This is a genomic window from Kitasatospora sp. NPDC101108 (assembly GCF_055584725.1).
In genome coordinates, this window is the sequence record NZ_JBVJLM010000003.1 from 454,389 (window position 1) to 509,807 (window position 55,419).

Annotated in this window: 54 protein-coding genes and 1 tRNA gene (2 of these 55 running past the window's edge); 30 read left to right on the forward strand and 25 right to left on the reverse strand. The window is 72.6% G+C overall.

Annotation, left to right across the window (positions count from 1 at the left end; genetic code table 11):
• The 3 genes in view from glp to ACZ6Z8_RS10325 are tightly spaced (at most 51 nt apart) and all read right to left on the reverse strand, a layout consistent with a single transcriptional unit that may run on beyond the window.
• A protein-coding gene (glp, locus tag ACZ6Z8_RS10315; RefSeq protein ID WP_465608097.1) for a molybdotransferase-like divisome protein Glp crosses the window boundary here: on the reverse strand, positions 1-736 show its 5' portion. It extends 602 nt beyond the left edge of the window; only the first 736 of its 1,338 coding nucleotides appear in the window; its start codon is at positions 734-736; the stop codon falls past the left edge of the window.
• A 26-nt stretch (positions 737-762) separates the two neighbouring features.
• Positions 763-1,683, reverse strand: a complete 921-nt coding sequence (galU, locus tag ACZ6Z8_RS10320) for a UTP--glucose-1-phosphate uridylyltransferase GalU (RefSeq protein WP_402811874.1) — start codon at positions 1,681-1,683, stop codon at positions 763-765.
• Positions 1,684-1,734: 51 nt separating this feature from the next.
• On the reverse strand, positions 1,735-2,643 hold the full coding sequence (locus ACZ6Z8_RS10325; RefSeq protein ID WP_465608099.1) for a GGDEF domain-containing protein: 909 nt from the start codon (positions 2,641-2,643) through the stop codon (positions 1,735-1,737).
• Between the two features lie 61 nt (positions 2,644-2,704).
• Between ACZ6Z8_RS10325 and ACZ6Z8_RS10330 the strand changes: the two genes are divergently transcribed.
• Positions 2,705-3,280, forward strand: coding sequence for a 5-formyltetrahydrofolate cyclo-ligase (locus ACZ6Z8_RS10330; protein WP_465608101.1), 576 nt, complete (start codon positions 2,705-2,707; stop codon positions 3,278-3,280).
• Between the two features lie 65 nt (positions 3,281-3,345).
• Here ACZ6Z8_RS10330 and ACZ6Z8_RS10335 read toward each other — a convergent pair whose 3' ends face one another.
• Positions 3,346-6,063: a penicillin acylase family protein gene (locus ACZ6Z8_RS10335; protein WP_465608103.1), complete on the reverse strand. Its 2,718-nt coding sequence runs from the start codon at positions 6,061-6,063 to the stop codon at positions 3,346-3,348.
• A gap of 355 nt (positions 6,064-6,418) precedes the next feature.
• On the opposite strand from ACZ6Z8_RS10335, the gene ACZ6Z8_RS10340 reads away from it, so the two are divergent.
• The 5 genes from ACZ6Z8_RS10340 to mscL all read left to right on the forward strand — a co-directional run bounded on the left by ACZ6Z8_RS10340 (position 6,419) and on the right by mscL (position 11,094).
• The gene (locus tag ACZ6Z8_RS10340; RefSeq protein ID WP_465608105.1) at positions 6,419-7,903 is read left to right on the forward strand and encodes a potassium/proton antiporter; all 1,485 of its coding nucleotides are present in this window, start codon (positions 6,419-6,421) and stop codon (positions 7,901-7,903) included.
• Positions 7,904-8,233: 330 nt separating this feature from the next.
• A complete protein-coding gene (locus ACZ6Z8_RS10345; protein WP_465608107.1) occupies positions 8,234-9,610 on the forward strand; it encodes an MFS transporter in 1,377 nt (458 codons plus the stop codon).
• Positions 9,611-9,735: 125 nt separating this feature from the next.
• Positions 9,736-10,065 (forward strand): FmdB family zinc ribbon protein, encoded by a 330-nt coding sequence (locus ACZ6Z8_RS10350; protein WP_465608108.1) that lies wholly within the window; start codon positions 9,736-9,738, stop codon positions 10,063-10,065.
• Positions 10,066-10,374: 309 nt separating this feature from the next.
• The gene (locus ACZ6Z8_RS10355) at positions 10,375-10,647 is read left to right on the forward strand and encodes a hypothetical protein (protein WP_465608109.1); all 273 of its coding nucleotides are present in this window, start codon (positions 10,375-10,377) and stop codon (positions 10,645-10,647) included.
• Positions 10,648-10,677: 30 nt separating this feature from the next.
• Positions 10,678-11,094, forward strand: coding sequence for a large conductance mechanosensitive channel protein MscL (gene mscL, locus ACZ6Z8_RS10360; RefSeq protein WP_465608111.1), 417 nt, complete (start codon positions 10,678-10,680; stop codon positions 11,092-11,094).
• 37 nt (positions 11,095-11,131) lie between these two features.
• Here mscL and ACZ6Z8_RS10365 read toward each other — a convergent pair whose 3' ends face one another.
• On the reverse strand, positions 11,132-11,404 hold the full coding sequence (locus tag ACZ6Z8_RS10365) for a hypothetical protein (protein WP_465608113.1): 273 nt from the start codon (positions 11,402-11,404) through the stop codon (positions 11,132-11,134).
• Between the two features lie 145 nt (positions 11,405-11,549).
• Complete coding sequence (locus tag ACZ6Z8_RS10370; RefSeq protein WP_465608115.1) at positions 11,550-12,521, reverse strand: sigma-70 family RNA polymerase sigma factor; 972 nt, start codon at positions 12,519-12,521, stop codon at positions 11,550-11,552.
• A 423-nt stretch (positions 12,522-12,944) separates the two neighbouring features.
• Between ACZ6Z8_RS10370 and ACZ6Z8_RS10375 the strand changes: the two genes are divergently transcribed.
• The gene (locus ACZ6Z8_RS10375; RefSeq protein ID WP_465608116.1) at positions 12,945-13,952 is read left to right on the forward strand and encodes a phosphatase PAP2 family protein; all 1,008 of its coding nucleotides are present in this window, start codon (positions 12,945-12,947) and stop codon (positions 13,950-13,952) included.
• A 69-nt stretch (positions 13,953-14,021) separates the two neighbouring features.
• Here ACZ6Z8_RS10375 and ACZ6Z8_RS10380 read toward each other — a convergent pair whose 3' ends face one another.
• From ACZ6Z8_RS10380 to ACZ6Z8_RS10400, 5 genes are all read right to left on the reverse strand, one after another.
• Positions 14,022-14,165 carry a hypothetical protein gene (locus ACZ6Z8_RS10380; protein WP_465608117.1) on the reverse strand — a complete coding sequence of 48 codons (144 nt, stop codon included), beginning with the start codon at positions 14,163-14,165 and terminating at the stop codon, positions 14,022-14,024.
• Complete coding sequence (locus ACZ6Z8_RS10385) at positions 14,162-14,302, reverse strand: hypothetical protein (protein WP_465608119.1); 141 nt, start codon at positions 14,300-14,302, stop codon at positions 14,162-14,164. The genes ACZ6Z8_RS10380 and ACZ6Z8_RS10385 overlap by 4 nt, the downstream gene beginning before the upstream one ends.
• A 69-nt stretch (positions 14,303-14,371) precedes the next feature.
• Complete coding sequence (locus ACZ6Z8_RS10390) at positions 14,372-14,494, reverse strand: hypothetical protein (RefSeq protein WP_465608121.1); 123 nt, start codon at positions 14,492-14,494, stop codon at positions 14,372-14,374.
• A gap of 498 nt (positions 14,495-14,992) precedes the next feature.
• Positions 14,993-16,231: an XRE family transcriptional regulator gene (locus ACZ6Z8_RS10395; RefSeq protein ID WP_465608122.1), complete on the reverse strand. Its 1,239-nt coding sequence runs from the start codon at positions 16,229-16,231 to the stop codon at positions 14,993-14,995.
• Between the two features lie 146 nt (positions 16,232-16,377).
• Positions 16,378-16,740, reverse strand: coding sequence for a GntR family transcriptional regulator (locus tag ACZ6Z8_RS10400; RefSeq protein WP_465608124.1), 363 nt, complete (start codon positions 16,738-16,740; stop codon positions 16,378-16,380).
• Positions 16,741-16,908: 168 nt separating this feature from the next.
• On the opposite strand from ACZ6Z8_RS10400, the gene ACZ6Z8_RS10405 reads away from it, so the two are divergent.
• The 5 genes from ACZ6Z8_RS10405 to ACZ6Z8_RS10425 all read left to right on the forward strand — a co-directional run bounded on the left by ACZ6Z8_RS10405 (position 16,909) and on the right by ACZ6Z8_RS10425 (position 23,084).
• Positions 16,909-17,796, forward strand: a complete 888-nt coding sequence (locus ACZ6Z8_RS10405) for a hypothetical protein (RefSeq protein ID WP_465608126.1) — start codon at positions 16,909-16,911, stop codon at positions 17,794-17,796.
• Between the two features lie 92 nt (positions 17,797-17,888).
• Entirely contained in the window at positions 17,889-18,161 is a 273-nt protein-coding gene (locus ACZ6Z8_RS10410) for an excisionase family DNA-binding protein (RefSeq protein ID WP_465608128.1), read from the forward strand.
• Positions 18,162-18,913: 752 nt separating this feature from the next.
• The gene (locus tag ACZ6Z8_RS10415) at positions 18,914-20,257 is read left to right on the forward strand and encodes a DUF3987 domain-containing protein (protein ID WP_465608129.1); all 1,344 of its coding nucleotides are present in this window, start codon (positions 18,914-18,916) and stop codon (positions 20,255-20,257) included.
• 1,445 nt (positions 20,258-21,702) lie between these two features.
• Positions 21,703-21,918, forward strand: coding sequence for an excisionase family DNA-binding protein (locus ACZ6Z8_RS10420; RefSeq protein WP_465608441.1), 216 nt, complete (start codon positions 21,703-21,705; stop codon positions 21,916-21,918).
• Positions 21,918-23,084 (forward strand): tyrosine-type recombinase/integrase, encoded by a 1,167-nt coding sequence (locus tag ACZ6Z8_RS10425; RefSeq protein ID WP_465608131.1) that lies wholly within the window; start codon positions 21,918-21,920, stop codon positions 23,082-23,084. The genes ACZ6Z8_RS10420 and ACZ6Z8_RS10425 overlap by 1 nt, the downstream gene beginning before the upstream one ends.
• 75 nt (positions 23,085-23,159) lie before the next feature.
• On the opposite strand, the gene ACZ6Z8_RS10430 is transcribed toward ACZ6Z8_RS10425, so the two are convergent.
• A tRNA-Arg gene (locus ACZ6Z8_RS10430) sits at positions 23,160-23,232 on the reverse strand.
• A gap of 116 nt (positions 23,233-23,348) precedes the next feature.
• Positions 23,349-25,988, reverse strand: coding sequence for a D-alanyl-D-alanine carboxypeptidase (locus ACZ6Z8_RS10435; protein WP_465608133.1), 2,640 nt, complete (start codon positions 25,986-25,988; stop codon positions 23,349-23,351).
• Positions 25,989-26,286: 298 nt separating this feature from the next.
• Here ACZ6Z8_RS10435 and ACZ6Z8_RS10440 point away from each other — a divergent pair, with 298 nt between their 5' ends.
• From ACZ6Z8_RS10440 to ACZ6Z8_RS10450, 3 genes are all read left to right on the forward strand, one after another.
• Positions 26,287-27,027, forward strand: coding sequence for a GOLPH3/VPS74 family protein (locus ACZ6Z8_RS10440; RefSeq protein WP_402811842.1), 741 nt, complete (start codon positions 26,287-26,289; stop codon positions 27,025-27,027).
• 481 nt (positions 27,028-27,508) lie between these two features.
• On the forward strand, positions 27,509-28,372 hold the full coding sequence (locus ACZ6Z8_RS10445) for a helix-turn-helix domain-containing protein (RefSeq protein ID WP_465608135.1): 864 nt from the start codon (positions 27,509-27,511) through the stop codon (positions 28,370-28,372).
• Positions 28,369-28,578: a DUF397 domain-containing protein gene (locus tag ACZ6Z8_RS10450; protein WP_465608137.1), complete on the forward strand. Its 210-nt coding sequence runs from the start codon at positions 28,369-28,371 to the stop codon at positions 28,576-28,578. Before ACZ6Z8_RS10445 ends, ACZ6Z8_RS10450 begins: the two co-directional genes overlap by 4 nt.
• Before the next feature lie 160 nt (positions 28,579-28,738).
• Here the strand turns inward: ACZ6Z8_RS10450 and ACZ6Z8_RS10455 are convergent, their stop codons facing one another.
• Both ACZ6Z8_RS10455 and ACZ6Z8_RS10460 read right to left on the reverse strand, forming a co-directional pair.
• Positions 28,739-29,854, reverse strand: coding sequence for an ADP-ribosylglycohydrolase family protein (locus ACZ6Z8_RS10455; protein WP_465608442.1), 1,116 nt, complete (start codon positions 29,852-29,854; stop codon positions 28,739-28,741).
• A gap of 180 nt (positions 29,855-30,034) precedes the next feature.
• Complete coding sequence (locus tag ACZ6Z8_RS10460) at positions 30,035-32,623, reverse strand: bifunctional FO biosynthesis protein CofGH (protein WP_465608139.1); 2,589 nt, start codon at positions 32,621-32,623, stop codon at positions 30,035-30,037.
• 180 nt (positions 32,624-32,803) lie between these two features.
• Here ACZ6Z8_RS10460 and ACZ6Z8_RS10465 point away from each other — a divergent pair, with 180 nt between their 5' ends.
• The 3 genes from ACZ6Z8_RS10465 to ACZ6Z8_RS10475 are packed head-to-tail and all read left to right on the forward strand — an operon-like array spanning position 32,804 to position 36,005.
• Complete coding sequence (locus ACZ6Z8_RS10465) at positions 32,804-34,066, forward strand: LolA family protein (RefSeq protein WP_465608140.1); 1,263 nt, start codon at positions 32,804-32,806, stop codon at positions 34,064-34,066.
• Between the two features lie 3 nt (positions 34,067-34,069).
• Positions 34,070-35,143, forward strand: a complete 1,074-nt coding sequence (locus tag ACZ6Z8_RS10470; protein WP_465608142.1) for an ABC transporter ATP-binding protein — start codon at positions 34,070-34,072, stop codon at positions 35,141-35,143.
• Positions 35,130-36,005, forward strand: a complete 876-nt coding sequence (locus ACZ6Z8_RS10475; RefSeq protein ID WP_465608144.1) for an ABC transporter permease — start codon at positions 35,130-35,132, stop codon at positions 36,003-36,005. The genes ACZ6Z8_RS10470 and ACZ6Z8_RS10475 overlap by 14 nt, the downstream gene beginning before the upstream one ends.
• A 74-nt stretch (positions 36,006-36,079) precedes the next feature.
• On the opposite strand, the gene rarD is transcribed toward ACZ6Z8_RS10475, so the two are convergent.
• Positions 36,080-37,072 (reverse strand): EamA family transporter RarD, encoded by a 993-nt coding sequence (rarD, locus tag ACZ6Z8_RS10480; RefSeq protein WP_465608146.1) that lies wholly within the window; start codon positions 37,070-37,072, stop codon positions 36,080-36,082.
• 145 nt (positions 37,073-37,217) lie between these two features.
• A complete protein-coding gene (locus ACZ6Z8_RS10485) occupies positions 37,218-38,066 on the reverse strand; it encodes an SDR family oxidoreductase (RefSeq protein WP_465608148.1) in 849 nt (282 codons plus the stop codon).
• A gap of 149 nt (positions 38,067-38,215) precedes the next feature.
• On the opposite strand from ACZ6Z8_RS10485, the gene ACZ6Z8_RS10490 reads away from it, so the two are divergent.
• Positions 38,216-38,623 (forward strand): winged helix-turn-helix transcriptional regulator, encoded by a 408-nt coding sequence (locus tag ACZ6Z8_RS10490; RefSeq protein WP_465608444.1) that lies wholly within the window; start codon positions 38,216-38,218, stop codon positions 38,621-38,623.
• 58 nt (positions 38,624-38,681) lie between these two features.
• Here ACZ6Z8_RS10490 and ACZ6Z8_RS10495 read toward each other — a convergent pair whose 3' ends face one another.
• Positions 38,682-39,449 carry a TetR/AcrR family transcriptional regulator gene (locus ACZ6Z8_RS10495; protein WP_465608149.1) on the reverse strand — a complete coding sequence of 256 codons (768 nt, stop codon included), beginning with the start codon at positions 39,447-39,449 and terminating at the stop codon, positions 38,682-38,684.
• Between the two features lie 43 nt (positions 39,450-39,492).
• Between ACZ6Z8_RS10495 and ACZ6Z8_RS10500 the strand changes: the two genes are divergently transcribed.
• Positions 39,493-39,684: a DUF6011 domain-containing protein gene (locus ACZ6Z8_RS10500; RefSeq protein ID WP_465608151.1), complete on the forward strand. Its 192-nt coding sequence runs from the start codon at positions 39,493-39,495 to the stop codon at positions 39,682-39,684.
• Between the two features lie 32 nt (positions 39,685-39,716).
• Here ACZ6Z8_RS10500 and ACZ6Z8_RS10505 read toward each other — a convergent pair whose 3' ends face one another.
• Entirely contained in the window at positions 39,717-41,717 is a 2,001-nt protein-coding gene (locus ACZ6Z8_RS10505) for a hypothetical protein (protein ID WP_465608153.1), read from the reverse strand.
• A gap of 237 nt (positions 41,718-41,954) precedes the next feature.
• On the opposite strand from ACZ6Z8_RS10505, the gene ACZ6Z8_RS10510 reads away from it, so the two are divergent.
• Positions 41,955-42,677 carry a chitinase gene (locus ACZ6Z8_RS10510; protein ID WP_465608155.1) on the forward strand — a complete coding sequence of 241 codons (723 nt, stop codon included), beginning with the start codon at positions 41,955-41,957 and terminating at the stop codon, positions 42,675-42,677.
• A gap of 172 nt (positions 42,678-42,849) precedes the next feature.
• Positions 42,850-43,350 (forward strand): hypothetical protein, encoded by a 501-nt coding sequence (locus ACZ6Z8_RS10515; RefSeq protein WP_465608157.1) that lies wholly within the window; start codon positions 42,850-42,852, stop codon positions 43,348-43,350.
• A gap of 6 nt (positions 43,351-43,356) precedes the next feature.
• Here ACZ6Z8_RS10515 and ACZ6Z8_RS10520 read toward each other — a convergent pair whose 3' ends face one another.
• Entirely contained in the window at positions 43,357-44,325 is a 969-nt protein-coding gene (locus ACZ6Z8_RS10520) for an oxidoreductase (protein ID WP_465608159.1), read from the reverse strand.
• Positions 44,326-44,555: 230 nt separating this feature from the next.
• On the opposite strand from ACZ6Z8_RS10520, the gene ACZ6Z8_RS10525 reads away from it, so the two are divergent.
• Positions 44,556-45,104, forward strand: a complete 549-nt coding sequence (locus ACZ6Z8_RS10525) for a GNAT family N-acetyltransferase (RefSeq protein WP_465608161.1) — start codon at positions 44,556-44,558, stop codon at positions 45,102-45,104.
• Positions 45,105-45,197: 93 nt separating this feature from the next.
• A complete protein-coding gene (locus tag ACZ6Z8_RS10530) occupies positions 45,198-45,914 on the forward strand; it encodes a DsbA family oxidoreductase (protein WP_465608163.1) in 717 nt (238 codons plus the stop codon).
• A gap of 3 nt (positions 45,915-45,917) precedes the next feature.
• Here ACZ6Z8_RS10530 and ACZ6Z8_RS10535 read toward each other — a convergent pair whose 3' ends face one another.
• Positions 45,918-47,033 (reverse strand): alpha/beta hydrolase, encoded by a 1,116-nt coding sequence (locus ACZ6Z8_RS10535; protein WP_465608165.1) that lies wholly within the window; start codon positions 47,031-47,033, stop codon positions 45,918-45,920.
• 174 nt (positions 47,034-47,207) lie between these two features.
• Here ACZ6Z8_RS10535 and ACZ6Z8_RS10540 point away from each other — a divergent pair, with 174 nt between their 5' ends.
• Positions 47,208-47,753, forward strand: coding sequence for a hypothetical protein (locus ACZ6Z8_RS10540; RefSeq protein ID WP_465608166.1), 546 nt, complete (start codon positions 47,208-47,210; stop codon positions 47,751-47,753).
• A gap of 9 nt (positions 47,754-47,762) precedes the next feature.
• Here the strand turns inward: ACZ6Z8_RS10540 and ACZ6Z8_RS10545 are convergent, their stop codons facing one another.
• Positions 47,763-48,212 carry a hypothetical protein gene (locus ACZ6Z8_RS10545; protein WP_465608168.1) on the reverse strand — a complete coding sequence of 150 codons (450 nt, stop codon included), beginning with the start codon at positions 48,210-48,212 and terminating at the stop codon, positions 47,763-47,765.
• A 39-nt stretch (positions 48,213-48,251) separates the two neighbouring features.
• Between ACZ6Z8_RS10545 and ACZ6Z8_RS10550 the strand changes: the two genes are divergently transcribed.
• Positions 48,252-48,653 (forward strand): GNAT family N-acetyltransferase, encoded by a 402-nt coding sequence (locus ACZ6Z8_RS10550; RefSeq protein WP_465608170.1) that lies wholly within the window; start codon positions 48,252-48,254, stop codon positions 48,651-48,653.
• Between the two features lie 13 nt (positions 48,654-48,666).
• Positions 48,667-49,386: a hypothetical protein gene (locus ACZ6Z8_RS10555; RefSeq protein ID WP_465608171.1), complete on the forward strand. Its 720-nt coding sequence runs from the start codon at positions 48,667-48,669 to the stop codon at positions 49,384-49,386.
• A gap of 50 nt (positions 49,387-49,436) precedes the next feature.
• Here the strand turns inward: ACZ6Z8_RS10555 and ACZ6Z8_RS10560 are convergent, their stop codons facing one another.
• Positions 49,437-50,078 (reverse strand): TetR/AcrR family transcriptional regulator, encoded by a 642-nt coding sequence (locus ACZ6Z8_RS10560; RefSeq protein WP_465608173.1) that lies wholly within the window; start codon positions 50,076-50,078, stop codon positions 49,437-49,439.
• Between the two features lie 424 nt (positions 50,079-50,502).
• On the opposite strand from ACZ6Z8_RS10560, the gene ACZ6Z8_RS10565 reads away from it, so the two are divergent.
• From ACZ6Z8_RS10565 to ACZ6Z8_RS10575, 3 genes are all read left to right on the forward strand, one after another.
• Positions 50,503-50,844 carry a DUF6542 domain-containing protein gene (locus ACZ6Z8_RS10565; protein WP_465608175.1) on the forward strand — a complete coding sequence of 114 codons (342 nt, stop codon included), beginning with the start codon at positions 50,503-50,505 and terminating at the stop codon, positions 50,842-50,844.
• Positions 50,837-52,498 (forward strand): LCP family protein, encoded by a 1,662-nt coding sequence (locus ACZ6Z8_RS10570; protein ID WP_465608176.1) that lies wholly within the window; start codon positions 50,837-50,839, stop codon positions 52,496-52,498. The genes ACZ6Z8_RS10565 and ACZ6Z8_RS10570 overlap by 8 nt, the downstream gene beginning before the upstream one ends.
• 179 nt (positions 52,499-52,677) lie before the next feature.
• Complete coding sequence (locus ACZ6Z8_RS10575) at positions 52,678-53,058, forward strand: VOC family protein (RefSeq protein ID WP_465608178.1); 381 nt, start codon at positions 52,678-52,680, stop codon at positions 53,056-53,058.
• Between the two features lie 88 nt (positions 53,059-53,146).
• Here ACZ6Z8_RS10575 and ACZ6Z8_RS10580 read toward each other — a convergent pair whose 3' ends face one another.
• Positions 53,147-54,217: a 2-oxoacid:ferredoxin oxidoreductase subunit beta gene (locus tag ACZ6Z8_RS10580; protein ID WP_465608180.1), complete on the reverse strand. Its 1,071-nt coding sequence runs from the start codon at positions 54,215-54,217 to the stop codon at positions 53,147-53,149.
• A gap of 73 nt (positions 54,218-54,290) precedes the next feature.
• Positions 54,291-55,419 carry the 3' portion of a 2-oxoacid:acceptor oxidoreductase subunit alpha gene (locus ACZ6Z8_RS10585; RefSeq protein WP_465608182.1) on the reverse strand. It continues 869 nt past the right edge of the window, so the window shows 1,129 of its 1,998 coding nt (coding positions 870-1,998); the start codon falls outside the window, past its right edge; the stop codon is at positions 54,291-54,293.

Sequence of the window (55,419 nt, forward strand, 5' to 3'; positions counted from 1 at the left end):
TGTTGGAGTCGGCGATCTGTCCGGGCCCGACCGGCTCCCCGGGCTGGACCAGCTCGCTGCCGGTGGAGAGCACCACCACCCGGGGGCGCGGGCGGACCTTCACGGTGGCCCGGCCGACCGCGGCGAGCAGGCCGAGCTGGGTGGGGCCGAGCCGGGTGCCGGCCTCCAGGACGGTGGTGCCGGCGGCGACGTCGCTGCCGCGGCGGCGGATGTGGGCGCCCTCGGCGACCGGGCGCAGCACCCGGACCTCCTCGTCGGCGACCGGCGCGGTCATCGCGGCGGCGGCCGTCCCGGTGCCGCTGCCGCCGTCGGTCCACTCGACCGGGGCGACGGCCTGGGCGCCGGGCGGCAGGGGTGCGCCGGTCATGATCCGGGCGGCCTGGCCGGGGCCGACCTTGGGCAGTTCGCCCGCGCCGGCGGCGATGTCGCCGATCACGGTGAGCACCGAGGGGTAGATGTCGGTGGCGCCCTCGGTGTCGGCGGTGCGCAGCGCGTAGCCGTCCATCGAGCTGTTGTCGAAGGGCGGCAGGTCGCCGTCGGCGACCACGTCCTCCTCCAGCCGGCAGCCCTGGGCGTCGAGCAGCTGGAGCTCGATCGCGGGCAGCGGGCCGACCGCGGCCAGCACGTCGGCGCGGTGCTCGTCCACCGTCCAGAAGCGAGGAGCCGCCGGTGCCCGGTCCGCGGACCCGTCGCAGCAGGCTGCGGGGGTGGTGCTGTGTTCCGTGGACCCGGTCATCGGCGGCTCGCTCTCTGTGTGTGAGATCAGTCCTGCAGCTCGGTGCCGACGAACTCCCGCAGCCAGGAACGGAACTCCGGGCCCAGGTCCTCGCGCTCGGCGGCCAGTCGGACGATAGCGCGCAGGTAGTCGGCGCGGTCACCGGTGTCGTAGCGGCGGCCCTTGAAGAGCACGCCGTGCACCTGGCCGCCGGCCTCGGGCTCGCGGGTGGTCAGCTCGCGCAGGGCGTCGGTGAGCTGGATCTCGCCGCCGCGGCCGGGCGGGGTCTCGCGCAGCACGTCGAAGACCAGCGGGTCCAGGACGTAGCGGCCGATGACGGCGTAGTTGGAGGGGGCCTCGCCGGGCTCGGGCTTCTCGACCAGGTCGGTCACCTGGAAGACGTCCTCGCCGAAGCCGTTCGCCTTGACGGCGGCGCAGCCGTAGAGGTGGATCTGGGAGGGGTCGACCTCCATGAGGGCGACGACCGAGCCGCCGAGCTCCTGCTGCACCTCGATCATGCGGGCGAGCAGCGGGTCGCGCGGGTCGATCAGGTCGTCGCCGAGCAGGACGGCGAAGGGCTGGCCGGCGACGTGCTGCTCCGCGACGGAGACGGCGTGGCCGAGGCCCTTCGGGTCACCCTGGCGGACGTAGTGCATGTTGGCCAGCTCGACGGACTCGCGGACCCGGCGCAGCCGGTCCTCGTCGCCCTTGCGGACGAGCAGCTCCTCCAGCTCGTAGGCCCGGTCGAAGTGGTCCTCCAGCGCGCGCTTGTTGCGGCCGGTGACCATCAATATGTCGGACAGGCCCGCGGCGGAGGCCTCCTCGACGACGTACTGGATGGCCGGCTTGTCGACGACGGGCAGCATCTCCTTCGGGGTGGCCTTGGTCGCCGGAAGGAAGCGGGTGCCCAGTCCGGCCGCGGGTACCACGGCCTTGGTTACCGGAATTCGGGAGGTGGTCGTCGTCATGCGTTTACCTTACTCAGGCACGTTTTCGCCCGGCCGAGCACGGTCGGACGGCTAGGACAGCACGTCCCGGGGCACGGCCACAGTGGCAGGCGTATGGGAAGCGACCGGTTGGGCCAGGGGGTCCCCGCCGGTACAGGCCGACAGACTACCCGGCTTTCCCGAACGGTCACGTTCGGCAGTCGACGGCCGCTCCGGGGCCGCTTCGGCCTGTTCCCGGGGCCCGCCGGAGGGCTGTCCGGGGCGCGGTGCGATCCGCCAGCAGTCGCCGCCGGCCGCCCGCGCCGCGGCCAGCGCGGCGTCGGCGGAGCGGACCAGGACGGCCGCGTGGGTGCCGTCCTCGGGCAGCACGGCGATGCCGACGGCGGCGGTCAGGCCGTTGCCCCCGGCGGGGCGGGGCGCCCGGGTGCCGGAGGACCAGTCGAGCAGCAGGTGCCGGCGGACCGACCAGACCAGCCGCTCGGCGACCTGCACCGCGCCCTCGGCCCCGGTGTCGGGCAGCACCACCAGGAACTCCTCGCCGCTGTAGCGGCCCAGGGTGTCGGCCCGGCGGATCTCCATCGCCAGCCGCTGGGCGAGGTCGCGCAGCACGGCGTTGCCGCGGGCGCGGCCGTGCTCGGCGATGACGGCGTCGAAACCGGCGATCTCCAGCAGCAGCACGGCCAGCGGGCGCGGGCCGTCGGCCTGGTCGGTGTGCTCGGCGCGGCGGGCCCGTTCGATCTCCCGGTCGAGGGTGAGCTGCAGGTGGCGGTAGTTCCAGACGCCGGTGAGCGAGTCGCAGGAGGCGGTGCGCTCCAGTTCGGCGCAGCGCTCCTCCAGTTCGGCGATCCGGCCGTTCAGCCGCGCCCGGTCCTCGGCGGCCTCGGTCCGCTCCCGGCGCACGCGCAGTCCCAGTACGGTGGCGCCGGCCAGTGCGGGGGCGCTCAGCGCGGCCAGGGCGTGGACCAGCAACGGGGTGGACAATCGGGGCGCCCTTTCGCGTGTCAGGCTCTGCGCGTCACGGTTTTCGGACGTGGAGGATCCGGTGCACAACGAGAAGAGCGACCTGAGGACACGGCTGTTGACGCGGCGCCGCGCGCTCACCGCGGAGGGGCGCGCCGAGGCGGCCCACGCGCTCGCCGGCCACGCCTGGGAGCTGGCCGCGCCGGGCTCCACGGTGGCCGCCTACGTCTCGGTGGGCGCGGAACCCGGGACCAGGCCGCTGCTGGACGCGCTGCGGGAGAGCGGGGTGCGGGTGCTGCTGCCGGTGCTGCTGCCCGACAACGACCTGGACTGGGCCGAGTACGCGGGGCCGCAGGCGCTCGCCCCGGCCGGGCGGGGGCTGCTGGAGCCGGTCGGGCCGCGGCTCGGGCCGGAGGCCGTGACGGGCGCCTCGGTGGTGCTGCTGCCGGGTCTGGCGGTGGACCGGGGCGGGCTGCGGCTGGGCCGGGGCGGCGGCAGCTACGACCGGGTGCTGGCCCGGCTGGGCCGGGCGGGGGTGCGGCCGGTGCTGGCCGTGCTGCTGTACGAGCACGAGTTGCTGGACCGGGTGCCGGCCGAACCGCACGACCTGCCGGTGGACCTCGCGGTCACGCCCTCGGGGGTGCGGGCGCTCGGCTGAGACGGCGGCGGCCCCGCTCCCCCCCGGGAGGGGAACGGGGCCGCGGCGCGCGTGCCGTACGGGCGTCAGCCGGTGGTGAGCACCAGCTTGTGCTGGGTGGCCTTCTCGACCGCGTCCGGGGTGAACGCCCAGGTCAGCAGCTTGCCCTTGAGCCAGAGGTCGGTCTGGTCGTTGTAGTTCGCGTGGAAGGCGTGGCCGGACTCGCCGCCGACGTTGATCCAGCGCGAGGAGTCCAGGTCGTTCAGGTCGACCACCATCCGCATCGACGGGATCCAGTCCACCTGGTAGCCGGCCGCCGCGTTCCAGCCGGCCGCGTCGACCGCCGCCGAGCCGCCGGAGAGGCGGTACGGGCCGCGGTTGAGCAGCTTGTGGACGACGCCGGAGGCGATCGAGGAGTTGTCGGTGCCGAGGGTCTGCTCGCGCAGCTCCAGCTTGTGCAGGCGGCCCCAGCTCCAGGTGGAGATGTCCTTGCCGAGCAGCGAGGTCAGGTCCTGCCGGGCGTTCTTCATCGCCTCCTTGAGCAGGTTGTCCAGGCCCTTCTGCTCCTTGTGCTGGGAGTCGATGTACGTCCACCACGAGCTGTCGGGCTTGTCGAGCTGGGCCCGGACGACCTCGGTCCAGCGGTCGCCGCCGTCCGGCTGGGCCTTGCCCGGGTCGCGGGTGCCGCACTGGGTGACGATCTTGCTGGAGCTGTCCGGCTTGGTCGGGTCGTCCTGCTGGCGCACCAGCAGGCAGTTGTCCTTGGCGCGGATGTCGGCCGGGAACTTCTGGCCGAAGGCGAGGCTGAGCAGGTTGCGCCAGACGCCGTTGTAGTAGGCGGCGGCGGCCGAGTCGGCGTCCTGGTGGTAGTTCCAGTCCTTCAGCAGGTCCTGGGCCCGGCGCACGTACGGGTCGTCGATCTGCTGCTTGAGCAGCAGCGGGACCAGCGTCTTGGCCATGATGCTGGTGTTGTCCAGCTGGAGGGTCTGCATGTCGTCCGGCGAGATCTTGCCGTTGTTCTTGAGCAGGCCCTCGATCTGGTCGGTGATCTCCTTGGCCCGGGTGCCGTACTCCCAGTCCTTGGTCAGGTTGTACCGGTAGGTCGGGTCGACCACGGCCTGGTTGGCGGTGACGATGTAGCCGGCGGCCGGGTTGAAGCTGTACGGCAGGGCGGTGAAGGGGACCGGGTCCGGCTTCCACTGGTAGGACGAGTCCCAGCCCGGGGCGGGCATCGAGCCGTCGCCCTTGCCGCGCACCGGGATGGCGCCGGGGGCCTGGTAGCCGATGTTCTTGGCGTCGGCGTAGATCAGGTTCTGCGCGGGGACGGTGAAGTCCTTGGCGGCGTTCCGGAAGTCGTCCCAGTTCTTCGCCCTGTCCAGCTCGAAGACGGCGTCCATGGTCTTGCCGGGGCTGAGCGCCGTCCACTGCAGGGCGACGCCGTAGCCGCCGGTGCCGCGGTCGGGGGCGGAGCTGCCGTTGGGGGCGTACTTGCCGACGTTCTGCTGCTCGGTGCTCGTGTCGGAGATGAGCGGCGCGCCGGTCCTGGTGGTGCGGACGGTGATGGTGCGGTCCTCGCCGCCGGCGACCTTGATGGTCTCCTTGCGGAGGTCGAACTTCTCGTCCTTGCCGTCCACCTGGTAGGTGTCCGGGCCGGTGACCTTCTCCAGGTAGAGGTCGCTCACGTCGGCGCCCAGGTTGGTGAAGCCCCAGGCGATGTCCTTGTTGTGGCCGATCACCACGCCGGGCATGCCGGCGAAGGTGAAGCCGGAGACGTCGAACTGGCAGGCCGGCGAGGCGGTCCGGCAGTGCAGGCCCATCTGGTACCAGACCGAGGGCAGGCCGGGGCCGAGGTGCGGGTCGTTGGCCAGCAGCGGCTTGCCGGTGGTCGTGTGCGAGCCCGCGACCACCCAGGAGTTGGAGCCGATGCCCTGGCCGGGGCGGCCGAGCAGCTGCGGCATCCCGTCGATCCGGTCGGTGAGGCCCTGGACCAGCGCCTTGGTGGTGGCCGCGCCCTGGGCGGTGCCGCCGGGGGCCGCACCGGGCTGGGTGGAGCCGTCGGCCGGGCGGTAGGTGTCGCCGCTGACGGTGCCGGTCTTCACGATCGTGCCGTTGCGGGAGTACGGGTACTCCGGGTACAGCTCGGCGATCTTGTCCGGGCCGAAGTCCTGGGCGAGCAGCGAGCGGTCGATCTCCTCCTGGAGGTTCCCGGAGAGGTTCCAGGCCATCGCCTTGAGCCAGGCCACCGAGTCCACCGGGGTCCACTGCTCGGGCTTGTAGCCGCTGTTGACGGCGCCGAGCATGGTGTACTCCAGCGAGGCCTTCTCCCCGCCGGGGTGCTCGGCGAGCCAGGCGTTCACGCCGTCCGCGTAGGCCTGGAGGTACTTCTTGGTCTCCGGCGAGAGCTTGGTGTCGTACTCCTTCTGCGCCACCTGGCGCCAGCCCATGGTGCGGATGAAGGAGTCGGTGTCGACCTGGCTGTCGCCGAACATCTCGGAGAGCCGGCCCGCGGTGACGTGCCGGCGGACGTCCATCTCCCAGAAGCGGTCCTGGGCCTGGACGTAGCCCTGGGCGCGGAACAGGTCCTCGGAGGTGTCCGCGTACAGCTGCGGGATGCCGTTGGCGTCGCGTTTGACGTCGACCGGCGCGCTCAGGCCCGCCACCTTGACCGAGCCGTCCACCTCCGGGAAGGACGCACGGACCGCGGTGACCCCGCGGTAGCCGCCGTAGCCGACGCCGGCCACCAGCAGCACGACCAGCACGATCACGATCAGACGGGCGCGCCGGAACTTCTTCGAGCGGGGCATCTGGGTCCTTGCGGTCCTGACTTCGGGGCGGGCGGGCGTGTCCAGGGCCTGGGGCCGTGACAGGGAACCACATTAGGCCGAGTCGGCGGAGGGCTGTGAACGGGGGACCAAACTAAAGATATGGCAAAATGTTAGACTGCGTAACGATCCGCAACAGGAGCATTGACGACTTCTTAGCGGGCCGGTGCTCGACAGCACCCCTCCCACACTCCTCTCTGTACACACGGAACACCCCCGCACCACTGATACCACCGCATCAACCGCAACCCCCGCACCACCTGACAGCCCTGCACCACCTGACACCCTTGCACCACCTGACACCCCGCCCGCCCATGCCTGCCCGAGGTGCCACTGCGTGAACGTCGCCCATCTGAACCAGCTCCTGCTCGAAGCCTCCGTGATCCTGCTCTTCGCGGTGGTCGCCGTCCGGTTCTCGACCCGATCAGGACTGCCCAGTCTGCTGATCTACCTCGGGATCGGCGTGGCACTGGGCCAGGACGGGATCGGCGTCACCTTCAACAACGCCGAACTGACCCAGGTACTCGGCTACGCGGCGCTCGTGGTGATCCTCGCCGAGGGCGGTCTCAAGACCAACTGGCGCGACGTCAGACCGGCGGTGCCGGCGGCCACCGTGCTGGCCACCGTCGGCGTCGGGATAAGCGTCTTCGTCACCGCGGCCGGCGCCCACTGGCTGGTCGGCCTGGACTGGCGGACCTCGCTGCTGCTCGGCGCGATCGTCTCCTCCACCGACGCCGCGGCCGTCTTCTCGGTGCTGCGGATGGTCCCGCTGCCGCACCGGCTCACCGGTCTGCTGGAGGCCGAGTCCGGCTTCAACGACGCGCCCGTGGTCATCCTGGTCGTCGCCTTCGCCTCCGCCGGCGAACTGGACACCTGGTACGTGCTGCTCGGCACGATCGTCGCCGAACTGGCGATCGGCGCGGCGATCGGCCTGGCCGTCGGCAAGCTCGGCGCGTTCGCGGTCAAGCACGTCGCACTGCCCTCCTCGGGCCTCTACCCGATCGCCGTCGTGGCGCTGACCGTGCTCGCCTACGCCGGCGGCTCGCTGCTGCACGGCTCCGGCTTCCTCGCCGTCTACATCAGCGCGGTGATCCTCGGGAACTCCAAGCTCCCGCACGGACCGGCCGTGCGCGGCTTCGCCGACGGGCTGGCCTGGATAGGGCAGATCGGCATGTTCGTGCTGCTCGGGCTGCTCGCCGCGCCCGAGAGCATGGGCGACGCGGTGGTGCCCGCGCTGGTGATCGGCACGGTGCTGGTCTTCGTGGCCCGGCCGCTGTCCGTGGTGCTCACACTGACCCCGTTCAAGGTGCCCGGCCGCGAACAGGCCCTGCTGAGCTGGGCCGGGCTGCGCGGGGCGGTGCCCATCGTGCTGGCCACCATCCCGGTGGTCTCCGGCGCCCACGAGGCCGAGGACGTGTTCAACATCGTCTTCATCCTGGTCGTCGTCTTCACCCTGCTCCAGGGCCCGACCCTGCCCTGGATGGCCAAGCGGCTGAAGATCGGCGAGGGCGCGATGGGGCAGGACCTCGACATCGAGTCCGCGCCGCTGGAGAAGCTGCACGGGCACCTGCTGGCCGTCACGCTCTCGCCGACCTCGCGGATGTCCGGGGTGGAGATCAGCGAGCTGCGGCTGCCCAAGGGAGCGGCGGTCACCCTGGTCGTGCGGGAGGGCAACTCCTTCGTGCCGGACAAGGCGACGATGCTGCGCGGCGGGGACGAGCTGCTGGTGGTCACCACGGACGAGGTGAGCGAGGCGGCGGAGCGGCGACTGCGGGCCGTGGACAAGGGCGGCAAGCTGGCCGGGTGGCTGAACGGGCGGTGACGGGGGGTGGCCGTTGGGACCGGTGTGGCCTGACGGGCCCGGTGGGGCACGGGTGGCCTGGCGGGCCCGGTGGGGCACGGGTGGTCTGGCGGAATCTACGCGCGTAACTGTATGCTGGTTCGACTACGCCGTATAACTACCGTTAGACCACCCCCAGCATCTGCCTGACGCAGAGTTGGCGCGACCGCTCGGCGGCCGCGGTCCGGCCCCGGCCCACCAGGCCCGGCCGGCCCGGTATCTACCCCGGTCGACGCGCGAGAGGACGACTCTCGGCGCCGTCGGGGCCACCCCATGCCCTGCCGCGCTACCAGGCAGCAGGAAGGACCGACCGTGACGGCCCGCCGAACGGTCGAGATCGCCGCCAACCCCACCCCGGACACCGCTCCGGACACCGCGGCCGGCACCCCCGACAGCGCGACAGCACCGGCCAAGGTCGGCTACGGCGCGCTGCTGCGCACGCCCGGCGCCTGGACGTTCCTGGCCCCGGCCTTCGTCGCACGGCTGCCCTACGCGATGCTCAGCATGGGCATCCTGATGCTCGTCGAGAACACCTACGGCTCGTACGGCACCGCCGGCACCGTCACGGCGATCGCCGCCGTCGCCCAGGCACTGATCGGCCCGCAGACCGGTCGGCTCGCCGACCGGTACGGGCAGCCCGCCGTGCTGGTCCCGACCGTCGCGGTGCACGCCGCCTCGGTCGGCCTGCTGATCGCGCTGGCCCTCGGGCACGCGCCGGTCTGGTGCCTGCTCCTGGCCGCCGTCCCGGCCGGCGCGAGCGTTCCGCAGATCGGCGCGATGGTCCGGGCCCGCTGGATCGCCACCATCGGCGCCGAGGGCGCCTCCGCCTCCTCGGCGGCCAAGGTGAGCACCGCGTTCGCCTTCGAATCGGTGACGGACGAGTTCACCTTCGTGATCGGCCCGATCCTGGCCGCCAAGATCGCCACCTCGGTCAGCCCGTCCGCCGCGCTGATCACCGAGGCCGCCCTGACCTTCGTCGGCGGCCTGGTCTTCGCCGCCCAGCGGCGCACCGCGCCGACCCGGACCGCCCCGCAGCCCGGCGCTCGGCGCGCCTCCGCGCTGGCCTCCCCCGGCGTCCGGCTGCTGGCCGGCGTGATCCTCGGGGTGGGGGCCGTGTTCGGCGGGATGCAGGTCTCGGTGAACGCCTTCGCCGACTCGGTCGGCCAGCACGGCGCCGCCGGCACCGTGTACGGGATCTTCGCCGGCGGCTCGATGGTGGCCGGCGTGCTCTACGGCGTCATCGCCTGGCGTCGGGCCGTCCGGCACCGGATGGTCATCAGCTACGCCCTGCTGGTGGTGGGCTGCTCGACGCTGTGGGCGATGCCCGACCTCGTCACGCTGTCGATCGCCGGACTGTTCTGCGGTCTGGCCATCGCCCCGACCCTGATCAGCGGCTACACCCTGGTCGAGACCCTGGTCGAGGACGGCGCCAAGACGGAGGCCTTCACCTGGCTGACCGGTGCCATCGGCCTGGGCCTGGCCGTCGGCTCGATGGTGGCCGGGCGGCTGATCGACTCCCACGGGCCGTCCGCCGGATTCCTGGTTCCGCTGGTCGGCGCCGGTCTGGGGCTGGTCGCGCTGGTGTCGATGCGGCACCTGCTGGTCGCGCCGGTCAGGAGCGGTCACGTGGTGGCGGGGTCCGGCGAGCGCGCCACCCCGGCGCAGCTGGTCGGCGCGGCCAAGGGCTGAGCGATCGGTCGGACGCGGCCCGTACCGGCTCATCTCACACCGGATTCGCTGGACTGATCCAACGGAATACCGCATCATTGACCATCGTTAGCACTCATCAGGCGAGAGTGCCAGGAGGAAGACAAGTGCCCACGTACCAGTACCAGTGCACCGAGTGCGGCAACGGCCTGGAGGCGGTGCAGAAGTTCACCGACGAGGCGCTGACCACGTGCCCCGAATGCCAGGGACGGCTCCGCAAGGTCTTCTCGGCCGTGGGCGTCGTGTTCAAGGGCTCGGGCTTCTACCGGACCGACAGCCGCTCGTCCTCCAGCAGCTCGGTGGGCGGGGGTTCGTCCGCCGGCTCCTCGACGTCGTCGTCGACCTCGGGTTCGTCGAGCGCTTCCGGCTCCTCGGGCTCGTCCGGTTCGTCGAGCACCTCCAGCTCGCCCAGCAGCCCGGCTCCGGCCGCGAGCTGAACTCGGCTCCCGGGGTTCCGGGAGTTCCTGAGGCTTCACGGAGAGGCCCGTCGGCCCCGCTTCGCGCGGGGGCGGCGGGCCTTTTCGCGTCCCGCGATGCCTGGGTGGAGGGGGTCTCCGTCAGTTCCCGGAGGTCGGACTCACTCGTGTGAGTGTATGAAGTTGTCCACAGGGGCGGGGTTGTCCACAGGCTGTGGGAACCGGCTTTCCGGCGGTGGCCCGAGCGCGCATCGTGTGGGTCACCGGGCGGTGACCCACCGCACGGCGTCCGACCGCACGTGACGACCGACCGAGTCCGGAGGTGCCCCGATGACGACCATGAGCCTGTCCGTTCCCCTGCCCGCGCCCACCGTGCCGCCGCGGCAGGAGGTGCCGAGTTTTCCGCCGATCCGGCGCGGGTGCGGCGGGTGGCACCGCTGGCGCCGGGCCGTCCGCCGCCGGGCCGGGGTGCCCGCGCTGGTCCTGCTCGCGGTGGCCGCGGCGCTGGCGTTCGGGCCCGCGCGAGCCGGACTGCCGCCGCCACCGGCGGGTGCGGTGGGCCGTACGGGTTGTCAATCCGGGAATCCGGAGGACCACCCGTGACCTCGGAACGACTTCGTCGTTCGAGGCGGCATGAAAGGCTTCAAGGAATTCCTGCTGCGTGGAAATGTCGTCGAACTCGCCGTCGCCGTGGTCATCGGCGCGGCCTTCACCAACATCGTCAACGCCTTCGTCAAGGGCGTGATCAATCCGATCGTCGGCGCGTTCGGGACGAAGGACCTGGCGTCCTACAGTTCCTGCCTCAAGGGGCCCTGCGAGGTGAGCGCCACCGGAGAGGTCACGTCCGGCGTCCTCATCCTGTGGGGATCGGTGCTCAGCGCCGCCCTGCAGTTCCTGATCACCGCCGCCGTCGTCTACTTCTTCCTGATCGTGCCGATGAACCGGATGGCGGCCAGGCGCAAGACCGTCGCCGAGGAGGCGGCCGAGGCCGAGGCCAAGGAGGTCCAACTGCTGACCGAGATCCGCGACGCGCTGGTCACGGCGCGCTAATCCCCCGGCCCCCGATCCCGTTTCCCCGGCCCAGGCCCTAATCCCCGTGGTGCGGCGGGCGCTGGCTCAGGTACCAGTCCAGCCCCCGCCCACCGCTCCCCCCGGCCCCGGGGCGGTCGCCCCAGCCGGCGTCGGTGTCGTCCCGGGACTGCTGGTCCAGCGGGTCGCGGAAGACCAGGCGGGCCTTGGCCGCGGCCGGGTCCTGCCCGCCACCGGCCTTCGGCTGCCGCTGGTCCCGCTCCTGCTCTCCCTGCCCCTGTTCTCCCTGTCCGTGTTCCTGCTGTCCGTGTTCCTGCCGCTGCTCGCTCACCCTGCCCACTCCCTGCCGGTCCCCTTGTTCATGTTCTGACCCGTCCCTCCAGCCTAAGAGGCCCGTGACACGCCGCGGGCCCCGGTGCGGAGCGCTCCGCATCAGGGCCCGGGTGGCGGTCGGCCTCGGCCGTCGGCCGCGGCCGTCAGGCGGCTTCGAAGCCCGCGTGGTCGGCGATCTTCTTCAGTTCGGCCAGCGCGTGCTTCTCGATCTGGCGGATCCGCTCACGGGTGAGGCCGTGCTGCTTGCCCACCTCGGTGAGGGTGCGCTCGCGGCCGTCCTCCATGCCGTAGCGGGAGCGGATGATCGAGGCCGTGCGGTCGTCCAGCCGCCCGATCAGGTCGTCCAGCTCCTCGCGACGGAGCATGACCATCACGGCATCCTCGGGGGACGTCGCCCCGGTGTCCTCCACCAGATCGCCGAACTGGGTCTCGCCCTCGTCGTCGACCGACATGTTGAGGCTGACCGGGTCCCGCGCCCAGTCGAGCACGTCCTTGATCCGGGCCTCGGTGGTGTCCAGCTCGGCCGCGATCTCGGCCGGCTCCGCCTCGCGGCCCAGCTCCTTGGACTTCTCACGCTGCACCCGGCGGATCCGGCCGAGCTCCTCGACCAGGTGCACGGGCAGCCGGATCGTGCGGGACTGGTCGGCGATCGAGCGGGTGATCGCCTGCCTGATCCACCACGTCGCGTAGGTGGAGAACTTGAAACCCTTGGCGTAGTCGAACTTCTCGACGGCTCGCACCAGGCCGGCGTTGCCCTCCTGGATGAGGTCCAGCAGCGGCAGGCCGCTGCGCGGGTAGCGGCGGGCGACCGCCACGACCAGACGGAGGTTCGAGCGGATGAAGACGTCCTTGGCGCGCTCGGCGTCGGCGGCTATCGCCTCCAGCTCCTCGCGCGTGACGCCGTCGGGGAGGTCGCCCTCGTCCAGCAGGTGCTGGGCGTACACGCCGGCCTCGATCCGCAGCGAGAGCTCGACCTCCTCGGCGGCATCGAGCAGGGGCGTCCTGGCGATCTCGTCGAGGTACATACCGACCAGGTCGCGGTCGGCCTCAAGGTTGGTCGGGCGGGCCGCGCGAGTCCGGTCGGCCCTGTCGCGAACGACGGCACGGGTGGCCATGCTTGCTCCCTTTGCTGGAATTGCCGAGGTCTGCCTGCCTGCCCCGAGAGGGCAAGAAGTGCGGGCCCCGAAGGGCTCACACGTAACAATCCAACGAGCAGATTCCGGACAACATTCCCAAGTCGCTCAGATTCTTCCCAGCGATGCAGTATCCTGCCGGTTTTCACCCCGGTTCTGGACACTGGGTGACCGATCGAACACTTCGAGTGCCCGTTCGCGACCGACCGTGGAGCGGTTCTTCACCGACCGCACACGCGATCGCCGCCCATTCGTTGAACAGCCGGGCGGTCGCGCACGTTCCCGTGCGCCCCTGATTTCCGCCCGCGCCCACACCCCGGCGCACGCAGGTCCTCCGCACAAAAGATGCCGAATCGCTATCACCCCAGCTCCCGATCGGCACAGGACGCTGGGAAGGTACCAGGCATGCACCTGACCAACAGCACGACTTCCGTCACTGTGCGTCAGCGTCGCCTCCTCCGGGACGCGTCGCTCGCGCTGGGCTGCGCCGCGCTGTTCTGCCTCCTGGCGACGCTGGTGACGGGCCACTGGCACCCCCTGTACCAGTTCGACCAGGACTGGACCAGCGAACTCCACGACTACGCACGGGATCACCGGATCTGGACCGCCGCGGTGCAGACCCTCTCCGACATCGGCGGCCCCGTCACGATGCGTGCACTGCTGGGCGTCGCGGCCGCCTGGCTCTGGCTGATCGGCGCCCGCGTGCTGGCCGGCTGGACGGCCGCCCAGGCCCTGGTCGGCTGGGGCGCCCAGTGGGCGCTCAAGCTGGCCGTCGGCCGGCAGCGGCCCGCCTTCTCCGACCCGGTCGCGCACGCCGGCGGCCCCGCCTTCCCCTCCGGGCACGCGATGGCCTCGGCGATCACCTGTGCCGTCCTGGTCGGCTTGCTCTGGTACCGGGTCGACCGCCGCGGCCGGACCGCCGCCTGCTCGGTGGCCGCCACCACGGTGCTGACCATCGGCTGGACCCGGACCGCCCTCGGGGTGCACTGGCCCAGTGACGTGGTGGCGGGCTGGCTGGCCGCCGGCATCGTGCTGGGCGTCGTCACGGCCGCGGTCGAACTCTGGCGCCCGGGCGCCCTGGCCCGGGACGTACGTCGGGTCAACTGGCGCACCAGGCCCCGGGTCCAGCGGGTCATCGTCCCGTACGTCCGGCCCCCGCGCCCCGACGGCCCGCACGCTGACGCCCCGCCGGACGACGCCCCGCTGGGTCGCGACCCACTGGCCGACGGGCCGCCGGACGGTGCCGGGTCCGACGCGCCCGGCCGGGACGACCCCGCCGACCGCCCGGACGCACCGGTCCGCCGAGGTGGCGGGCCGCTGGGGCGGCGGTCCGCCGAGGCGCCGAGGCCTCCGGCAGGCCGCCCCGGAAACGCCGCAGGCCCTCCGCCGGATCGGCGGAGGGCCCGGGGGTGAGCGGCAGCGGTCAGGCCCTGCCCGGGATCGTCCGCACGGTGCGCCGGACGTAGGTGAGCAGGGCTGCGGTCAGCACCGGAAGACCGCGCCGGAGACCGGGTGGGCCTCCCGGAAGCAGCCGTTCGGCCGGTACTCGACCGCCACGCCACCGTCCGCGAGCCTGGTCAGCTCGGCTCGGCGCCCGTCCGGGACGGCGATCTGGCAGTCCGTCACACTCCGGTCACCGCGGCGGCCAGGCCGGTAGCGATCGCGCTGAGGTGGTTCTCGCTCAGGTGGTCGTGCGCGACGAAGGCCGGCCGGTGCATCCCGCCGATCATCACGGCCCCGGTCAGAGCCGGCCCGGACGTCATGGCGGCCAGGATCGGCAGGGCCTCCCGGCTGACGAACCGGCGCGAGCGGCTGGTGCCCTTGGTCCAGGCTCAGAGACTGGTACCGGTCTCGAACTCGCGGGCCGGCACGGCCGCGGCCCACACCACGGCGAGCAGGATGGCGAGGTAGCGCGCCAGGCCCTCGGTCATGCCGCTGCCCGACCTGCTCGACACCTCGTGGAGGCTGGACGGGAGGTGGAGCGCCAGCGCGACCACGGTGACCGCCGGGGGCAGCCGGACGCCCCGGCCCGGGCGCCGCGAACGGATCCAGGTCGGCTGTCGGCTCGTCGATCCCCTGAACCCACTCGACCGCCGTCCGGGCCCCGGCCAGGCCGTTCCGCCGGAACCGGCGGCTCCGGGGCGGGCGCCCACCGGCGGATCTGCCGCTACCCGCGGTCGACCGAGTCGTCACGGGCGGCCGGCGGGAGGTGGAAACGCCGCAGGCCCTCCGTCCCCTGGGAGGGGAGGGAGGGCCTGCGAGCTGCTGTTCTGTTGTGCCCCAGACAGGAATCGAACCTGCGACACCGGCTTTAGGAGCACAGTTGTCGCTCACCAGCTCCGACCTGCGCCGAAGCGGTGCTGGGCCTCAACCCCGAGTTCTAACCGCCGCTGCCCGCAATTCCCCGTGGTTCCCCGCCTGTCCTGGCACGGCTGTGGCACGGGCGAGGCTTCTCAGCCTTGGTCCACCTGGGTCAGTTCGTTCAGGTGCTCCAGGTAGGCCCGAGTGCCGGGCTCGCCTCCGTACTGCCTGGTCACGACCGTCGCCAGCTCGCGACTGACCGCAAGGAGGGAAGGGAGCGACTTCCGCTCGCCCCGGAGAGCCCACTCCCCGTAGTTCAGCGCGTCTTCGAGGTCGCCCTCTCGCGCCGCGACGACGCCGAGCGTCAGCCGCGCCTCGGCGATCCGCATCGGGGAGCGCTCCGTGCCGTCGTAGTCAGTGCTGGCCCGGATCACCTCCGACGCGAGCGTCGTGGCCAGCTTGTTCTCACCGAGCATCCGGTAGCAGTCCATGGCGTAGAAGTCGTACTTCGCCGGGTCCACCACGAAGTGGTTGTCCAGGTTGTCGGGGTACGGCATGCCTTCGAGCAGGCGGCGCCCCCTATCGAGCGCTACCTCTGCCTGCCGGCGGTCGCCGAGCCTGGCCCACGCCTTCGCTTCCTGGGCAGCGAGCTGCACGGCTACGCCCTGGTTTGCGGCCAACTCGGCCCCGGCCTTCGACGCGGCGATGACGCCGCGGTAGTCGCCCGTCGTCAGGGCAAACCACGCGCGCATCTCGTGCGCCCAGCCCTGAATCCCCGCGTGCTCCGCCTCGTTGCCGAGCGACAGCGCGGCCCGCCGGGTCGATTCGGCCGCGCGCTTGTCACCCATGTCGTACTCCACGCAGCCCACCAACAGGGCGAGCCAGCCAGCCATCGACAGCACCTCCCGGTGCTGTGCGAGCGTGAGCCGCTGGCCCTGGAGTCCAACCACACGCTTGAGCCACTGGCGACCCTCGACCGCAAGCTGCCCGCTCGGCAGCAGGGCGTACTCCGAGCAGAGTCGGTCGGTGGTGATGCGAAGCGCTTCCATCGTGGCGTTGTCCACGTCGGACGCGGTCAGACGGCTGATGATGTCCAGCGTCTCCATGCCGCTCACCGCAGCAATTTCGGCGTGGCCATCCCGGCGCCCCACCACCGGAAAGAGCGCGTGCGTCACTGTGCCGAACATGGCCGCGATGATCGGCTGGTAGAAGTCGCTCGGCATGACCTCACCGGACTCCCAGCGCTTCCACTGTCGCAGCATGGTCGAGTTGTCCGGGAGCTTCTTCGGAGCGTGCGCCCGAAGGGCGGCGATGGCGTCCGCCTGCGACCACTCCCGGGCGTTCCGCTCTGCCGTCATACGCTGCGCCCATGCAGGCCTGTCGTAGCTCACGTGCCCTCCCCAGTGGGTGGTTTCTCCCCTGAGTCTGACACCCGAAGGGCCCCGGACAGCAGGTGGTGACAGGGCAGTGACACCGGCCCTGTCACCAGCAAGACACCTCTGCTGTCACTGGTGACGCTCACGCCGCTACCCGATGGTTAGTCAGGAACGGACGACGCGGTTACGCGCCGTTCCAGCTCGGCCACCCGCGCCGACAGGTCCTCAACCCGGGAGGTGAGATGTTCCACCAGGCTCAGCACATCGCTCTCCGCCGGCCGGTTGGCCACGTCGACGTCCCGGCGCACAAAGGTGCCGCGCCCGGGGGTCGAGACGATGAGCCCTTCCTCACGCAGCAGCCGCAAGCCGCTGTGAACGGTCATCTCGGCGATGCCGAACCGCTCCGCGAGCTTCTTCACGGAAGGCAGCTTCGCCCCCGGCGGGTGCTCACCCGAGGCGATCTCGGAACGGATGGTGTCGGCGACCTGCACGTACGGCGCTCGCTCGTCATGCACAAGAGTCATGCCGCCAGGGTAACCCCCAGGGCGCCCTAAGGAACCTAGATGGAAGCGCTTGACACGCTAGAGCCATCTAGAGCAATCTAGATGGCACGAGCCCACAGCAACCGTGGAGCGGCGCCCAAACCGCCAAGTGAGTTCGCCGCTCCACGCCCCAGTGAAGGGAGTTCCATCATGCACGCAACGCTCACCACGTCACGAGTCGCCGCCGTCGAGGTCCCGGTTTCCGGTGGGGTGTCGGTCGTTGACCGGCGTCTGCCGGGCCAGCGCTACCCGCGCGTGGAGATCGAGGGCGTGGAGCTCAACCGGCTCCAGATCGCTACGGCGCTGCTGGAGATGAAGCAGCTGATCGGCCGCAAGCCGTCGATCAACCTCCTGACCCTGGCCCTGACCAAGGCCCTGGAGGCCTACGGCCTGGAGGGCATCCAGGCCGCCGCCCGGGACATGGTCCACCTCGACCCGACCGCCTGGCACAACCACGACGTGGCGCAGGCCTGGGAGCTGGCCCACGAGGTGGTCATGGGCTACTGGTACACCAACGCCGAGTCCCGGCCGATGACGCGCCACGAGCGGGCGGTGGCCCTGCACCTGGTGGGTGAGGACGCCTTCCCGACCGTACGCCAGGACGACTACCTGGCCGCTCCGCTGGCGTCCGAGGAGCTGTCGGCCCTGATCGCGCAGGGCGCGGCCATGGTGCCGGTGGCGGTGCTGGAGGCGCTGGGCGAGGAGCTGGCCCGCGAGCAGGGCGCGTTCGCGCCGAAGCCGTCCACGCCCGAGGAGCGCCTGCGGCGGGCGGAGTTGAAGCGGGTCCTGCCGAACTTCCGGCGCCGTCGCCTGTGCGACTCGGTGACCGAGATGGCCTCGCTCAAGTACGAGCTGGCCACGCCGCTGGTCGTGCTCACCGACACCGGGGAGCGGTTCCTGGGCGCCGTCGTCTCGGACAGCCCGGAACTGCGCCTGCGGCACATCGCCACGGTCGGCCGGATCGCCGGGCGGCAGGCGTTCACCCGCCGCGTCCTGGTCCCGGCCGGGGTCCTGCCGCCCGATGGCTGCCCGGTCTGATTCCGCAGCGACCGCGCCCGTCTCATCCACCGCAATCCCGGGCGCCGGTAGTACCCCGCCGGCGCCTGGCCACAACCTTGGAGCACCCCGCTATGCCCGGTCCCGTCGACTTCACCGCCACGGCCGTTGCCGCGTCGATCAGCACGCTGGCCAGCTACGCCACCGACGAACCGCTGAGGGTCAGCCAGATCGCCCGCGCGCTCGGCGTCTCGGACGACACCGTCTACCGCGAGATCCAGGACGGCCGCCTGACCTCCTACCGGGTCGGCCGGGGCCGGGGCATGATCCGCGTCCAGCGCTCGGCCTTCCGCACCTACCTCAAGACCCTCGGAATCCCGATCGGACTCGGAGTCCTCACCTCCTGACCACCCGCACTCACCGGCGCTCACGCCCGCTCACGGCCCGCTCAACAGGCGCCCCTGAAACCCGAGGGGCCGGGCCTGAAACGGCCGCCGGTGGACCTGAAACAGCGCCCCGGACGGGTGGGTGTTCACCGGTGAACACCCGGGCACTCACCGGCGCTCATGGACCACTCACCGGGTGCCGTTGAAGCCGGGACAGCCGGGCCTGAAAAGGCCACCGCCGCGCCTGAAACAGCCCCCGGCCCGGGTGGGTGTTCACCGGTGAACACCCGGGCACTCACCGCCGCTCATGGACCACTCGCCGGGTGGGCCTGAAACGCCCGGACCGCCCCTGAAACGGCCCGGCGCGCGGCTGAAACGCCCAGCCGTGGACCTGAAACCGCTGGTGAGAGCCGGTGAACACCGGTGAACACCCGCACCGGCCCCGGCGAACCCCGGGCCGGAGAAGCGCTTCTCCAGCCCTTCCCCCGGCCGCGCGGACATCCGGCCGACCAGACCCCCGGGTGTTTCAGCCCCAGCCGTGAGCGCCCGTGAGCACGATCCGGCGGCCGGTGAACACCCACCCTCCTTAAGAGCGCTTCTCCTCGGCGGACCGGGGCGAGCGTGCCCGACCGAGCACCGCCAACTCCCCTAAGGAGAAGCGCTCTTAAGGGGGCAGTGAGCGCCCCGTCGAAGGAGTCCGAGCAGTGCGTGACCCACCACCCGACCACCCGCCCGCCCAGGCCGACCCGCCCCGCGAACCCGCCGGAGAACCCGTGTCTGTCGAAACCCTCCCCACCAACGCCTCTGACGGCCGACCACAGGCCGCCAACCCGCTGTACGACCCCGCTCACGGCATCGTGCGCCCCGACCGGCCGGGCCCCGTCCCGGACCCGGAGGTGTTCTGCGGCTGGGCCGGGGAAACCGTCCGCGACCTCGACCCGACCACCGAGGCCGACCCCGTGGGCGTGCTGGTGAACCTGCTGTCCGCCGCCGGGGCCGCGATCGGCCCGGGGCCGTTCCTGTGGATCGGCAACGGCCGCCACCCCGCCCTGATCTGGGCCCTCACGGTCGGCGCCACCGCCGCGGGCCGCAAGGGCGAGGCCACCAACACCGTCCAGCGCCTGTTCAAGGCCGCCGTGCCGGACTTCATCGCTACCAATGCCCGCTCCGGCCTGTCCTCCGGCGAAGGCCTGATCGAGGCGGTTCGCGACGGGGACGGCGACAAGGACCCCGGCGTCATCGACAAGCGCCTGTGGGTGGTGGAGTCCGAGTACGGCGTCACCATGGCCCGGGGACGGCGTGAGGGCTCCTCCCTGGGAGGCATCCTGCGCCAAGCGTGGAACGGCGAAGACCTCGGCGTGATGAACCGCGAGGCCCTGCACGCCACCGCCCCGCACATCGCCGTCATCGGCCACATCTCCCCGCGTGAACTGCGCGCCAAGATGCAGGACGCCGAGATGGCCGGCGGGACCTACAACCGCTTCCTGCCGGTCTTCGTCCACCGCAACCTGCTCCTCCCGGACGCCACCGGCGCCCCCGACGGCCTGATCGACAACCTCGCCACCGCCTGGCGCACCGTGCTCGCCGACGCCCGCCGGGTCGGCGAAGTCCAGCTCACCGAGCAAGCCGCGCAGCTGTGGCGGGAGGAGATCTACCCGGCCCTGTGCGAGGACGAGGCCGACGACGGCCCGATCGCCGAGTTCACCGCCCGCGCCGCCCCCTACGCCAAGCGCGCCGCCATGGTCTATGCCCTGACCGACCACACCGACCGCATCAGCGAAGACCACCTGCGCGCCGCCTGGGCCCTCGTGCGGTACGCCCGCGCCAGCGCCGCCCACATCCTCGGCCCGACCGCCGCCGCCAGCACCGGCGATCCGCACCTGGACAAGCTCATCCACGCGGTGAAGAACGCCGGGCCCTCCGGGATGACCCAGTCGCAGGTGCAGGTGCTCCTCAAGCGGCTCAATGCCACCCAGCGCGCCGACGTCACTGCCCGCCTGTGCCAGCTGCCCGACTTTGCCGCCGCCCAGCTCTCCACTGGCGGACGCCACCAGACCGTCTACCTCTACGCCCCACCCGGCCGGGAGGGCGGTCCGGAAAGGCCGGAAAGCCCGTAAAGCCCTCTGACCTGCACGAACACCTGGCGGAAAGTGGTCCGCGAAGGTCCGGAAAGTGGTCCGCGAACCCCGGCCACACACCTTCCCGGACCCTTTCCGGACCATTCCGGACGGCTTTCCGCCACACAAAACCCCAGCTCAGACCCCTTTCCAGCCTTTCCGGCCTTTCCGGACCACCCCCGGGGACAGCGACCACCGACCACGAGCCCACAGGCCGAACCGACTGCCAGGTGACAGGCGCCAGTCGGCGACTGTCACCCGGGCCCGATTTCCCCAGGTAACGCGCGCAAGGCCGACAGTCGGCGCCTGTCACCTCGACTGTCACCCCCCGCTGGCACCTGATCTTGGCCCCCTCTGGCACCCCGAACGGAGACCCGCTATGCCCCGCACACCCACCGTCGCCGTCGCCCGACCGACCCGCACGGACGCACCATCGGCCACCACGGCGCCCCGAGCGCGCTCCCCACCAAGGGCGGCCGGGCCAGAAGAAGCCACCCCGCCCCCGGCGGGCGGGTGGTCTCTTCCACCCGCGCCACACGGCCACCCGGCCACCCGGCCACCCGGCCAGCCGAGTCGCCCCGCAACGGGCCGTCACCTCCCCCCACCCACCCCCCACCCGAGAAAGACCATCCCCCACCCGCTCAGGCGCCCGGGAGGACGTTCTCCGGCCGGGTGGGGGGTGGGTGGGAGATCACGCTCCGCGCTCATCATCACGGGCCCGCTCCGTGAATCCGGGGGTCCCACGTGCGCGTGCACGCGTACGCGCGAGGAAGCCCCCGACCGCCACACAGCGTCACCAACCGCCCGGCCGCGCGACCGTCAGGCCGCAGGCGTCAGAAACCGTCTGACGGCCCTGACGCCCAGACCCCGGGTAACGCGCGCACGCGCGCGAGGAACCCCCGTCAGACGCGTCTGACACCCCGGTCTGACGCCCCTGACACCCCCGCCCGACACCCGCCCTGACGGCCATGACACCCACCCGCCAACCGATCTGACGGTCCTGACACCCCGCCGACCCGGCCCGCCAGCCAGCCGACGTCGGTCTGACACCTCTGACGGCTGCCCTGACGCCCCTGACGCCGTCACCCATCGCACCCGACCTGACCGCCCCACGCCCTACCGACCAGCACGCCCCGAACCACCTGTCGCCTGTCTTGTCGCCTGTCGTCTCACCCCCGCCCAACCGCCCGCAGACCCCGGAAAACCCCCTCCGACCTGCGGGGCGACAGGCGACAAGACAGGCGACACGACAGGCAGGCGACAGGCGAGACGACAGGCCACACGACAGGCAAGACACCAACCCGACCGCCCAGGAGGACGCCTTGGCCAACCGCCGCACACCGGCCACGTCGCCGCACGCCGACCCCGGAGAGGAGTGCATCACGCATCTGTCCACCCACCGAAGGAACAGCCGTACGCCCGAGCGCACGCAGGCCGCTCCGGCGCTGCCCGAGCCGCTGCTGAGCGTCGCCCAGGTCGCCGAGCTGCTCGGCACCACCGAGCGGTTCCCCCGCCGGCTGATCGAGGAACGGCGCGTCGTCTTCGTCAAGGTCGGCCGCCACGTCCGTATCCCGGCCTCCGCCGTCGCCGAGTTCATCGCCGCGAACACCGTGCAGCCCATCCCCGTCCGCCGCACCACCACGAACAGGAACGCCGCCTGATGGCCAACAAGAAGAACAGCCGCCGCCGCTTCGGAGCCGTCCGTCAGCTTCCCTCCGGCCGCTGGCAGGTCCGATACCGCGACCCGCTGACGGGAGAGCTGCGGCCCGACGAGAAGACGTATGACACCAAGACCGACGCCGAGGTCAGGCTGAGCCAGCTCGAAGCCGACATCACCCGAGACAAGTGGGTCGACCCGGACGCCGGGAAGGTGAACTTCGGCGAGTACGCCACCCGCTGGCTCAAGGAACGCAAGCTGGAGGAGACCACCCGGGAGCGGTACGAGACTGCGCTCCGGCTGCACATCCTGCCCACCCTCGGCCCGAGGTTCATCGTCCAGATCACCCCGGCGCGGGTGCGGACCTGGCGGACCCGCCTGCTGGACTCCGGAGTCGGCGAGCCGACCGTGGTCAAGGCGTACCAGATGCTGCGGGCCATCATGAACACCGCCATCGACGACGAGCTGATCAAGCGCAACCCGTGCCGGATCAAGGGCGCCGACACCTACGACGTCCCCGAGCGGCCGGTGCTCTCGGTACCCGAGGTCTTCGCCGCGGCCGACGCCATCACGCCCCGGTGGCGTGCCCTGGTCCTGGTCACCGCGTTCACCACGCTGCGGTTCGGCGAGCTGGCCGCGCTCCGCCGGCGGGACGTCGACCTGGACGCCCGACTGCTCCGGGTGCGCCGGAACCAGGCCGAGCTGTACAGCGGGAAGCTCTACGACAAGGCGCCGAAGAGCCGCGCCGGGTTCCGCCCGGTGGCCTTCCCCGCCTCGATCGTGGACGCCCTCCGGCACCACCTGGAGCACTACGCGGGGCAGGGCCCGAACGGCCACATGTTCATCGGGCCGCGCGGTGGCCGACTGCGCCGAAGCAACTTCCGGGACGACTGGAGCGCCGCGAAGGCGAAGGCGAAGATCTCGCCGGATGTGCACTTCCATGATCTGCGCCACACCGGGAACACCCTCGCGTCGCAGAGCGGCGCGAGCACGAAGGAACTCATGACCCGCATGGGGCACAGCACGGCGCGGGCCGCGCTGATCTACCAGCACATGACCAGCGACCGTGATCGGGCCATCGCCGACCGGATGGGCGAGATGGTCAAAAAGGAGCTGGAGAAGCAGGACCCGCCGAAGGGATCTGGCACGGACGTGGCACAGGAGGACTGACCGCGCGGAAACGACTGAGGCCCAGGTCGGAGGGATTCACCCTCTGACCTGGGCCTCTTTGCGTCTGTGTGCTTGTGCCCCAGACAGGAATCGAACCTGCGACACCGGCTTTAGGAGAGCCGTGCTCTATCCCCTGAGCTACTGAGGCGTGGCCGGTCGGTGACCAGGCCGTTCACAGCGTACCGGATCGGGGGTGGGCGGGGGACGGCGAAGGGGGAGCCGGGCGGGCCGGCTCCCCCTTCGGGCTGTCGGGGAGGGGAGGGATCAGAGGAGGCGCAGCAGGCGGGACTGGATGGACGGCGGGTTGAGGTCGGACTGGAGGGCCACCGGGACCTCCGACTTCCCGTCGCCCGAGCCCACGCGCAGCGTGCCGATCTCCTTGCCCGCCTTCTCGTTGTGGTGGAGCGCGGCCGGGTCCAGGGTGACCGTGCCGGTGACGCCCGGGAAGCCGGCCACCACGAGGTCCTTGGTCGCGACGACCGGGACCTTACCGCCGAGACCGTCGTCCACGGTGCCGACGACGTCGCCCTTCTTCACCACGGTCTGGCCGGTCAGCCCGTTCTGGGCGGCCTGGATCTGCTTGCCGCTGACCTTGAGCACGGTGGGCAGGATGCCGTCGCCCGGGTTGGGCGAGGTGGCCTGCTGGCCCAGGGTGACGCCGAGGATCATGCGCTTCACCCCGCCGATCTCCTTGTAGGCGGCCCACATCAGGCAGCCGCCGGCCGGGGTGCTGGAGCCGGTCTTGACGCCGATGACGCCGGTCTTCGGGTTGATCAGGTTGTTGGTGTTGGAGATCTTCACGTTGTTGAACGTGGTCTCCGGGGTGGAGACGATCTGCCGGAAGATGTCGTCCTTCATGACCTGCTCGGCCAGCTTCAGCTGGTCCTTCGCGGTGGACTTGGTGTCCGCGTTGAAGCCCGCCGGGTCGGCGTAGGTGGTGTTGGTCATGCCGAGCTTGGCCGCGGTGTCGTTCATCTGCTTGACGAACGCCTCCTCGGAGCCGGAGTGGAAGCGGGCGAGCAGCCGGGCCACGTTGTTGGCGGACGGCAGCATCAACAGTTCCAGCGCCTGGTACTCGGTGAGCTCCTGACCCGCGGTGAGCGTGACCCGGGACTCGTCGCTGTTGCCGGACTCCTGCGCGGCCTGGGGGTCGACGGCGATCTTGGGGCCGCTCTCCCCCTTCTTCAGCGGGTACTTCTGCAGGATCAGGTAGGCGTTCATCACCTTGGTGACGCTGGCGATCGAGGCCGGGGTCTCCTGGCCCGAGCTGCCGAGGCTGCCGACGCCGACCACCTCGGCCGCGGACTGGCCCTTGGCCGGCCAGGCGAGGTCGAGCTGGTCACCGGAGAAGCTGAAGCTGCCCGCGGTCGTCATCCGCACCTTCGGGTCCGGCAGCGGGCGCAGCAGCTGGGCCACCACGACCGCGCCGAGCACCACGGCGAGGAAGACCGTCCAGATGGTGATCCGCTTGAGCGCGCGGCGCAGCGGCGAGACCGGGCGGGCGTTGAGGGTGGCCAGGACCTCCATCGCCTCGGCCGTGGTCTCGGGCGAGGGCTGGGGAGCGGGCTGGGGCTGCGGCGGCGGAGCCGGCTGGGGAGCGGGCTGCGGGGAGGGCAGTGGCTCCGGCCGGGGCAGCGGCGGGACGGGCGGCAGCGGCGGCGGGGCCGGGGCCGGCTCGGGTTCGGGAAGGGGCTTGGGTGCCGGGGTCGGCTCGGGCACCGGCTTCGGCACGGGGGTCGGCTCGGGCACCGGAGCGGGCTCCGGGGGCTCGGGGACGGTGCCGGCGGCGGGGGCCGCGGGGGCGCGCAGCGGCCCGGGCTTCTCCAGCTTCTCGGTCCGGTCCGACTCGGCCGCCTTCCGAGCCGGCTCCCCCTTCTTGATCAGGGCGAGGGTCGCGGTGGCCCCGGCGGGAGAGTCGGCCTCGGTGCCGTCGCCCTTGCCCGCGTCCGCCTTGGTGGCGGAGTCGGTGTCAATGTCGGCGTCAGAGTCGGAGTCCGCGTCGGTGGCGGAGTCGGCGTCAGGCGTGTCGGTCTCGCCGCCGGACTTCTCCGCAGCCTTCTCCTCGGACTTCTCCGCAGGCTTCTCGTCGGCCTTGTCCGCAGCCTTCTCGGCCTTGCCCGCAGGCTTCTCGCCAGCCTTGTCCGCAGCCTTCTCGGCCTTAGCCTTGTCCGCAGCCTTCTCGGCCTTGCCCGCAGGCTTCTCGCCAGCCTTGTCCGCAGCCTTCTCGGCCTTAGCCTTGTCCGCAGCCTTCTCGGCCTTGCCCGCAGGCTTCTCCTCGGCCTTGTCCGCAGCCTTCTCGGCCTTAGCCTTGTCCGCAGCCTTCTCGGCCTTGCCCGCAGGCTTCTCCTCGGCCTTGTCCGCAGCCTTCCCGTCGGCCTTCTCAGCCGCCACCCCCGTCGTCCGGATGGCGAGACGCGGGTCTGCGACAGGCGGTCGCTCGCCGGCTGCCTTCGCCCCGTCAGGCTTCGGCGAGTCCTTCTCATCCCCCGCCGCACCATCGGAACTGTCGCAGTCCGCAGGCTTCAGCAGTCCCTCGGGCAGCCGCAGCGCGGTGGTCCTGTTGTCCACCGGCAGCCGCAGCATCGTCGTCCGGCTGTCCACATCGTGGACACGGAGCTGTACGGTCGAACCGCCCTTGGCGCCGACCTTCGGCGTGTCGGGGGATGCCTCGGCCGAGGCCTCGGCGGGCGTGTCAGCGGGTGCCCCTGCGGACGCCTCGGCCTCGGTCCCGGTCCCCGCCCCGGCCTCCGGCGTCTCCTCCCCGGAGGTGTCGGCCGCACCCTCCGCGGACACGTCCGCGGCGGCCCCGGCTGACGCCCCGGCAGCCGGCGCACCGGTCCGTTCGCGTTCGCGGTCCTGCTCCCGCTCGCCGTCCCTCAGCACCCTGTCGGGGGACTCGCCCACGTATCCCAGCCTCCTCAACGCCCGGCGGGGCACCGGCAGACCCGATTTCGGGAAGCCGACGCCCCGCCCCGTGTACCTGTACAGTCTCCGCCACCGACGGTCGATCCAGCCGCGCACACCCCGCCCGACCGGCGCGTATTGCCGCCGCACGGCCGCACCGCGGTCTGTCCAAGAGTCAGACGCCGGGCTTGAGGCCCCCGGTTCCGCGCCTTCACCGCAAGGTCACGATTCGGAGGCGTACTCGACAAGCCCGTGTGAGAGGCGTCACCCTGTCTCTCATCCACGCGGGGAGGCTTGGATGGGCAAGAGCCGCAGAACTGTTCCCGAGGAACTCTTGCTGCTCGCTTTGGACCCGACCACGGGTACCACGGCGCAGCCGCAGACCCTCGACCTCGGACTCGCCGGGGCGCAGCTCGTCGAGCTGTCCCTGGCCGGACGGATCGTACCGGAGGGCGACCGGATCGCCGTCGTGCTCGCACGGCCGACCGGCGACCCGACCCTTGACCACGCACTGGAGCTGCTGCGACGACGCGGCAGTCCGGTCCGCGCGGCGCACTGGATCGGCGGGCCCCGGCTGGGGCTGCGGCAGACCTACCTGGCGCACCTGGAACGCTGCGGCATGGTCACGGCCGTGCCGGGGCAGGTGTGCGGGGTGCTGCCGACGACGCGTTACCAGGCGTCCGACGACTGCACCAACGCCGCGATCAAGCAGCGGCTGGACACCGCGATCCGCACCGGCGTGCCGCCGGATCCGCGGACGGCCGCGCTCGCGGCCCTCGCCCACTCGGTGGGCCTGGGCAAGCACCTGTACCCGGGCAACGAGGGACGGTCGTCGCGGTCGCGGCTGCGCGACCTGATCCGGTACGACCCGCTGGGCGGGATGGTCGCGCACGCCGTGATGGACGTGCAGAACGGCCTGCCGACGCAGCAGAACCGTTCTTCCCAGAGTTCCGGGGCCGCCACCGGCCGCTCCGGCGCCCGTGCCGGAGGCCGGACCACGGGCGGGCGGGTCACCGCGCCGCGGGTCGCGGTCCGCTGACCCGAACCGCCGACGGCGTGCCCGGCAGCGTGCGGCACCCCGTTCGCACCCCTCGGAGGCGCTGAACCACCGTCCGCACGACGCCGCATGAACCGCACGACACCGCACGACACCGCGCGACTCCGCGCCACCGGCATGACCAGCAAGACCGGCAAGACCGGCACCACCAACAGCACCGAGGGGCGGTCGCCCCGCGACGCAAGTCGCCCGGCGACCGCCCCTTCTGCCGTTCCCGGAGGCCCGTCGGGGTCCTCCGCCCACTACCGGTTCGAGTCACCGAGCCGCATTACCACCTGGGAGCCACCGCCGTCTCACGGACGCGCTTTTCCGATGATCTGTTCTACTGCGCTGCTGTGATTCCCCGGCGCCGAGCTGGCCCAAGGTGACATGCTGCTCCGAGTCAGGGGGGTTGGTCCCAATGTCCGATGTGTTCCGAGGGCTGCCGTTCCAACGATCACCAGAGGTTCGGCCGGAGGTCGACGTGTCCGCGAACATCAATCCCACCGTGCGCCGCCGACGGCTCGGCTCGGAGCTGCGCAAGCTCCGCGAGGGCCTCGGGATGACGGCGGAGGAGGTGGCCGGCCGGCTGATGGTCTCCCAGTCGAAGATCAGTCGACTGGAGAACGGCCGTCGCAGCATCAGCCAGCGCGACGTGCGCGACCTCTGTGACGTGTACAACGTGGCCGACGAGCAGATGCGCAGCAGTCTGATGGAGATGGCCAAGGAGTCCCGCCAGCGCGGCTGGTGGCACGACTTCAACGACATGCCCACGCCGTACAGCGTCTACATCGGCCTGGAGGCGGAGGCCTCCTCGATCCGCGCCTACGAGTCCTCGTTCATCCCCGGCCTGCTGCAGACCGAGCAGTACGCCCAGGCGGTGGTCGAGGGCACCCAGCCGGACACCGACGCCAACGCGGTGCAGCGGCGGGTCCAGGTACGGATGAAGCGCCAGGAGCGGGTCCACGGCGAGAACCAGCTCGGCAGCCTGTGGACCGTCATAGACGAGGCGGCGCTGCGCCGCGAGGTGGGCAGCCGCGAGATCATGGCCCGGCAGCTGCGGCAGATGCTGGAGCTGAGCCTGCGTCCGAACATCACCATCCAGGTGATCCCGTTCTCGCACGGCGCCCACCCCGGTATGACCGGGACATTCTCCCTGCTGGAGTTCCCGGAGTCAGCCGATTCCACGGTTGTCTACTTCGAAGGTGTGACGAGCGATCTCTACCTGGAGAAGGAGGCCGATGTGCGCCGCTATACCGGTCTCTACGACTACCTGAGAGCGGCCGCGCTCGGTGTCGCGGAGAGCCGGTCGCTGATAGCCGACATCGAAAAGGGATACCACGAATGATCAACCCCGCCGAGCACGGACCCCGTTGGCGCAAGAGCAGTCACAGCGGAGGCCAGGGCGCCTGCGTGGAGATCGCCGGACCGGCCGCGGGAGCGGTGGCGGTCCGGGACTCCAAGGACCCGGCCGGACCACAACTGCGCTTCTCCACCGAGGCCTGGAACGCCTTCGCGTCGGCCGCGGCGGCAGGGGCCTTCGGCGACGTCTGAGGGTCCGGGGTCCGGGGTCCGGGGTCGGAACCGGATCCGTGCTCGGCCCAGTTGCCCGTAGCGCTGTCCGTCGCCCCCCGGGGCGGCGGTCGGCGCTACGGGCAACTCCCGTGTCGGGGAGTCCCCTTCACAGCACCGCCGTCCCTCTCGGCGCCACCGCTCAGGGCGCCACCGGGTAGCGGGCGGCCCAGTCGGCCCCCTCCGGGGTCCGCCGGTCGTGCAGTTCGGTCCCGTGCATCAGCTCCAGGGCGAAGTCGTCGGCGAGTTCCAGGATCGCCCCGCGCCCCTCCAGCCCCGCGACCAGGCCCGGCGGCAGCGCGGTGTCCCCGTGCAGCACCCCGAGCAGGTTGCCGCAGATCGCGCCGGTGGAGTCGCTGTCCCCGGAGTGGTTGACGGCCAGCAGCAGACCCGAGCGCACGTCGTGGGCGACCAGCGCGCAGTAGACCGCGATGGCCAGCGCCTCCTCCGCGACCCAGCCCTCCCCCAGCGCCTCCACCCGCTCGGCGGACGGTTCGCCGGCCCGGACCGCGTCCAGCGCCGCCCGCAGCGCGGCCGTGGTCTCCTCGTGCGCCTGCCGCTCGGAGAGCAGGGCCAGCGCCAGGTGGACGCCCTCCTCCAGGGTCCCGCCGCGGGCCACCGACTGGACGATCACCGCGAGCGCGCCCGCCGCGAGGTAGCCGGTGGGGTGGCCGTGGGTGAGCACCGAGCACTCCACCGCGAGCTGGAACACCAGGCCCGGCTCCCAGGTGGTGAGCAGCCCGAACGGCGCCGCCCGCACCACCGTGCCGCAGGCCTTGGAGTGGGGGTTCTTGGGCCGTTCCAGGGTGCCGAGCCGCTCGCCGTCCGGCCCGCTGAGGCCGGTCAGGCAGCCCTGGCCGGGGGCGCGCCGGGCGTACAGCCACTCCTCGCGGCCGAGCCAGCCGAGGCCGGGGCGGCGCTCGTCCGGGCCCCAGTCGCGCTGGGTGGCGGCCCAGCGCAGGTAGGCCAGGTGGAGGTCGGTGGGCGGGTGCCAGCTGCCGGTGTCGCGCCGGATGTGGGCGCGGATCAGGCCGTCCACCGTGAACAGGCTGAGCTGGGTGTCGTCGGTGACGGCGCCGGTGCGCCCGTACGCGGGGACGTAGCCGGTGACGCCCTGCGGGCCGTGCTGGGCCCGGATCCGCTCCAGCGGCTCGAACTCGACGCCGGCGCCGAGCGCGTCACCGATGGCACCGCCGAGCAGGCAGCCGCGCACCCGGCTGCGGAAGTCCTGCTGCTGGGCTCGTGACCACAGTGGCATCACGAAGGGGCGCCTTTCGTCGGGGTGGGGGCCGGTCCGCGCGACGCACGGCCGTGGCGCGCGCCCTGGCACTGTATTCGAAGGCGCGAGCGAGACGACGGCGTCCCTCGTACTTCGGTTCCCCGCCCCGGCCGCTCCCGGCGGACGATCCCGTGAGCGGCCGGGGCCCCGCGGCCGGCCTCAGTCCAGGACGGGCAGCAGCTCCGGCAGGTGCCCGTCCGAGGCCAGTGCCGCCGCCCGGCGCTCGGCCGGGACCTCGCCGTACAGGGTGGTGCGCTGGCGGTGCGGACGGCCCGCGGCCTCGGCGATCGCCTGGAGGTCGCGCACCGACTTGTAGCTGCCGTACGCGGAGCCGGCCATCCGCGAGATGGTCTCCTCCATCAGCGTGCCGCCCAGGTCGTTGGCGCCCGAGCGGAGCATCTCGGCCGCGCCCTCCGCGCCGAGCTTGACCCAGCTGGTCTGGATGTTGGGGATGTGCGGGTGCAGCAGCAGCCGGGCCATCGCGACCACCGCGCGGTTGTCCCGGGCGGTCGGGCCGGGGCGGGCGATGCCGGCCAGGTAGACCGGGGCGTTGGTGTGGATGAACGGGAGGGTGACGAACTCGGTGAAGCCGCCGGTGCGTTGCTGGATGTCGGCGAGCAGCCGCAGGTGGCCGAGCCAGTGCGCGGGGGTGTCCACGTGCCCGTACATCATGGTGGAGGAGGAGCGGATGCCCAGCTCGTGAGCAGTGGTGACCACCTCGACCCAGGTCGCGGCCGGCAGCTTGCCCTTGGTGAGCACCCAGCGGACCTCGTCGTCGAGGATCTCGGCGGCGGTGCCCGGGATGGTGTCCAGGCCGGATTCCTTGGCCCGCTGCAGCCATTCGCGGATCGGGAGGCCGGTCCTGGTGGCGCCGTTGACCACCTCCATCGGGGAGAAGGCGTGCACGTGGATGCCGGGGACGCGCTCCTTCACCGCGCGGGCGATGTCGAAGTAGGCGGTGCCGGGCAGGTCCGGGTGGATGCCGCCCTGCATGCACACCTCGGTGGCGCCCACCTCCCAGGCCTGGGCGGCCCGTTCGGCGACCTGCTCCAGGGAGAGGGTGTAGGCGTCGGCGTCGGTGCGGCGCTGGGCGAAGGCGCAGAAGCGGCAGCCGGTGTAGCAGACGTTGGTGAAGTTGATGTTCCGGGTGACGCAGTAGGTGACGTCGTCGCCGACCGCGTCCCGGCGGACGTCGTCGGCGATCCGGCACAGCGCGTCCAGGGCCGGGCCGTCCGCGTGGAACAGCGCCAGCGCGTGGTCGTCGGTGAGCCGGGTCGGGTCGTCGGCGGCCACCGCCAGGGCCTCGCGCAGGTCCCCGGCGAGGCGTTCGGGCGCGCCCTTCGCCAGCACCTGCTCGCGCAGCACCTCCCAGTCGCCGTACACGTCCTCGAAGTCGGCCCGGCGGTCGCCGGTGCGGCCCTCGGTGTCGACGGCGGTGTGCAGGTCGGTCCGGCCGTACGCCTCCGGCAGGTCCTCGGGCTCCTGCCAGGGGAGGCCCCGGACGGTGGCGTCCGGGTTGGCCAGGCCGGTGGCCGGGTCGGCCAGGGCGCGGACGTGCGGCAGCACCCGCGGGTCCAGCCAGGGCTCGCCGCGCAGCACGTACTCGGGGTAGACGGCCAGGCGCTCGCGCAGCTCGAAGCCGGCCGCGGCGGAGCGTTCGGCCAGACGGTCGATCTGCGGCCAGGGGCGCTCGGGGTTGACGTGGTCCGGGGTGAGCGGGGAGACGCCGCCCCAGTCGTCGATGCCGGCCGCGATCAGCCGCTCGTACTCGCCGTCCACCAGGTTCGGCGGCGCCTGGAGGCAGGCGGTGGGGCCCAGCAGGTGCCGGGCGACCGCCACCGTGGCCACCAGCTCGTCGAGTTCGGCGTCGGGCATGCCGCGCATCGCCGTGTCCGGCTTGGCGCGGAAGTTCTGCAGGATCAGCTCCTGGATGCCGTGGTAGGCCCGGGACACCCGGCGCAGCGCGAACAGCGACTCGGCGCGCTCGTGGTGAGTCTCGCCGATGCCGATCAGCAGGCCGCTGGTGAAGGGGACGGAGCTGCGGCCCGCGTCCTCCAGGACCCGCAGCCGGACGGCCGGTTCCTTGTCCGGGGAGCCGTGGTGGGGGCCGCCGGGCTCGCTCCACAGCCGGGTGGCGGTGGTCTCCAGCATCATGCCCATCGAGGCGGACACCGGCTTGAGCCGCTGGAAGTCCGTCCAGCTCAGCACCCCGGGGTTGAGGTGCGGGAGCAGCCCGGTCTCCTCCAGGATGCGCACGGACATCGCCCGGACGTAGGCGATGGTGTCGTCGTAGCCGTGCGCGTCCAGCCACTCGCGGGCCTCGGGCCAGCGGTCCTCGGGCTTGTCGCCGAGCGTGATCAGAGCTTCCTTGCAGCCGAGTTCGGCCCCGCGCCGGGCGACCTCCAGCACCTCGTCCGGGGACATGAACAGCCCCTGGCCGGCCCGGCGCAGCTTGCCGGGGACGGTGGCGAAGGTGCAGTAGTGGCACTTGTCGCGGCAGAGCCGGGTGAGCGGGATGAAAACGCTCTTGGAGTAGGTGATGACGCCGGGGCGGCCGGCCGCCTCCAGGCCGGCGTCGCGGACCCGGGCGGCACTGGCGCACAGGTCGCGCAGGTCCTCGCCTCTGGCCTGGAGCAGTACGGCGGCCTCGGCGAGGTCGAGGGCGACGCCGTCCCGGGCACGGCGCAGGGCGCGCCGCATCGCGTTAGCGGTCGGGGGCTTGCTTGCGTCCATGGCGGTTCCGTCCATGGCGCGACCCTACGTCAGGTAGTACGTCGGTAGGACACAACCCTGAGGCCGTCTCAGGGTCGGTGTACCCGCCAGGTTCACCTCGAAGTGCCCCTGTAGGGCGATGACGCGGCGACGGCCCCGGCCTCTAATGGAGGAGCAGTGCCAATCGCACGCGTTCGCAGAGGAGTTGAGTACGCCATGACCAATGAGACGGCGGTGGACGACCAGGTGGGCGGCGGGGTGCCGTACCGCTCACGGCGCCGCACCCTGGTACGGGCCGGGGTGCCGCTGGCGGTGGGCGCGGTGATCGCCGCCGGGGTGGGGCTGGTGCCGGCGCTGGCCGCCGACTCCCCGCCGGACCTGCCGCAGCTCTCGGCCGAGCAGGTGGTGGCCAAGGTGCTCGGTTCCGACACCCAGGCCCTGTCCGGGACGGTCTCCGTCTCCACCGACCTCGGGGTGCCCAGCCAGCTGCTGGGTGCCGCGGCCGGCGGCCTCGGCGCGGCGGCCGGGCACGGCGGCGACCAGGGCCAGGCGTCGGCGGACCCGCAGTCCAAGCTGCTGGGCCTGCTGGGCGGCGACCAGACCCTGCGGGTCGCCGTGGACGGTCCGGACCGTCAGCGGGTGGACCTGATGGAGAACATGGCGGGCTACACCCTGGTCCGCAACGGCGACCAGAGCTGGGCCTGGGACAGCACGACCAACACCGCCCTGCACGTGACCGGGCGTCCGGCCGAGCACGGCAGCGCCAAGGCCCCGAAGGCGCCGCTGACCGGGGTGCCGACCACCCCGCAGGAGGCCGCCGAGAAGTTCCTCAGCGGGAGCGCCGGCACCACCTCCGTCACCGTGGCCGGGACGGCCAACGTGGCCGGGCAGAAGGCGTACCAGCTGAGCGTCAAGCCGACCCAGTCCGGCTCGACGATCTCCGAGGTGCGGATCTCGGTGGCCGCCGACAACGGGGTGCCGCTCGCGGTGGTGGTGAAGTCCGCCGACGGCTCCACCGTGCTGGACGTCCACTTCACCGACGTGTCCTTCGCCGCGCCGGCCGCCAAGACCTTCGACTTCACCGCGCCCAAGGGGGCCAAGGTGACGGAGAAGAAGGCGGACGAGGCGGCCAAGGACGCCAAGGGTGCCAAGGGCGCCGAGGGCGAGCGGGGCGACCGGGGCACGCAGGGCGGGGGCCACGACGGCGTGAACGTGATCGGCGAGGGCTGGACGGCCGTGGTCTCCACCCAGCTGCCCGCCGCCGTCGAGGCGCCGAAGGGCGAGGACACCGGCAAGAAGGGCAAGCAGCACGGCCGGTCGATGAACCCGCAGGCCCTGGTGAAGTCGCTCGGCAAGCCGGTCGGCGGCGGCACCCTGATCAGCACCAAGGTCGTCAACGTCCTGCTCACGGACGACGGCCGGGTCTTCGCCGGAGCGGTGACCCTGCCGGTCCTCCAGCACGCCGCCGGGGTGAACTGACGGATGACCGAGACTCCCGTAACGGGGGACGTTACGGAGTCGGCCGGGGGTCCGGGCGCCGCGTCGCGCCCGGCCCCCGTTCCTTCCAGCTCCCCCGGCTCCCCCAGCTTCCCCGGCCCCTCCGCCCCCGCCGGCACCGACGACGTGATCAGGACCCGTGGCCTGACCAAGCGCTTCCGCGGCGGCCAGCTCGCCGTGGACGGCCTGGACCTGACCGTGCCGCGCGGCTCCGTCTTCGGCTTCCTCGGCCCCAACGGGTCCGGCAAGACCACCACCATCCGGATGCTGATGGGCCTGATCGCCCCCACCTCCGGCGTGGCCACCGTGCTCGGCGAGTCGATGCCGCAGTCCGTCGCCACCGTGCTGCCCCGGGTGGGCGCGCTGATCGAGGGCCCGGCCCTGTACGGCTTCCTGTCCGGCCGGGACAACCTGGTCCGCTTCGACGCCGCCGACCCGACCGCCGACCCGCGCACCCGGCGTCAGCGGGTGGAGACCGCCCTGGAGCGGGTCGGGCTGAGCGCCGCCGCGGGCAAGAAGGCCCGCGCCTACTCGCTGGGCATGAAGCAGCGCCTGGGCCTGGCCGCCGCGCTGCTGCAGCCGCGCGAGCTGCTGGTGCTGGACGAGCCGACCAACGGCCTGGACCCGCAGGGCATGCGGGAGATCCGGGCGCTGGTCCGGGAGGTCGCGGCGGAGGGCACCACGGTGTTCCTCTCCTCGCACCTGCTGGACGAGATCGAACAGGTCTGCACCCACGCGGCGGTGATGTCCCGGGGCCGGCTGGTGGTGCAGGGCACCGTCGCCGAGCTGGCCGCCCGGGCGCAGGGCCGGCTGGTGGTCCGCACCCCCGACGTGGCGCAGGCCGCCGAGGTGCTGGCGGCCCACCGGGTGGGCGCGCTGGTGCCGGGCGAGGGCCGGGTGGACGGCGAGCTGGGCGCGAGCGGCGACGAGGCGCTGCCCAAGCTGTGCGCGGCGCTGGTCGAGGCCGGGGTCCGGGTGCACGGGTTCGGGCTGGAGCGGGGCACGTTGGAGGACGCCTTCGTGGCGCTGACCGGGGAGGGCTTCGATGTCGCAGGCTGAGACGGCGCTGGTGATCGGACGCCGGCCGCAGACCGCCTCCGGGTTCCTGGCGCTGTTCCGCAACGAGCTGCACCTGACCTTCCGCCGGATGCGGACCAAGGTGCTGCTGGGCATCCTGGCGGCGCTGCCGATCCTGATCGGGGTGATCGTCAAGCTCAACACGGACAGCCCGCGCGGCGGTGGCGGCGGGACTCCGAGCTTCATCGCGCAGACCACGCAGAACGGGCTGTTCCTGGTGTTCACCGCGCTGGCGGTGGCCCTGCCGGTCTTCCTGCCGATGACGGTCGGCGTGGTCGCCGGGGATTCGGTGGCGGGCGAGGCGGCCACCGGGACGCTGCGCTACCTGCTGGTCGCCCCGGCCGGGCGAACCAGGCTGCTGGCCGCCAAGTTCACTGCCGGGCTGGTGTTCTGCCTGGCAGCCACCGCGGCGGTCGCGGTGACGGCGCTGGCCACCGGCGCCACCCTGTTCCCGCTCGGCGAGGTCACGCTGATCTCCGGGGACACCATCGGCTTCACCGACGCCCTGCTGCGGGCGGTGCTGGTGGCCGGGGTGGTCGCGGTCTCGCTGGCCGGGCTGGTGGCGATCGGGCTGTTCGTCTCCACCCTCACCGGCAGCGGCATCGCGGCGATGGCCGCGACCGTCGGGCTGGTGATCACGGTGCAGATCCTGGACGCCTTCCCGCAGCTGGACCCGGTCCGGCCGTTCCTGTTCACCCACTACTGGATGAGCTTCTCGGACCTGCTGCGGGAGCCGATGTACTGGGACGGCGTGTGGAAGGACCTCGGGCTGCAGGCCGCCTACGTCGCGGTGTTCGGCTCGGCGGCCTGGGCCCGGTTCACCAGCCGCGACATCAGCGCGTGAGCGACATCAGTGCGTGAGCTGCGTCGGGCGGTGGGCTGCGTCGGGCGGTGAGCTGCGTCGGGCGGTGAGCTGCGTCAGCGGGTGACGGCTTCCTGGGCCGCCGCCGTCGAAGCCGGCGCCGTCGGGGCGGGTGGCGGCACGGCTGCGGCCCGCCCGGCGCGGTCGTTCCGCACCTGGCGCAGCGCGTCCCAGGTGAGCAGGGCGAGCGCGGCCCACACCAGGGCGAAGCCGGCCCAGCGCGCCGGCGGCATCGACTCGTGGAACACCGCGACGCCGATCAGGAACTGGAACACCGGCGCCAGGTACTGCAGCAGGCCCATCACGGTCAGCGGCACCCGGACGGCGGCCGCGCCGAAGAACAGCAGCGGGATCGCGGTGATCACCCCGCTGAGCATCAGCAGCCCGGAGTGCCCCCAGCCGTACGAGCCGGCCACCGTGTGCCCGAAGGTGCCGCGCCCGCTGACCTCCAGGTAGACCAGGTAGCCGAGGGCGAAGGGGAACATGAAGGCGCTCTCGGCGGCCAGGCTCTCCAGCCCGCTCAGCCCGACCTGCTTCTTCAGCAGGCCGTAGGTGGCGAAGGTGAGCGCCAGGGCGAGCGCGATCCAGGGCAGCTGCCCGTACGCGACGCTGAGCACCGCGACGGCGGCGGCGCCGATGCCGACGGCCGTCCACTGCGCGCCGCGCAGCCGCTCCTTGAGCACCAGGACGCCGAAGGCGATGGTGACCAGCGGGTTGATGAAGTAGCCGAGGCTGGTCTCCACCACGTGCCCGCTGTTGACGGCCCAGATGTAGACGCCCCAGTTGGCGGAGATCACCGTGGCAGCGCCGGCCAGCATGGCGAGCCGGCGGGGCTGGCGCAGCAGCGGGCGTATCCAGCCCCAGTGCCGCTGGGCGACCAGCATCAGCACCACCGCGACCAGGGACCAGACCATCCGGTTGGCCAGGATGTCGTCGGCGGCGCCGGGCTCCAGCAACGGCCAGAAGAGGGGGAAGAGCCCCCAGATCCCGTAGGCCGCCATGCCGTACCAGAGGCCTCGGCCGCTGTCCCGCTGATTCGTCTGTGGCATGCCGAGTGCCCTCCCGCGCGCGTGTCGTCCTGGCGACGGTAGCGGGCGGGAGGGCAGGCTGTCATCTCCGTTTCCGGATTTTGGTCATGACATTGCTTGAATGCTGGGACGCGCCCGGCGTTCTCGCAGGTCACCGTGGTCGTGCTCAGGCACCCAGCGCCGCGCGGACGGACTCCGCCAGCGGGACGGTCGGGCGGCCGATCAGCCGGGCGAGGTCGCCCGGGGTGCCGGCCAGCTCGCCGCGCGCGATGCCCGCGTCCACGTCGACCAGCGCCTCGGCGAAGCCCTGCGGCAGGCCCGCCCCGACCAGGACGTCCAGGTGCTCGGCCGGGGTGACGTCGCGGTGCCCGACCGGCCGGCCGGAGGCCTTCGCCAGCTCGGCGGCCAGCTCGGACAGGCTCCAGGCGACGTCACCGCTCAGCTCGTGGACCCGGTTCCGCTCGCTCCCGTCGAGCAGTACGGCGACCGCCGCGTCGGCGTAGTCCCGGCGCGGGGCGGTGGCCACCCGGCCGTCCCCGGCACTGCCGAGCACGACGCCGCGCGCCACCGTGCCGGCCGCGTCGCCCAGGTAGTTCTCGGTGTACCAGCCGTTGCGCAGGAAGGCGTACGGGAGGCCGGACGCGAGGATCAGCTCCTCGGTCGCCCTGTGCTCGTCGGCCAGCCGGAAGGTCGCCGCACCGAGGATGCTCGTGTAGGCGAGCAGGGCGACCCCGGCCGTCCGGGCGGCCTCCACCACGGCCCGGTGCTGCGGAACGCGGCGGCCGACCTCGCTGCCCGAGATCAGCAGCACCCGGTCGCCGGCGGCGAAGGCGCCGGCCAGGCTCTGCGGCTCGTCGTAGTCGACCACCCGGACGTCGACCCCGCGCGCGGCCAGGTCGGCCGCCTTCCCGGCGGAGCGCACGGCGACCGCCACCTCGCTCGCGGGGACCTGGGCCAGCAGGCCCTCGACGACGAGACGGCCGAGCTGGCCGGTGGCTCCGGTGACGACGTACATGGGGTACTCCTTCTCCTGGGTGACTCTCTGACCTCGGAACTCACCTTAGGGATGGCACTAACCTTTCGAAAGTACGTACTTCAAAGTAGGGTACTGGCATGGAGGTAAGTGGAATGCGGGTGAGCGCTCCGAAGATGGACGAGCCGAAGATGGACGAGCCGAAGGTGGGTGCGCCCGAGGCGGGCGGACTGCCCCCGGCGAACGTCTTCGACCGGATGTGCCCGTCCCGGGGCGTACTGGAGCACGTCACCAGCCGCTGGGGCGTGCTCGTCCTCGGCGCGCTGCGCGAGCGCGGCTACCGGTTCAGCGAGCTGCGGCGGCGGGTGTCGGGGGTCAGCGAGAAGATGCTCGCCCAGACCCTGCAGACGCTGGAGCGGGACGGGTTCGTGCTGCGCGAGGCACACCCGGTGATCCCGCCCAGGGTCGACTACAGCCTCACCGCGCTCGGCCGGGAGGCGGCGGAGCTGGTCGCGGCGCTCGCGCACTGGTCCGAGCAGCGGGTCGGCTCGGTGGTCGCGGCCCGCGAGGAGTACGACGGGCGGCCCACCGCTCCTTGAGTCGGGCGGGCCACCGCTCCTTGAGTCGGGCGGGCCACCGCTCCTTGAGTCGGGCGGGCTACCGCTCCTCGATCAGCGCCGCGAGCCCGTCCAGGACGCGGGCCAGGCCGAAGGCGTAGGCGTGGTCCGGGCTGTACGCGCCGCCGTGCGCCTCGCCGGCGGCGGCGCCCACGCGGGCGGCGACCGGGTAGCGCTGGGGGTCGAAGACCCGGGCCAGCAGGTCGGCGTTGGCCTGCCACCACTGGGCGTCGGTCAGCGCGCTGTCCTGCTGGGCGGCCCGCTCGTCGGCGGCCATCCGGGCGCAGGTCTGGACGAAGCCCAGCAGGTGGGTGAGCGCGGCGTCCAGCTCGACGTCGGGCAGTCCGGTGCCCTCCAGGGCACGCAGCTCGTACTCGTACTTGGCCATCAGCCCGGGGCCGAGCGGCGGGCGGCTGGTGGACACGGCGGCGACCCACGGATGGGCGCGGAACAGTGCCCGGTTGTCGTCGGCGACGGCGGTCACCCGGGCCCGCCAGCCGTCGTCGGCCGGAGTGCTGCGGGGCATGGTGGCGTAGACGGTGTCCAGCATCAGGTCGAGCAGTTCGGCCTTGCCGGGCACGTAGGTGTAGAGGGCCATCGGGGACAGCCCGAGCTCCTGGGCGACCCGGCGCATGGTGACGGCGTCCACGCCCTCGGAGTCGGCCAGGGCGATGGCGGCGGCGGCGATCTCACCGGTCGAGCGGGCCTGCTTCGGGCCCCGTCGGCCGGGCTTCTCCTCGGCGGTCAGCCCCCAGAGCAGGGCGAGGGTGCGCGCCGGGTCTCCTGCGCTGCTGCGGTCCGTGGCCATGCGCAGGATCCTTTCACGGACGGCGGCCGCTACCGTCTGTCCCATGACCAGCCCTGAGCCACTGCCCGGCACGGACACCGACCGGACCCTGCGCCCCCGGGTGACCTGCCGGCGCTGCCACCGGCCGCTGCACGACCCGGAGTCGCGGATGCTGCGGCTGGGGCCGGAGTGCCGCGATCCGGCGGAGCGGGTCGCGCGGTTCGAGGTGGAGCAGGAGACGCTGCCGGGGGTGTAGCCGGGACCGGGGTGTCCGGGTTCCCGGGGTGTCTAGGAGCGGCCGAAGAGGCGGCGGATCAGGCCGGGGCGGGGCTGCCGCACGGGTCCGGGCGTGCCGGGCCCCTCGCCCGCGCCCTCCGGCTCCACGCCCTCCGGCTCCGCGGCGTGCGGGGCGTTCTCGGTGTCGTCCGGGGCGTCCTCGGCGGCGTGCGGGGCGTCCTCGGCGCCTTCGGCGTCCTCGGCGAGCTCGGCGTCCACCTCGTCCAGCAGGCGCCGGGCGGTCTCGCGGTCGTCCGGCCGGGTCCACGGCGCGGCCAGCACCAGGGCGCAGTACGAGCGCAGGATCGTCACCACCCGGCTGCGGCTCGCCCGGGCGCTGTAGTGCAGCCGCTGCCGCAGCAGTTCGGCGATGTCGGCGCGGGCCGACGGGTGCGTCCAGCCGATCGCGACCAGGGCGAAGCCGGCCGCCTCGACCACCCAGTCCTCCGGCCCGAGCAGCAGGTCGCGCAGCACCCGGCGGCGCTCGGAGCCCTCCCAGGGCTGGTCGGTGCGGTGGTGGGCGATGCCCAGGCAGGCGAAGGCCTGGACGGCGCGCACCCACAGCTCGGGCTGGTGGGCGAGCAGCACGCGGCCGAGCTCGTCCTCCCGGGGCAGCGGCGGGTGGACGAGCACGGCGAGCAGTTCGTCCAGCGGAAGCCCGGCGAGCCGGACGGCGTGGTCGTAGGCGGCGGGGACGGTCGGCCAGACGATCTCGGCGGTGGCGCGGAGGAGTTCGGCGCTGGACGGGGCGGGCGCGGCGACGGCCGGGCGCGGGTCGGTGCCGTCCCAGGACCAGATCCGGGTGGTGGGCTCGGTCAGCGGCAGCCGGGGGTCGGGCTCGCCGACGGACCGGTAGGAGACCGTGGAGCGCGGCAGCGCGAGGCGGAGCGCCAGCACCGAGCTGGGCGGCTCGACGGCGGAGGCGGTGCAGTCGATCTCGGCGCCGCGGTCGGTGCCGTCCGAACCGAGCACCTCGTGCAGCACGTTGACGGTCGCCTCGGTCGCGCCGGAGACCATGCCGAGCCAGGGCTCGCGGTGGCTGAGCCGCTCCAGCAGGTCCTGGGCGTACTCGTGGTCGGGGTGGTCGCGGTGGTGGTCGGCGAGGGCGAGCAGGTGAGCGGCTTCGCCGTCGACGGCGAAGCGCAGCCCGTGCAGGGCGGGGGCGGCCTTGGGGTGGTCCGGCTCGGTGGCGAGGACGCGCTCCAGCCAGGGCAGGCCCTCGGCGGGGCGGCCGAGGGTGCCGTACAGCTCGGCGACGTCCACCGCGAGGTAGCTGCTGGAGTTCCCGTCGTCCGGCGCGACCCGGGCGAGTTCGGCCTCCCAGACGGTGAGCGCCTCCTCGGGGCGGCCGTCGGCGCGCAGGGCGTTGCCGAGCATCACGGAGGGCAGGTAGCCGGGGGCCAGCCGGTGGGCCCGCTCGGCGAGTTCGACGGCGCGGGCGGTGGCGCCGAAGCGGCGGGTCAGGCCGGAGGCCATCGCGAGCAGCAGCGGGTGCTCGGGGTGGCGCTCCGTCACGGCCCGCAGGAAGCGCTCGAAGGGCCTTACGGCGTCGGCCAGTTCGGCGGACAGCGGGTCGGGCAGCGCCCCGGCGGCGCGGGCCGCCGCCTGGGCGGCCGCGTCCGGGTCGACCAGGGCGGGCAGGTCCTCGCGGGCGAGCCAGGCGCTGTGCGCCCAGGGGCGGGCCGGCTCGTACTGGATCGCCGAGGCGAGCAGGCCGACGGCGGTGTCCCAGTCCCCGGCGGCGGCCTCCACGTGGGCGCGGCAGACGACGGTGCCGAGGTAGACCTCGCCGTCCAGCGGGAACAGCTCGCGGGCCGCGGCGGGGCCGCCGGCGGCGGCGCACAACTCGGCCAGCGCTTCGTGCAGTTCGGGCAGCTGGGGGTCGGCGAGGATCGCGTCGGAGAGGTGGTCGGCGGCGTGGGCGAGGTCCCCGGAGTCGATCGCCAGCCGGGCGACGGCCACCTCACCCTCGGCCGCCAGCCGCGCGTCGCCCTCGTCGTCGGTGTGCGCCATCCCTGTCCCCCGGGTCCGCTCTCGGCTCGTGCGCGGACGAGGGTATCCGGTGCGTACGACAGCCGGATGATCACCCTGCGGTCGACGGCGCCCCGATTCCTCGATCGGATACGACCCGAACGAGTGGTTTAGACCTCGGAAAGACGCGGTCCGCGCGTGTCGCCGACCACGATGGGGCGGCGGTGATCCGAGAACGAAGCACCGCTCCGCGGACGTCCCCTGACTCCTTGCGAGGAAATGATGAAGTTCCCCCGCGCCCTCTCCGCGGCCGCCTCGGCCGCCGTCCTGAGCACCGTCGCGCTCACCGGGCCGACAGCCACCCCGGCTTCCGCCGCAGGCTCCTTCGTGGTCAGCGAGGCCCGGTTCAACCAGATGTTCCCGAACCGGAACCCCTTCTACACGTACAAGGGCCTCACCGACGCCCTCGGCGCCTACCCCGCGTTCGCCACCACCGGCGACACCGCCACCCGCAAGCGCGAGGCGGCCGCGTTCCTGGCCAACGTCAGCCACGAGACCGGCGGCCTGAGGTTCGTCGTCGAGCAGAACACCGCCAACTACAGCCACTACTGCGACACCACCCAGCCCTACGGCTGCCCGGCGGGCCACAGCGCCTACTACGGGCGCGGGCCGCTGCAGATCAGCTGGAACTTCAACTACAAGGCCGCGGGCGACGCCCTGCGCATCGACCTGCTGCACGACCCGTCCAAGGTGGAGAAGGACCCGGCCGTCGCCTGGAAGACCGCGCTCTGGTTCTGGGACACGCAGAAGGGCGCCGGGACGATGACGCCGCACGACGCCGTCGTCAACAACAGGGGCTTCGGCGAGACCATCCGCAGCATCAACGGCGACCTGGAGTGCAACGGCAAGAACCCGGACGAGCGCAACGACCGGATCAACCTGTTCCGGAAGTTCGTCGGGGTACTGGGCACGAACACGGGCGGCGGCAGCATCTCCTGCTGAGCCCGGCCCTCGTGGGCGTCGCGGGCGGCGTGGCCCTCGTGGCCCTCGTGGCCCTCGTGGAGCAGGAAGTCGGCCGGGCCGACTTCCTGCTCAGCGTCAGCCGATCGGGTGAGCGGTGTCAGTGGCGTCTGATCCACTGCCCCCAGGATCCGAGACGAGGGGGGCCGCCGGAATGGGTGTGCTGACCGACTACTTCCGGGCGCCCGGTGCTGCGGCCGTCGTGCGGGCGCTGGAGCTGACCGGGGGCGCGCGGCCCGAGTTCGGCGAGGCCTCCGAGGGGGCCTTCGACGGCGTCATGGCCAAGGGCGTCGATCCCGGTGTCCTGCTGGGGCAGCTCGTCGCGGCGATCCGGGCGGAGCCGTGGCGGGTCGACCTGGTGGAGGACGCGGCGGTCTGGCCGACCACTCCGCAGCCCGGCCCGGACGGCCCCTGGAGCGAGGACGACCCCTGGTCGACCGGCCCGTGGGTGACCGAGCTCGACGACGCCGCCCGGGACGCGCTCGCCGGGGTGCGCGACGACCGGATACCGGCGGCCGTGGCGCGGTGGGCCGAGGCCGCCGAGTGGCACGGCGCCGATCCGGCGGATCTGCTGCCGCTGGCCGAGGAGTTGATCGCGCTCGCCCGCCGGGCGCGTACGGCGGGCGAGCGGCTGTACTGCTGGATCTGCCTGTAGCGACGCTCAGCCGGTGATCGGCGTGGCGCCGGTCGCGGCGAGGGAGAGGTCCCAGAGGCGGGCCGCCGCGTCGGGGTCGAGGGCGTACGGGCGGACGCCGCCGTCGTCCATCGAGTCGCCGGGGGCGGCGACGCGGGCGACCTCGCAGTCCTCCAGGTAGAGGCCGCCGCGGCCGTCGAGCAGCGGGGAGGTGGCCGCCCAGAGGCCGGTGGCCGCGCCCTGGGAGGGCGACTTGAAGTCGGCGCCGACGACGGTGCCGTGCTCGTCGACCCAGCCGCGGTCGATCTGCTCCCGGAGCGTCATCTCCCGCTGGAGACCGGTGATGATCTTGCCCGGGTGGAGTGCAAAGGCCCGCACTCCGTCGGCCCGCCCGAGCGCGTCGAGCCGTGCGGCGAACAGGACGTTGGCGGTCTTGGACTGGCCGTACGCGAGCCACTTGTCGTACCCGGTGCGGAAGTGCGGGTCGTGCCAGCGGATGTCGGTGAGGGCGTGCCCGGCCGAGCTGTTGACCACCACCCGGGCGCCGTGCGCCGCGAGCAGCGGGTGGAGTTCGCAGGCGAGGAGGAAGTGCCCGAGGTGGTTGGCGGCGAACTGGCCCTCCCAGCCCGGGCCGACGCGCCGCTCCGGGGTGGCCATCACGCCCGCGAGCGCGAAGAGCAGGTCGAGCCGGTCGGTGGAGCCGGCGATCCGCGCGGCGGCGGCCCGGACGCCGTCCGGGTCGGCGAGGTCCATCGGGACGACCTCGCAGCCGTCGAACGGCCGCAGCGCGGCGCGGGCGGCGTCCGGCCGGCGGGCCGGGACGATCACCCGGGCGCCGGCCGCGCTCAGGGCCCGGGAGGTCTCCAGGCCGAGGCCGGAGTAGCCGCCGGTCACCACGGCGGTCCGGCCGGAGAGGTCGATTCCGGCCATGACGTCCTCGGCGGTGCTGGCGGCGGAGAAGGGCGAGCCGAGCGGCTGCTGATCGGTGGTGGTCATGGCGAGGACGGTAGGAGCTGGACCGCGGTCCAGCTCAAGTCGCCGCCCGGCCTCGGGGGGATCTCTCCGCCCGCCCCGAGCCGTCGCGGCCCCCTTTCGACGGCGGCGGAGGAGCTGTCGGGCGCCCCGTACCGGCCGTACCCGGGGCCGGTGGACGCGGCGCCGGAGGAGCTGGAACGCTGGACGGCGCGGGATCTCGTGTCGGCCTTCGCACCGGAACGGCAGGAACGATGAGCAGTTCGATCGAGTGGGCCGGCGACCCGGTGTCGTTCCGGCCCGCGAGCGGCGAGCACACCGAGGAGGTGCTGAGCGTGCTGGACGAGGCGGCCGGCTGGCTGGGCGGCCGGGGCATCCGCCAGTGGCCGGTCAGCTTCTCGCCCGTGTGGGTGGCCGGGGCGATCGAGCGCGGTGAGACCTGGCTGGTGGACGTCGGCGACAAGCCGTCGGGGACGGTCACCCTGGACTGGGCCGACGCCCTGTGGGCGGACGTGGGCGGGACGGCCGGCTACGTGCACCGGCTGGCCGTACGCCGGCGGGCGCGCGGCCTGGGCGGGGTGATCCTCGACTGGGCCGAGGACCGGGCGCGGCAGCGCGGGGTCGACGCGCTGCGGCTGGACTGCGTCGCCCACAACCGCTCGCTGCGCGACTACTACGAGGGGCGCGGCTTCGTCCATCGCGGCGACGCGCCCTGGCCCGGCATCCCAGGACAGCCGAAGCGCGAGGGCCCGGTGCTCTGGATGAGCCGCTACGAGCGGCCGCTCGCCGGGTCCCGCACCTGAACATTTCAGGACGAGAAATATTCAGGTGCCCGTCGGCGTTCCGGAAGGCGTCGGCGCGGAAGGACCGCGCGTGGCCGGAAGGAGTGCAGCGCCGTGCGCGTGGAGATCTGGAGCGACATCAACTGTCCGTGGTGCTACATCGGCAAGGCCCGGTTCGAACAGGCCCTGGCCGCGTTCCCGCACCGCGCCGAGGTGGAGGTCGTCCACCGCTCCTTCGAGCTGGACCCGCACGCGCCGCGCGCGGCCCATCCGGTGATCCCGCTGCTCGCCGCCAAGTACGGGATGAGCCTGGAGCAGGCCGAGGCGGCCGAGGCCCGGATCGCCGAGAACGCGCGCGGCGAGGGCCTGCCGTACCTGGACGGCGGGCGGGACGCCGCGAACTCCTTCGACATGCACCGGCTGCTGCACTTCGCCAGGGCGCACGGCCGCCAGGCCGAACTGCTGGACGCGCTGTACCGGGCCAACTTCGCCGAGGAGCGGTCGGCCTTCGACGCCGGGCGCCTGCTGGAGCTCGCCGTCGGGTCCGGGCTGGACGGCGAGGCGGCGGCCGCCGTACTGGCCGATCCGGAGGCCTACGCGGAGGCGGTGCGCGAGGACGAGGCGACGGCGAGCGCCATGGGCGCGACGGGCGTGCCGTTCTTCGTCCTGGACCGGCGGCTCGGGGTGTCCGGCGCCCAGCCCGCCGACACCTTCACCCGGGCGCTGGAGCAGGCCTGGGCGAGCCGGGTGCCCTCGCCACTGGTCCAGGTCGGCGCGCCGGGCGACGAGCAGGCGTGCGGGCCGGAGGGCTGCGAGCTGCCCCCGCGGTGACGCTCAGCCCTTCCCGACGGTCTGGGTCAGCCAGGTGAACACCGACGGGACGAGCGGCTCCCAGGTGGACGTCAGGTGCGGGCCGTTGACCTCCACCGGGGTGACGGCCGTCGGCGCCTTGGCGTTCTTCTGGAGCGCCAGGGCGTCCTCGTAGCCGTCCCCCCTCTTGCCCGTCACGTACAGGGCGACGTCGGGCGGCGTCTGGGCGTGCTGCAGCAGGTAGACCGGGTTGGAGACCTCGCGCAGGTGCGGGTCCTTGGCGGTGAGCGAGTCCGACTCGCCCGCCGGGTCGTTGTACCCGGACAGGCTCACCCCGGCGTGGTACCGGTTCGGGTGCCCCAGCGCGAGCCGGGCGGCGCAGTGCCCGCCCGCCGAGTAGCCGGCCACGGCCCAGTGCTCGGGGCCCGGCTCGGCGCGGAAGTTGTCCAGCACCATCTGCGGCACGTCCCGCGCCAGCCAGGTCTCGGCGTTGACCCGGCCCGGCACGTCCGCGCAGCCCGTGTCGACGTGCCCTTCGAGCAGCACGACCCGCGGCGAGACCAGGATGAACGGCGCGACCTGCCCGGACTTCATCAGCGGCGCCAGCTGCCGGGACACGTTCATGCTGCCGAACCAGGCGCTGGACGAGCCGGGGAAACCCACGAGCAGTTCGACCACCGGGAACTTCTTGTCCTTGTAGGCCGGGTCGTCGTACTGCGGCGGCGTCCAGACCAGCACCTCGCCGTCCACCCCGGATACCCGGCCCTTCAGCTCGGTCGTCCTGACGTCCTTCGGCACGGCCTTGTCGTCCACCGAGGTGAACTGCTGGGCCACCTTGGGCCGGTCGGGCGCGTTCGCGGCCGCCGTCGCGTCCGCCGGCGGCGGGACGGGCACGGCGCGGACGTGGCTCCCGGTACCGAGCAGGTCGTCCCAACTCCCGTACAGCTGGTTGTCGTCGTTGACCACCACGAACACCAGCGTGACGGCCGTGAGCTGCGCGAAGGCCACCATCAGCAGGCGACCGCCGAAGCGCACCGGCCGGGGGCCGCGCACCCGGTTCCACAGGTACATCAGGAGGCCCACGGAGAGTGGGACGAGGACGACGGAGAGGACGAGGAACGCAGTGCCGGTCAGCTTCACATCAGCTCATACGGATGGCAGCTGCTGTTCGGTTGCATCCCGGCCCGGCGTACGTCGCAGGAAGCCGGACAAGGCCGACTTCCCGCTCCGCAGGCCCGTCAACACCGGCGGGACGCGCCCTCGGCCGGGTGAAGCTCGGCGGTGTACGCACGGACGGCCGGTATCTGTTGGCGCATGATCACCGCACGTGGGTGGCTCCGCGCAGCCACCGCCCTCCTGAGCGCCGCCGCCGTCATCATCCCCGCCGCCGCTCCGGCCTCCGGCGCCGGAGGCCGGCTCGCACCGGACGACTACGGCAACTGCGGCATCGAGAACGGCTACGTCTATGCCGACCACACCCCCGTCAACGGGCTGCTGGCCGAGGGCAGCTGCCTCGCGCCCGGAGGCCGGGTCCTCAACGAGGACGGCTGGACCGCGAACCTGGTCTACCAGTCGGACGGCAACCTCGTGCTGTACCGGTACGACGGGCAGCCCCTCTGGGCCAGCAACACCGCCGGCCAACCCGCCTTCCGCGCGAGCATGCAGGACGACGGCAACTTCGTGCTCTACCACCCCGACGGCTCGCCGTACTGGGCCACCGGGACGAACCGCTGCCGGGCGTCCTACGAGATCAACCAGCTGCACGTCCAGAGCGACTGGAACGTGGTGATCTACCGCTACGAGCGCGGCACGGACAACCACCAGGCCATCTGGGACATCCGGGGAATCGCGCACTGCTGACGAGGAGCATCAGTCGTAGAAGAACTGGCGGAGGTCCTCGACGGAACCCGGCCCGAAGAGGAAGGCCTCCGCCTCGACGACCTCGGCGACCGGCGGCGGGCCGTCCGCCGGGAGGCTGCGCAGCCAGATCTCGCCCTGCTCTCCGACCGCGTACACGGCGGAGAGCAGGGCCGCCATGCCCGCGGGCCGGGGCGGGGCCGCGCCGGTGACGGGCGCCAGCTCCCAGCCGCCGGCCTGCGCGGCGAGCCGCAGCACGGCGGCCCAGCGGACGATGCGGGCCAGGCGGGCGCGCCAGGGGAGTTCACCGGGCGCGGGCGGACAGCCGACGGTCGCGGCGGCGATGTCGTCGATGATCCGGCGCTCGCCCTCGGTGCGGATCCACCGGCCCTCCTGGGAGTCCTCGACGGCGGCGCCCCACCACTCCCAGGCACTGTCCATGCGCTGCTCGAACCCGTCCACGAGGCGAGGGTGTCACACCGGCGAGCGGGGGCCGGGACCGTGCCGGACTCGCCACGCATCCGCTCCGCACCCGCGACCCGCGGCCGGGGCCTCGCCCGCTCCTGCGTCACCGCCCCGTGCCGCCACCTCGCCCCGACCTCCGACCCCCTGGGCCTCAACGTCCGTACGGACAACGCCCCGGCCGTCGGCCTCTACCGGGAACTCGGCTTCACCGATGTCACGACCTCCACCGAACTGGCGCTGCGGGCAGCCCAGTTCGCGGATCGGACGAGGTGGCGGACGGTTCGGGCACGGGTGATCACGACTCGGCATCCCTTGTCACGGACCCGCGAGGGACTCGTCACGACCTCGTCAGGACGGCACCGAAACCGTGGCGCCCGCGTTGAGCACTGCGCTATGAACGTCCCTCAGGAGGACCGCCGCCACGGCGGTCCGCATTGACGGGGGACGTCACGTGAAGACCATCCGCACCAGCCGCACCATGGCCCTGGCCGGCCTGGCCGTCGTGGGCGCGCTCACCATGACCGCCTGCAACGACGACGCGGCGTCGTCCGACAGCGCCGGAAGTCCGCCGGCCACCCAGGCACCGGCCGCGCCGCCCGGCGCGCCCACCACCCCGGCGGCCTCCGGCTCGGCGGCCGCGCCGGGCGGCGGCGCCACCGGCACGGCCCCGGGCGGTTCCACCGCGGGCTCCACCGGCGGGGCCCCGGTCCAGGCCGGTGCGACCGCGGCGCCCGGGACCACGCTGAAGATCGGCGACACCGCCACCGTCCCGTTCTCCTCGGGCAGCACCAAGGGCACCGTCTCGCTCGCGGTGACCTCGATCGACAAGGGCGACCCGGCCGACCTCGCCCCGCTCAAGCTGGGCGACAAGGCGGCCGGCATGGTGCCGTACTACGTCCGGTTCAAGGTCACCAACACCGGCAGCACCGACCTGTCCTTCGCCAGCCTGACCCAGGTGAAGGGCACGCTGCCGGACGGCTCGGAGGCCTCCGAGGTGATGCTGATCGGCACCTTCGACAAGTGCCCGCACCCGTCCTTCCCGAAGGGCTTCACCAACGGCCAGTCCATCACCTCCTGTGTGCTGGCGCTGGCGCCGACGGCGACCAAGGTGGCCGGCGCGGAGTACTGGGGCGAGCCGTACACCCTGGGCAAGGGCGTCAACTGGAAGTGATGCGGGACGGCCGGTGGGCGGGGCGGCCGCCCCGCCCACCGGCCTGCCGGTCACCCGGCCGCCGGCCCGCCGTGGATCCGCAGGAAGGCGTCCACGCCCGCCGCGGCGATCCGCTCGACCTCGTCCGCGGCCACCGGGAGGGCGCCCCAGAAGGAGCGCTCGGCCACGCCGTGGAAGGTCAGCAGGGTGAACTGCTCGGCGGCCAGCTCCCCGTCCTCGACGGCCAGCAGCCCGCGGTCGGTGAGCGCCGCGAAGTGCCGGGCGAGGTCCCGCTGGGAGGCCACCGGACCGGCCTCCAGCCAGGCCTCCAGCACGTCCGCCGGGATGTTGGCCACCTCCGCGCGGATGGCCCGGCCGAGCGCCCCGTGCTCGCCCGCGGACAGGACGGCGTTCGCCCGCTCGACCGCGAAGTCGACCAGGTCGCGGCGCAGGTCCACCACCCGGTCGAGGTACTTCGCCATCAACTCCCGGATCTGCTCGGTCAGTTCGGCCGAGTTCTGGAGCGCCACCGACAGGAAGAGGGTCTCCTTGTCGGCGAAGTGGTTGTAGACCGTGCGCTTGGACACCCCGGCCTCGGCCGCGATCGCGTCCATGCTGGCCCGGACGTAGCCCTCGCGCCCGAAGACCGTCGTCGCGGCCCGGGTGATCGCCTTGCGCTTCTCCGGTCGTCCCGCTCCGCCTGTGGTCGCCACAGCCCTCCTCCTTCTGCGCCGGCGCCCTCGCCGACCGCCGAAAAAACTGCTCGGTGTAGTGTATGCAGACCCGTTCGCGGGCGGACTTGCCACCGAACAGGCGTGCTCTATGCTGCGTACGATCTCTACACCGCTGTAGAGCAAATCCGAAAACGTGCCTGCCCCCGGGCGACGACGGGAAACCGGGAACGGGAACCGGCCGGCCGAACACCAGCGTCCCGTACTGGCAGCGCCGCTACCGCCCTTCCGCGACTCCGGCGCAGCGCCGGGGCGGCGCGCCGAGCACGGGAACACCGGGGGTGAGTGAGTGGCGGGGCAGCGAGGACGGTCGTCCGACCAGGGTTCACGACGGCGGACGGCGAACCGCCCCACCGGCCCCGCGAGGCCCTTCTCCGGCGGGCCGGCCCTGCCCGGGGTCGCGGCGGTGGGGCTGCCGCTGGTGGGCGCGGTGGTCGACGAACTCTCCGGGCCGGGCATGGGCGTCGCCTTCGCGGTGTGCGCGGTGCTCGGCACCGGCCTGGCGGCCGGGCTCAGCACCCGCCGCGGCTGGTGGTGGGTGCTCGCCGCCTCCCCGCTGGTCGTGCTCGGTGTGACGGCCGCGGTCGAGTTCTCCGCGAACTCCGAGAAGTACCAGGGCAACGCCCTGGCCACCGGCTCCGCGAAGTGGGTGGTGCACGGCTTCCCGGTGATGGCGCAGGCCGCGGTCGCGGCCCTGCTGGTGATGGTGGCCCGGATGGTCGTGGACCGGAGGAGGCAGCGTGGCTGACGAGCGCGAGCAGCAGGAGGCCGGCCGGGCCGCCGCCCGCAGGGGCCCGGACGCCCCGGCGGGGCGCCGCGGCTCCCCACTGCTGATCGCCGCCCGGGCGATCGCCTGCACGGCGGGCTTCGCGGTGTTCGCCGCCAGCGGCGTGGTCTGGTACGAGTACACGTCGCTGACCGACGGGATGACCACCTCCAACGCCATCTCGGAGACCAAGAAGGACGCCCCCAAGCACCTGGACAACTCGGTCAACCTGCTGCTGATCGGCCTGGACAGCCGCAAGAACATGGACGGCTCCGACCTGCCCCCGCAGTTCGTCCAGGACGAACTGCACGCCGGACACAGCTCGGACGTCGGCGGCTACAACACCAACTCGCTGATCCTGCTGCACATACCGGCGGGCGGCGGCAAGGTGCAGGCGATCTCCATCCCGCGCGACGACTACGTCATGACCTACAACGGGGACGGCACCCAGCAGGGCATGCACAAGATCAAGGAGGCCTACGGGATTGCCAAGGAGAAGGTGAACCCCGGCCTGCAGGCCAAGGGCCTCAAGGGCGCCGACCTGGAGAAGGCCGGCCGCGACGCCGGCCGCGCGGCCACCATCCGCACCGTGCAGAAGTTCCTCGACCAGCCGGTGGACCACATCGCCGAGGTCAACCTGATGGGCTTCTACGACATCGCCAAGGCCGTCGAGCCGATCCAGGTCTGCCTCACCCACGACACCAAGGACCCGGCCATGGAGGGCCAGGGCTCCGGCGCCGACTTCAAGAAGGGCATCAACACCCTCAACGCCTCCCAGGCGCTCGCCTTCGTCCGCCAGCGCCACAACCTGGACGACGGCAAGGGCAACACCGGCGACTTCGCCCGCACCCACCGCCAGCAGGCCTTCATCTCCTCCGTCGTCCACAAGCTCAAGCAGGACGGCATCATCAGCGACATCGGCAAGCTCAAGGACCTGTTCGGCGTCGTCCAGAAGGACCTGGTGATCGACAACGAGTGGAACGTCCTGGACTTCGCCCAGCAGGCCCCGGCACTGACCGGCGGCAACGTCGAGTTCAACACCCTGACCTTCGACGGCTTCGGCACCCGCAACGGTCAGGACGTCAACCTGGTCACCCCGGCGAAGATCCAGAAGGTGGTCAAGCAGCTGTTCGGCTACGCCGACGCGGCCGCGCCCGCCGCCCCGGCCGACGGCGCCACCGACGCCCCGACCACCGAGGCCCCCACCTCCTCGCCGACCCCGACCACTCCGGCCAAGGCGGCCTCCCCGGTCACCGTCGACGTGTTCAACGGCTCCTCGGCCGCCGGGGTCTCCTCCGCCGCCGAGTCCAAGGCGCTGGTCGCGATGGGGTTCAAGGAGGGCAAGGCCGGTCCGGCCGCCGGCAAGCCGAAGACCACCACGGTCAGCTACGGCAAGGGCGCCAAGGACGCCGCCGAGCAGATCGCCGCCCGCTACGGCGTCACCGCCACCGAGTCCGCCACCGTCCCCGCCGACCACGTCGCGGTGACCCTCGGCAGCGGCTTCACCGGCGTCGCCTCCGACAAGCCCAGCACTCCCACCGGCCCCGCCCCCAGCGGCGATCCGGCCGCCAACCTGCCCATGCAGGGCCCCGGCGTGGACGCCGAGTCCGACGGCGGCATCCCCTGCGTCTTCTGACGCGACTGACGCGACCCGCACCGCACCGCACCGAGGGAGGCCCCCGCCCGGGGGCCTCCCTCGCGCCTTTCCCGCTACGCCCCGCGACGCCCCCGGGCCGACCCCTGGCGCAATTCTCCGTACTGTGTATAGTGTACTGCGTACGGGATAACCGTGCGCCATGACGAGAGGGCTCCGCCATGCAGATCACCGACACCGCCGTCTCCCTGACCGTCGAGGACACCGACACCTCCGCCGCCTTCCTCCGGCGGCACTTCGGCTACACCGAGCAGATGTCCGCCGACGGCTTCGTCTCGCTCGCCCACCCGGGCGGCGGGGTCAACGTCGTCTACCTGCGGCGCGGCCTGGAGGTGCTGCCCGAGGAGCAGCGGCACCGGACCGCGGACGGGGTCGTCCTGGCCTTCGTGGTCGAGGACATCGCCGCCGAGGAGCGGCGGCTGCGCGAGGAGGGGGTCGCGATCACCCTGCCGCTGCGCGAGGAGCCGTGGGGCGAGAAGCTGTTCCAGGTCACCGACCCGAACGGGGTCGTGGTCGAGCTGGTCGAGTGGGTGAAGCAGTAGCCGTCCCCCGGAACGCGGGGCGCCCCCGCCCCGGGGGACCGGGACGGGGGCGCCGAACTCGCCGCGGCGAACCCGCCGCGCCGGGCGGTCAGTCCACCGTCCAGGTGTCGGCGCCCGCCAGCAGCGTCGCCAGGTCGCCGGGGCCGGCCCGGTCGACGGCGGTGGCCAGCTGGTCCGCCATCAGCTCGTCGTAGACCGGCCGCCGGACGTCCCGCAGCACGCCGATCGGCGTGTGGTGCAGGGTGTCCGCGTCGGCGATCCGGGAGAGCGCGAAGGCGGTGGCGGGGCCGGCCGCGTGGGCGTCGTGCACCACGACGTCCGCCTCGTTGTCGGCCGTGACCGGCGCCACGAACAGCTCGCCGTCCGGGCCCCGGAAGACGCCGTTGCCGCCGTCCGCGCCGAAGCGGATCGGCCGTCCGTGCTCCAGCCGGATCAGCGCCTCGTCCCGGGTGCCGGCCTCCTTCAGCACCTCGAAGGCGCCGTCGTTGAAGATGTTGCAGTTCTGGTAGATCTCCACCAGCGCCGTGCCCTCGTGCTCGGCCGCAGCCCGCAGCACCGACTGGAGGTGCTGGCGGTCGGAGTCGATGGTCCGGGCGACGAAGGAGGCCTCGGCGCCGATCGCCAGTGACAGCGGGTTGAACGGCGCGTCCAGCGAGCCCATCGGGGTGGACTTGGTGATCTTGCCGAGCTCACTGGTCGGTGAGTACTGGCCCTTGGTGAGGCCGTAGATCCGGTTGTTGAACAGCAGGATCTTCAGATTGACGTTCCGCCGCAGGGCGTGGATCAGGTGGTTCCCGCCGATCGACAGCGCGTCGCCGTCCCCGGTCACCACCCACACGCTCAGGTCCCGCCGGGAGGAGGCCAGCCCGGTCGCGATCGCCGGCGCCCGGCCGTGGATCGAGTGCACCCCGTAGGTGTTCATGTAGTACGGGAAGCGCGAGGAGCAGCCGATCCCGGAGACGAACACGGTGTTCTCGCGCTTGACGCCGAGTTCCGGCATGAAGCCCTGCACCGCCGCCAGGATCGCGTAGTCCCCGCAGCCGGGGCACCAGCGCACCTCCTGGTCGGTCTTGAAGTCCCGGGCGCTCTGCGGCCCTTCGGCCCTGGGCACCAGCTTCAGGGACGGGAAGTCACGCTTCCCGGAGCCGACGTCGCTCATGCGCCCGCCTCGCTTCGCTCCGCGGGGGCATGCGCCCGCACGCGCCTCTCGATGGTTCGCCCGCTCCGCCCGCTCATCGGTGGTCCTCCTCGTCCAGGCTGCCGATCGCCGCCCGCAGCACGTCCGCCAACTGCGCCGCCTTGAACGGCAGCCCGCGCACCTGGTTGTAGGACTCCGCGTCCACCAGGTACTTCGCCCGCAGCAGCAGCGCGAGCTGCCCGAGGTTCATCTCGGGCACGATGACCTTCTCGTAACTGCGCAGCACCGCACCCAGGTTGGCCGGGAACGGGTTGAGGTTGCGCAGGTGCGCCTGGGCGACCTCGCCGCCGTCCGCGCGCACCCGGCGCACCGCCGCGGTGATCGGGCCGTAGGTCGAGCCCCAGCCGAGCACCAGCACCCGGGCGTCGCCGGTCGGGTCGTCGACCTCCACCGGCCTGACCGTGATCCCGTCGACCTTGGCCTGCCGGGTGCGGACCATGAAGTCGTGGTTGGCCGGGTCGTAGGAGATGCTCCCGGTGCCGTCCTGCTTCTCGATGCCGCCGATCCGGTGCTCCAGGCCGGCCGTGCCGGGCACCGCCCAGGGCCGGGCCAGGGTGTGCGGGTCCCGCAGGTACGGCCAGAAGGCGCCGTCCTCGCGGTTCGGCTCCGTCGCGAACTTCGGGTCGATCTCCGGCAGTTCACCGACCTCCGGGATCCGCCACGGCTCCGAGCCGTTCGCCAGGTAGCCGTCCGAGAGCAGGAACACCGGGGTGCGGTAGGTCACCGCGATCCGGGCCGCCTCCAGCGCCGCGTCGAAGCACTCGGCGGGCGTGGCCGGGGCCACGATCGGCACCGGCGCCTCGCCGTTGCGCCCGAACATCGCCTGCAGCAGGTCCGCCTGCTCGGTCTTGGTCGGCAGACCGGTGGACGGGCCGCCGCGCTGGATGTCCACCACCAGCAGCGGCAGCTCCAGCGACACCGCCAGGCCGATCGTCTCGGACTTCAGCGCCACCCCCGGGCCCGAGGTCGTGGTCACCCCGAGCGCCCCGCCGAAGGCCGCGCCGAGCGCCGCGCCGATGCCGGCGATCTCGTCCTCGGCCTGGAAGGTGCGCACCCCGAAGTTCTTGTGCTTGGACAGCTCGTGCAGGATGTCCGAGGCCGGGGTGATCGGGTACGAGCCCAGGTAGAGCGGCAGGCCGGAACGCTCGGCGGCGGCGATCAGC

Coding starts and splice junctions, on each gene's coding strand:
- galU (WP_402811874.1), bottom strand. CDS start 1,683: ATGACGACGACCACCTCCCGAATTCCGGTAACCAAGGCCGTGGTACCC.
- ACZ6Z8_RS10335 (WP_465608103.1), bottom strand. CDS start 6,063: ATGCCCCGCTCGAAGAAGTTCCGGCGCGCCCGTCTGATCGTGATCGTG.
- ACZ6Z8_RS10355 (WP_465608109.1), top strand. CDS start 10,375: ATGACGACCATGAGCCTGTCCGTTCCCCTGCCCGCGCCCACCGTGCCG.
- mscL (WP_465608111.1), top strand. CDS start 10,678: ATGAAAGGCTTCAAGGAATTCCTGCTGCGTGGAAATGTCGTCGAACTC.
- ACZ6Z8_RS10370 (WP_465608115.1), bottom strand. CDS start 12,521: ATGGCCACCCGTGCCGTCGTTCGCGACAGGGCCGACCGGACTCGCGCG.
- ACZ6Z8_RS10375 (WP_465608116.1), top strand. CDS start 12,945: ATGCACCTGACCAACAGCACGACTTCCGTCACTGTGCGTCAGCGTCGC.
- ACZ6Z8_RS10385 (WP_465608119.1), bottom strand. CDS start 14,302: ATGACGTCCGGGCCGGCTCTGACCGGGGCCGTGATGATCGGCGGGATG.
- ACZ6Z8_RS10400 (WP_465608124.1), bottom strand. CDS start 16,740: ATGACTCTTGTGCATGACGAGCGAGCGCCGTACGTGCAGGTCGCCGAC.
- ACZ6Z8_RS10405 (WP_465608126.1), top strand. CDS start 16,909: ATGCACGCAACGCTCACCACGTCACGAGTCGCCGCCGTCGAGGTCCCG.
- ACZ6Z8_RS10410 (WP_465608128.1), top strand. CDS start 17,889: ATGCCCGGTCCCGTCGACTTCACCGCCACGGCCGTTGCCGCGTCGATC.
- ACZ6Z8_RS10425 (WP_465608131.1), top strand. CDS start 21,918: ATGGCCAACAAGAAGAACAGCCGCCGCCGCTTCGGAGCCGTCCGTCAG.
- ACZ6Z8_RS10440 (WP_402811842.1), top strand. CDS start 26,287: ATGGGCAAGAGCCGCAGAACTGTTCCCGAGGAACTCTTGCTGCTCGCT.
- ACZ6Z8_RS10450 (WP_465608137.1), top strand. CDS start 28,369: ATGATCAACCCCGCCGAGCACGGACCCCGTTGGCGCAAGAGCAGTCAC.
- ACZ6Z8_RS10455 (WP_465608442.1), bottom strand. CDS start 29,854: ATGCCACTGTGGTCACGAGCCCAGCAGCAGGACTTCCGCAGCCGGGTG.
- ACZ6Z8_RS10460 (WP_465608139.1), bottom strand. CDS start 32,623: ATGGACGGAACCGCCATGGACGCAAGCAAGCCCCCGACCGCTAACGCG.
- ACZ6Z8_RS10465 (WP_465608140.1), top strand. CDS start 32,804: ATGACCAATGAGACGGCGGTGGACGACCAGGTGGGCGGCGGGGTGCCG.
- ACZ6Z8_RS10470 (WP_465608142.1), top strand. CDS start 34,070: ATGACCGAGACTCCCGTAACGGGGGACGTTACGGAGTCGGCCGGGGGT.
- ACZ6Z8_RS10475 (WP_465608144.1), top strand. CDS start 35,130: ATGTCGCAGGCTGAGACGGCGCTGGTGATCGGACGCCGGCCGCAGACC.
- rarD (WP_465608146.1), bottom strand. CDS start 37,072: ATGCCACAGACGAATCAGCGGGACAGCGGCCGAGGCCTCTGGTACGGC.
- ACZ6Z8_RS10485 (WP_465608148.1), bottom strand. CDS start 38,066: ATGTACGTCGTCACCGGAGCCACCGGCCAGCTCGGCCGTCTCGTCGTC.
- ACZ6Z8_RS10490 (WP_465608444.1), top strand. CDS start 38,216: ATGGACGAGCCGAAGGTGGGTGCGCCCGAGGCGGGCGGACTGCCCCCG.
- ACZ6Z8_RS10495 (WP_465608149.1), bottom strand. CDS start 39,449: ATGGCCACGGACCGCAGCAGCGCAGGAGACCCGGCGCGCACCCTCGCC.
- ACZ6Z8_RS10500 (WP_465608151.1), top strand. CDS start 39,493: ATGACCAGCCCTGAGCCACTGCCCGGCACGGACACCGACCGGACCCTG.
- ACZ6Z8_RS10505 (WP_465608153.1), bottom strand. CDS start 41,717: ATGGCGCACACCGACGACGAGGGCGACGCGCGGCTGGCGGCCGAGGGT.
- ACZ6Z8_RS10510 (WP_465608155.1), top strand. CDS start 41,955: ATGATGAAGTTCCCCCGCGCCCTCTCCGCGGCCGCCTCGGCCGCCGTC.
- ACZ6Z8_RS10515 (WP_465608157.1), top strand. CDS start 42,850: ATGGGTGTGCTGACCGACTACTTCCGGGCGCCCGGTGCTGCGGCCGTC.
- ACZ6Z8_RS10520 (WP_465608159.1), bottom strand. CDS start 44,325: ATGACCACCACCGATCAGCAGCCGCTCGGCTCGCCCTTCTCCGCCGCC.
- ACZ6Z8_RS10525 (WP_465608161.1), top strand. CDS start 44,556: ATGAGCAGTTCGATCGAGTGGGCCGGCGACCCGGTGTCGTTCCGGCCC.
- ACZ6Z8_RS10540 (WP_465608166.1), top strand. CDS start 47,208: ATGATCACCGCACGTGGGTGGCTCCGCGCAGCCACCGCCCTCCTGAGC.
- ACZ6Z8_RS10575 (WP_465608178.1), top strand. CDS start 52,678: ATGCAGATCACCGACACCGCCGTCTCCCTGACCGTCGAGGACACCGAC.
- ACZ6Z8_RS10580 (WP_465608180.1), bottom strand. CDS start 54,217: ATGAGCGACGTCGGCTCCGGGAAGCGTGACTTCCCGTCCCTGAAGCTG.